Annotated in this window: 55 protein-coding genes and 3 pseudogenes (2 of these 58 only partly in view); 36 read left to right on the top strand and 22 right to left on the bottom strand. The window is 65.5% G+C overall.

The features are described from left to right. From SKC41_RS19295 to SKC41_RS19260, 8 genes are all read right to left on the bottom strand, one after another. Window positions 1-363, bottom strand: the 5' portion of a protein-coding gene (locus SKC41_RS19295) for a Dabb family protein (protein WP_330979285.1). It extends 264 nt beyond the left edge of the window; only the first 363 of its 627 coding nucleotides appear in the window; it begins with the start codon at window positions 361-363; its stop codon lies off the left edge, out of view. Then, window positions 356-703, bottom strand: coding sequence for a hypothetical protein (locus tag SKC41_RS19290; RefSeq protein WP_330979284.1), 348 nt, complete (start codon window positions 701-703; stop codon window positions 356-358). Before SKC41_RS19290 ends, SKC41_RS19295 begins: the two co-directional genes overlap by 8 nt. A gap of 60 nt (window positions 704-763) precedes the next feature. Next, entirely contained in the window at window positions 764-1,687 is a 924-nt protein-coding gene (locus tag SKC41_RS19285; RefSeq protein ID WP_330979283.1) for an alpha/beta hydrolase, read from the bottom strand. After that, window positions 1,684-2,529 (bottom strand): IclR family transcriptional regulator, encoded by an 846-nt coding sequence (locus tag SKC41_RS19280; RefSeq protein ID WP_330979282.1) that lies wholly within the window; start codon window positions 2,527-2,529, stop codon window positions 1,684-1,686. The genes SKC41_RS19285 and SKC41_RS19280 overlap by 4 nt, the downstream gene beginning before the upstream one ends. A gap of 102 nt (window positions 2,530-2,631) precedes the next feature. Continuing rightward, entirely contained in the window at window positions 2,632-3,072 is a 441-nt protein-coding gene (locus tag SKC41_RS19275; protein WP_330979281.1) for a pyridoxamine 5'-phosphate oxidase family protein, read from the bottom strand. A 172-nt stretch (window positions 3,073-3,244) separates the two neighbouring features. Then, window positions 3,245-4,717: an FAD-dependent oxidoreductase gene (locus tag SKC41_RS19270; protein ID WP_330979280.1), complete on the bottom strand. Its 1,473-nt coding sequence runs from the start codon at window positions 4,715-4,717 to the stop codon at window positions 3,245-3,247. Next, entirely contained in the window at window positions 4,717-5,637 is a 921-nt protein-coding gene (gene bphC / locus SKC41_RS19265; protein WP_330979279.1) for a biphenyl-2,3-diol 1,2-dioxygenase, read from the bottom strand. Before bphC ends, SKC41_RS19270 begins: the two co-directional genes overlap by 1 nt. A gap of 14 nt (window positions 5,638-5,651) precedes the next feature. Beyond that, the gene (locus SKC41_RS19260; RefSeq protein ID WP_330979278.1) at window positions 5,652-6,836 is read right to left on the bottom strand and encodes an acyl-CoA dehydrogenase family protein; all 1,185 of its coding nucleotides are present in this window, start codon (window positions 6,834-6,836) and stop codon (window positions 5,652-5,654) included. A 187-nt stretch (window positions 6,837-7,023) separates the two neighbouring features. On the opposite strand from SKC41_RS19260, the gene SKC41_RS19255 reads away from it, so the two are divergent. The 3 genes from SKC41_RS19255 to SKC41_RS19245 all read left to right on the top strand — a co-directional run bounded on the left by SKC41_RS19255 (window position 7,024) and on the right by SKC41_RS19245 (window position 10,001). Next, window positions 7,024-8,622 (top strand): flavin-containing monooxygenase, encoded by a 1,599-nt coding sequence (locus SKC41_RS19255; protein WP_330979277.1) that lies wholly within the window; start codon window positions 7,024-7,026, stop codon window positions 8,620-8,622. Beyond that, complete coding sequence (locus tag SKC41_RS19250) at window positions 8,619-9,422, top strand: mycofactocin-coupled SDR family oxidoreductase (protein WP_330979276.1); 804 nt, start codon at window positions 8,619-8,621, stop codon at window positions 9,420-9,422. The genes SKC41_RS19255 and SKC41_RS19250 overlap by 4 nt, the downstream gene beginning before the upstream one ends. A 93-nt stretch (window positions 9,423-9,515) precedes the next feature. Then, the gene (locus SKC41_RS19245; protein WP_330979275.1) at window positions 9,516-10,001 is read left to right on the top strand and encodes a nuclear transport factor 2 family protein; all 486 of its coding nucleotides are present in this window, start codon (window positions 9,516-9,518) and stop codon (window positions 9,999-10,001) included. Between the two features lie 164 nt (window positions 10,002-10,165). On the opposite strand, the gene SKC41_RS19240 is transcribed toward SKC41_RS19245, so the two are convergent. From SKC41_RS19240 to SKC41_RS19230, 3 genes are all read right to left on the bottom strand, one after another. Continuing rightward, window positions 10,166-11,044, bottom strand: a complete 879-nt coding sequence (locus SKC41_RS19240; RefSeq protein WP_442931710.1) for an alpha/beta fold hydrolase — start codon at window positions 11,042-11,044, stop codon at window positions 10,166-10,168. A gap of 212 nt (window positions 11,045-11,256) precedes the next feature. Further along, window positions 11,257-11,697 (bottom strand): nuclear transport factor 2 family protein, encoded by a 441-nt coding sequence (locus SKC41_RS19235; RefSeq protein WP_330979273.1) that lies wholly within the window; start codon window positions 11,695-11,697, stop codon window positions 11,257-11,259. A 64-nt stretch (window positions 11,698-11,761) separates the two neighbouring features. After that, window positions 11,762-11,944, bottom strand: a complete 183-nt coding sequence (locus SKC41_RS19230; protein WP_330979272.1) for a hypothetical protein — start codon at window positions 11,942-11,944, stop codon at window positions 11,762-11,764. A 193-nt stretch (window positions 11,945-12,137) separates the two neighbouring features. Between SKC41_RS19230 and SKC41_RS19225 the strand changes: the two genes are divergently transcribed. From SKC41_RS19225 to SKC41_RS19215, 3 genes are all read left to right on the top strand, one after another. Continuing rightward, window positions 12,138-12,563 (top strand): PPOX class F420-dependent oxidoreductase, encoded by a 426-nt coding sequence (locus tag SKC41_RS19225; RefSeq protein WP_330979271.1) that lies wholly within the window; start codon window positions 12,138-12,140, stop codon window positions 12,561-12,563. Between the two features lie 51 nt (window positions 12,564-12,614). Continuing rightward, complete coding sequence (locus SKC41_RS19220; RefSeq protein ID WP_330979270.1) at window positions 12,615-14,861, top strand: molybdopterin-dependent oxidoreductase; 2,247 nt, start codon at window positions 12,615-12,617, stop codon at window positions 14,859-14,861. A 183-nt stretch (window positions 14,862-15,044) separates the two neighbouring features. Beyond that, on the top strand, window positions 15,045-15,551 hold the full coding sequence (locus SKC41_RS19215; RefSeq protein WP_330979269.1) for an isoprenylcysteine carboxyl methyltransferase family protein: 507 nt from the start codon (window positions 15,045-15,047) through the stop codon (window positions 15,549-15,551). A gap of 4 nt (window positions 15,552-15,555) precedes the next feature. Here the strand turns inward: SKC41_RS19215 and SKC41_RS19210 are convergent, their stop codons facing one another. Then, window positions 15,556-16,401: an SDR family NAD(P)-dependent oxidoreductase gene (locus SKC41_RS19210; protein WP_330979268.1), complete on the bottom strand. Its 846-nt coding sequence runs from the start codon at window positions 16,399-16,401 to the stop codon at window positions 15,556-15,558. Window positions 16,402-16,588: 187 nt separating this feature from the next. Here SKC41_RS19210 and SKC41_RS19205 point away from each other — a divergent pair, with 187 nt between their 5' ends. Then, a complete protein-coding gene (locus SKC41_RS19205) occupies window positions 16,589-17,599 on the top strand; it encodes an alpha/beta hydrolase (protein WP_330979267.1) in 1,011 nt (336 codons plus the stop codon). 33 nt (window positions 17,600-17,632) lie between these two features. Here SKC41_RS19205 and SKC41_RS19200 read toward each other — a convergent pair whose 3' ends face one another. Next, window positions 17,633-17,836, bottom strand: a complete 204-nt coding sequence (locus tag SKC41_RS19200; protein ID WP_330979266.1) for a hypothetical protein — start codon at window positions 17,834-17,836, stop codon at window positions 17,633-17,635. A 128-nt stretch (window positions 17,837-17,964) separates the two neighbouring features. Between SKC41_RS19200 and SKC41_RS19195 the strand changes: the two genes are divergently transcribed. Next, entirely contained in the window at window positions 17,965-20,673 is a 2,709-nt protein-coding gene (locus SKC41_RS19195; protein ID WP_330979265.1) for an FHA domain-containing protein, read from the top strand. 326 nt (window positions 20,674-20,999) lie between these two features. Here SKC41_RS19195 and SKC41_RS19190 read toward each other — a convergent pair whose 3' ends face one another. Both SKC41_RS19190 and SKC41_RS19185 read right to left on the bottom strand, forming a co-directional pair. Then, entirely contained in the window at window positions 21,000-21,824 is an 825-nt protein-coding gene (locus SKC41_RS19190; protein ID WP_330979264.1) for a hypothetical protein, read from the bottom strand. Then, window positions 21,821-22,444 (bottom strand): TetR/AcrR family transcriptional regulator, encoded by a 624-nt coding sequence (locus SKC41_RS19185; protein ID WP_330979263.1) that lies wholly within the window; start codon window positions 22,442-22,444, stop codon window positions 21,821-21,823. Before SKC41_RS19185 ends, SKC41_RS19190 begins: the two co-directional genes overlap by 4 nt. Window positions 22,445-22,638: 194 nt before the next feature. Here SKC41_RS19185 and SKC41_RS19180 point away from each other — a divergent pair, with 194 nt between their 5' ends. The 9 genes from SKC41_RS19180 to fadD1 are packed head-to-tail and all read left to right on the top strand — an operon-like array spanning window position 22,639 to window position 31,714. Beyond that, a complete protein-coding gene (locus SKC41_RS19180) occupies window positions 22,639-23,829 on the top strand; it encodes an acyl-CoA dehydrogenase family protein (RefSeq protein WP_330979262.1) in 1,191 nt (396 codons plus the stop codon). Window positions 23,830-23,832: 3 nt separating this feature from the next. After that, entirely contained in the window at window positions 23,833-24,954 is a 1,122-nt protein-coding gene (locus tag SKC41_RS19175; RefSeq protein ID WP_330979261.1) for an acyl-CoA dehydrogenase family protein, read from the top strand. Continuing rightward, window positions 24,947-25,447, top strand: a complete 501-nt coding sequence (locus SKC41_RS19170) for a MaoC family dehydratase (protein ID WP_330979260.1) — start codon at window positions 24,947-24,949, stop codon at window positions 25,445-25,447. The genes SKC41_RS19175 and SKC41_RS19170 overlap by 8 nt, the downstream gene beginning before the upstream one ends. 7 nt (window positions 25,448-25,454) lie before the next feature. After that, window positions 25,455-25,895 (top strand): acyl dehydratase, encoded by a 441-nt coding sequence (locus SKC41_RS19165; RefSeq protein ID WP_330979259.1) that lies wholly within the window; start codon window positions 25,455-25,457, stop codon window positions 25,893-25,895. Then, a complete protein-coding gene (locus tag SKC41_RS19160) occupies window positions 25,892-27,103 on the top strand; it encodes a thiolase family protein (RefSeq protein WP_330979258.1) in 1,212 nt (403 codons plus the stop codon). Before SKC41_RS19165 ends, SKC41_RS19160 begins: the two co-directional genes overlap by 4 nt. A gap of 4 nt (window positions 27,104-27,107) precedes the next feature. Next, on the top strand, window positions 27,108-27,518 hold the full coding sequence (locus SKC41_RS19155) for a Zn-ribbon domain-containing OB-fold protein (protein ID WP_330979257.1): 411 nt from the start codon (window positions 27,108-27,110) through the stop codon (window positions 27,516-27,518). A 20-nt stretch (window positions 27,519-27,538) separates the two neighbouring features. Further along, entirely contained in the window at window positions 27,539-28,495 is a 957-nt protein-coding gene (locus SKC41_RS19150; protein ID WP_442931708.1) for an alpha/beta hydrolase, read from the top strand. After that, on the top strand, window positions 28,492-30,105 hold the full coding sequence (locus SKC41_RS19145) for a flavin-containing monooxygenase (protein WP_330979255.1): 1,614 nt from the start codon (window positions 28,492-28,494) through the stop codon (window positions 30,103-30,105). Before SKC41_RS19150 ends, SKC41_RS19145 begins: the two co-directional genes overlap by 4 nt. 4 nt (window positions 30,106-30,109) lie before the next feature. Then, a complete protein-coding gene (gene fadD1 / locus SKC41_RS19140) occupies window positions 30,110-31,714 on the top strand; it encodes a fatty-acid--CoA ligase FadD1 (protein ID WP_330979254.1) in 1,605 nt (534 codons plus the stop codon). Between the two features lies 1 nt (window position 31,715). On the opposite strand, the gene SKC41_RS19135 is transcribed toward fadD1, so the two are convergent. Further along, window positions 31,716-32,561, bottom strand: coding sequence for a DMT family transporter (locus SKC41_RS19135; RefSeq protein ID WP_330979253.1), 846 nt, complete (start codon window positions 32,559-32,561; stop codon window positions 31,716-31,718). A 96-nt stretch (window positions 32,562-32,657) separates the two neighbouring features. Here SKC41_RS19135 and SKC41_RS19130 point away from each other — a divergent pair, with 96 nt between their 5' ends. Next, the gene (locus SKC41_RS19130) at window positions 32,658-33,398 is read left to right on the top strand and encodes an SDR family oxidoreductase (RefSeq protein WP_330979252.1); all 741 of its coding nucleotides are present in this window, start codon (window positions 32,658-32,660) and stop codon (window positions 33,396-33,398) included. A gap of 135 nt (window positions 33,399-33,533) precedes the next feature. Here SKC41_RS19130 and SKC41_RS19125 read toward each other — a convergent pair whose 3' ends face one another. Further along, window positions 33,534-33,758 (bottom strand): hypothetical protein, encoded by a 225-nt coding sequence (locus SKC41_RS19125; RefSeq protein WP_330979251.1) that lies wholly within the window; start codon window positions 33,756-33,758, stop codon window positions 33,534-33,536. 170 nt (window positions 33,759-33,928) lie between these two features. Further along, the gene (locus SKC41_RS19120) at window positions 33,929-34,471 is read right to left on the bottom strand and encodes a hypothetical protein (RefSeq protein WP_330979250.1); all 543 of its coding nucleotides are present in this window, start codon (window positions 34,469-34,471) and stop codon (window positions 33,929-33,931) included. A gap of 552 nt (window positions 34,472-35,023) precedes the next feature. On the opposite strand from SKC41_RS19120, the gene SKC41_RS19115 reads away from it, so the two are divergent. From SKC41_RS19115 to SKC41_RS19105, 3 genes are read left to right on the top strand one after another with little or no spacing between them, the layout of a single operon-like run. Continuing rightward, window positions 35,024-36,646 (top strand): class I adenylate-forming enzyme family protein, encoded by a 1,623-nt coding sequence (locus SKC41_RS19115; protein WP_330979249.1) that lies wholly within the window; start codon window positions 35,024-35,026, stop codon window positions 36,644-36,646. Continuing rightward, window positions 36,633-37,406: a class II aldolase/adducin family protein gene (locus SKC41_RS19110; protein ID WP_330979248.1), complete on the top strand. Its 774-nt coding sequence runs from the start codon at window positions 36,633-36,635 to the stop codon at window positions 37,404-37,406. Before SKC41_RS19115 ends, SKC41_RS19110 begins: the two co-directional genes overlap by 14 nt. 47 nt (window positions 37,407-37,453) lie before the next feature. Beyond that, entirely contained in the window at window positions 37,454-38,722 is a 1,269-nt protein-coding gene (locus SKC41_RS19105) for an amidohydrolase family protein (RefSeq protein ID WP_330979247.1), read from the top strand. A gap of 4 nt (window positions 38,723-38,726) precedes the next feature. Here the strand turns inward: SKC41_RS19105 and SKC41_RS19100 are convergent, their stop codons facing one another. After that, complete coding sequence (locus SKC41_RS19100) at window positions 38,727-39,077, bottom strand: hypothetical protein (protein ID WP_330979246.1); 351 nt, start codon at window positions 39,075-39,077, stop codon at window positions 38,727-38,729. Between the two features lie 215 nt (window positions 39,078-39,292). Between SKC41_RS19100 and SKC41_RS19095 the strand changes: the two genes are divergently transcribed. Next, the gene (locus SKC41_RS19095; protein ID WP_330979558.1) at window positions 39,293-40,114 is read left to right on the top strand and encodes a class I SAM-dependent methyltransferase; all 822 of its coding nucleotides are present in this window, start codon (window positions 39,293-39,295) and stop codon (window positions 40,112-40,114) included. Window positions 40,115-40,226: 112 nt separating this feature from the next. Further along, on the top strand, window positions 40,227-40,451 hold the full coding sequence (locus SKC41_RS19090) for a hypothetical protein (RefSeq protein ID WP_330979245.1): 225 nt from the start codon (window positions 40,227-40,229) through the stop codon (window positions 40,449-40,451). Between the two features lie 19 nt (window positions 40,452-40,470). Here SKC41_RS19090 and SKC41_RS19085 read toward each other — a convergent pair whose 3' ends face one another. Beyond that, window positions 40,471-41,490, bottom strand: a complete 1,020-nt coding sequence (locus SKC41_RS19085) for a nitronate monooxygenase (protein ID WP_330979244.1) — start codon at window positions 41,488-41,490, stop codon at window positions 40,471-40,473. Window positions 41,491-41,585: 95 nt separating this feature from the next. On the opposite strand from SKC41_RS19085, the gene SKC41_RS19080 reads away from it, so the two are divergent. The 4 genes and pseudogenes from SKC41_RS19080 (at window position 41,586) to SKC41_RS19065 (ending at window position 45,793) form a co-directional block, all read left to right on the top strand. After that, a complete protein-coding gene (locus tag SKC41_RS19080; protein ID WP_330979243.1) occupies window positions 41,586-43,208 on the top strand; it encodes an arylsulfatase in 1,623 nt (540 codons plus the stop codon). A gap of 28 nt (window positions 43,209-43,236) precedes the next feature. Continuing rightward, window positions 43,237-43,317, top strand: a pseudogene (locus tag SKC41_RS19075) (FAD-dependent monooxygenase); the annotation flags it as partial. Between the two features lie 200 nt (window positions 43,318-43,517). Beyond that, a complete protein-coding gene (locus SKC41_RS19070; RefSeq protein WP_330979242.1) occupies window positions 43,518-44,498 on the top strand; it encodes an alpha/beta fold hydrolase in 981 nt (326 codons plus the stop codon). 305 nt (window positions 44,499-44,803) lie between these two features. After that, a complete protein-coding gene (locus SKC41_RS19065) occupies window positions 44,804-45,793 on the top strand; it encodes a Gfo/Idh/MocA family protein (RefSeq protein ID WP_330979241.1) in 990 nt (329 codons plus the stop codon). Window positions 45,794-45,796: 3 nt separating this feature from the next. Here SKC41_RS19065 and SKC41_RS19060 read toward each other — a convergent pair. Next, window positions 45,797-46,620, bottom strand: a pseudogene (locus SKC41_RS19060) (sugar phosphate isomerase/epimerase family protein). Beyond that, window positions 46,617-47,192, bottom strand: coding sequence for a SecDF P1 head subdomain-containing protein (locus tag SKC41_RS19055; RefSeq protein WP_330979240.1), 576 nt, complete (start codon window positions 47,190-47,192; stop codon window positions 46,617-46,619). Before SKC41_RS19055 ends, SKC41_RS19060 begins: the two are co-directional and overlap by 4 nt. Window positions 47,193-47,372: 180 nt before the next feature. On the opposite strand from SKC41_RS19055, the gene SKC41_RS19050 reads away from it, so the two are divergent. The 9 genes and pseudogenes from SKC41_RS19050 to SKC41_RS19010 all read left to right on the top strand — a co-directional run. Next, a complete protein-coding gene (locus SKC41_RS19050; protein WP_330979239.1) occupies window positions 47,373-48,080 on the top strand; it encodes a TetR/AcrR family transcriptional regulator in 708 nt (235 codons plus the stop codon). A gap of 269 nt (window positions 48,081-48,349) precedes the next feature. Continuing rightward, window positions 48,350-49,552 carry a cytochrome P450 gene (locus SKC41_RS19045; protein ID WP_330979238.1) on the top strand — a complete coding sequence of 401 codons (1,203 nt, stop codon included), beginning with the start codon at window positions 48,350-48,352 and terminating at the stop codon, window positions 49,550-49,552. After that, on the top strand, window positions 49,552-50,388 hold the full coding sequence (locus SKC41_RS19040) for a mycofactocin-coupled SDR family oxidoreductase (RefSeq protein ID WP_330979237.1): 837 nt from the start codon (window positions 49,552-49,554) through the stop codon (window positions 50,386-50,388). The genes SKC41_RS19045 and SKC41_RS19040 overlap by 1 nt, the downstream gene beginning before the upstream one ends. 39 nt (window positions 50,389-50,427) lie before the next feature. Next, window positions 50,428-51,396, top strand: a complete 969-nt coding sequence (locus tag SKC41_RS19035; protein ID WP_330979236.1) for an enoyl-CoA hydratase/isomerase family protein — start codon at window positions 50,428-50,430, stop codon at window positions 51,394-51,396. After that, window positions 51,393-53,764: pseudogene (locus SKC41_RS19030) on the top strand (CaiB/BaiF CoA transferase family protein). The gene SKC41_RS19035 and the pseudogene SKC41_RS19030 overlap by 4 nt, the downstream one beginning before the upstream one ends. Beyond that, window positions 53,761-54,537, top strand: coding sequence for an SDR family NAD(P)-dependent oxidoreductase (locus tag SKC41_RS19025; protein WP_330979235.1), 777 nt, complete (start codon window positions 53,761-53,763; stop codon window positions 54,535-54,537). Before SKC41_RS19030 ends, SKC41_RS19025 begins: the two are co-directional and overlap by 4 nt. Next, a complete protein-coding gene (locus SKC41_RS19020) occupies window positions 54,534-55,832 on the top strand; it encodes a hypothetical protein (protein WP_330979234.1) in 1,299 nt (432 codons plus the stop codon). Before SKC41_RS19025 ends, SKC41_RS19020 begins: the two co-directional genes overlap by 4 nt. A gap of 226 nt (window positions 55,833-56,058) precedes the next feature. Then, the gene (locus SKC41_RS19015; protein ID WP_330979233.1) at window positions 56,059-56,766 is read left to right on the top strand and encodes a GAF and ANTAR domain-containing protein; all 708 of its coding nucleotides are present in this window, start codon (window positions 56,059-56,061) and stop codon (window positions 56,764-56,766) included. 17 nt (window positions 56,767-56,783) lie between these two features. Then, window positions 56,784-56,917: the 5' portion of a GAF and ANTAR domain-containing protein gene (locus SKC41_RS19010; RefSeq protein ID WP_330979232.1), read on the top strand. The gene runs 613 nt beyond the window's last position; the window shows 134 of its 747 coding nt (coding positions 1-134); the start codon lies at window positions 56,784-56,786; its stop codon lies off the right edge, out of view.

Below are 56,917 nucleotides of genomic sequence, written 5' to 3'. Positions count from 1 at the left end.
ACTTTCGAAGCGGCGCATGGTCTCTGGATCGGTGTCGGGCAGCACCCGTAACAGCAGCGCGCGGTAGACGGTTCCCGATGCGTCGCCGCAGCGAACGGGTGCACCCGCGTAACCGGCGCCGTTGACCCGGCTCACCGACGGGTCAGTCAACAGGCGGGCGAAATCGTCAGCCGCACGGTCCCGTTGGTCCGCGGTGGCGAATCGCAGGTGCACCAGAATGTCACCACCGTTGCGCGACCCGGGCAGCGTCGGCTGCACCACCCAGTGCAGCGGGTTGGCCGATGTGGCGGCGGTGCGCAACTCACCGATAAGCCGATCGTGCTCGGACGGGGCGATGTCGATCAGCCGGGTGACGCTATACATCGCACAGCCCGTCGACGTGTTGCGCCGCCGCGGCGAAAGAGCGCGACCGAGTGGTCACCAATTCGCTTATTCGCGACCACCATTCGCCCAGCGCCGGATCCGGGCGGGCCTTCCACGTCATCTCCCACCAAGCCTTCGCGTTTGGCAGGGTCCATATGACGGTGACGACATTGACGTCGTCGTCGAACCAGATCGGCGGACTGACCAAGATGTCACGCAGTGTCATCCCCCGATCCCGCGCTCCGGGCACGTACTCGGCGAGGTAGGTGTCGACGAAGCGGCGAGCGCATCCGGGCCGGGTCTCCACCCGGTCGATTACGAAGATTTCGGCGTCGGCCATGTGCCGACCGTATGGCAACCTGATCCGGCCGGACTGCCGACTCCCGACCATCGGGAACGTTCAGCCGCGCAGAAGATCACCGAGAGCCGCGGCCGCCTGTTTGCGTCCCCGGTGCGCGATGTCGAGCATCGGCATCGTCAAAAACCCGTGAATGCCACCCTCGAAGTGGAGTTGGGTTGTCGGCACGCCGGCCCGATGCAGCGCGGCGCAGTAAGCGAGTCCTTCATCGCGCAGTGGGTCGTGGCCGGCGACCACTACGACGGCGGGCGGGAGCCCGTGCAGGTCGGCGTGTAGCGGTGCAACGTAAGGGTGCGATCGGTCGTCGGGCGACGGCACGTAGCAATCCCAGTACCACCGCATTGCTGCTTTCGGGTTGTAGTAGCCCTTCCCGAACAGCCGGTAGGACTCGGTGTCGAAGTCGGCCGCGATGACCGGGTAGAGCAGCAGCTGACCCGCGAGAGCCGGGCCGCCGCGATCGCGGGCCATGACCGCGGTGACCGCGGCCAGGTTTCCGCCGGCGCTGTCACCGCCGACGAGCACGCGTTCGGGGTCGCCGCCCAACTCGACGGCGTTGCGGCGGGCCCAGTACGTTACGTCGTAGATGTCCTCCGCGGCGCACGGCCAGGCATGCTCCGGAGCCAACCGGTAGTCGACCGAAATGACAACGGCAGGAATAAGATTGGCGATATCGCGGCAGAGCTCGTCGTGACTGTCCAGTCCGCAGAACACGAATCCGCCGCCATGGGCATACACCAGGATTGGCAGTGGGCCAGCTGCGTCGGGTTGATAGATCCGGACCGGTAGCAGGCTATCCGTGCGATGGACCGAGCGGTTGATGACCTTGGCGACGGCCTCGGGTTGGGCGGGCGGCTGCAATCTCGACCGGATGAGTGCTCGCGCCTCGGCGCCGCTCATCTGGTGCACCGGTGGGAATGCGCCATCGAGTTGCTCGATGATCGCGGCGATCTGCGGGTCGAGGCTCACGCGTATTGCAACGCGGGTGCTTGAAGGCGCCGCTGGGGGAGCAGTGGCCGCAGCGGCTGCAGGGTCGGTGCCACCCGTCGTGGTCCGTCCTCCGCGTTGCGCCAGATGCCCATCGCGGTCATGCGCACCGGTGCGGTCAGCCGCTGATCGAACATCATCCGGCTCATCGGCCCGCACACCGACACCGCCGCAACGGCCTCGCCCGGTCCGCCGATAGGCGCTGCGACACAACCGAATCCAAGCAACGACTCCTCACGCTCGAACGCCACGCCGTGAGCCCGCACCTTGGCCAATTCCGCGACCAGCTGGGAGCCGGTGGAAACGGAGTACTTGGTCTTGCGGACCCGCAGGTCAACCTGGGCGTCCTCGTCGTGGTAGGCCAGGATCGCCTTGCCCACCGCGGTGCAATGCGCGGGTTGGCGGCCGCCGACCCGGGTGGGGATCGCGTCGGCCATCCGGTCACCGACCTTGTCCAGGTAGACGACGTCGGGTCCGTCCAGCACCGCGAGGTGGGCGACCAGCCCAGTGGCGCGGTGCAATTCGCCCAGCAGCGGCCCGGCCGCTCGCACCAGGCGGTCCTGATGCACGGCCAGCGACCCGAGTTCCACCAGTCGCATCCCGAGCTCGTAGTCGCGACCGCTGCGGCGCAGCCAGCGCAGCTGCACCAGACGCTCGAGCATCCGGTGGGCCGAGGAGCGCGGCAGGCCGGTGCGCCGCACGATCTGGGCCAGGGTCAGCCGTCCCGGCCCGTCGAATGCGTCGAGGACCAAGGAAATGCGATCGATGACGGCCGTGGGAGTGCTCGATTCTGTGGTCGCGACGGAGCGCGGGGTCCCTGACATCGGTCCTCCATGTGTGTCTGGCTGCTATATTCCTATTAGGAATATCCATTTGTATCACACAGATGTGGCCGCTGTCACAGAATGCCGCCGGCGGGTAGTGGGTCAGTTTGGCGCGATGCGTAGACCGGTGATGACGCCCGGCTCGATGGCTACGGCCCTGTCGGCGTGGTTGACCCATGGGCGGAGTAGTTGCTCGTAGCGCGAGACCTGGTCGGGATCGGTGATGGTATACGCGTGTCCGGTGACGACGACACTCCAGCCCGTCCGAGTCTGGGGGTCGATACTGTCGGCTTCATAGGCGACGACGACGCCTTCGCTGGATCGCACGGCAGCGGAGATCGACGCCGTCAGACGGGTGCGAATGATTATCCGGCCCCGGTCGAGCAGATGATTGACCGGGCGGATCGCCGGAAGCGCGTTGAGAGTGAAGAAGACCCGCCCGTAGCTGACGCTGGCCAGCAACCGCATCGCCTCGGCAGTGTCTAACCGCTGAGCGCCTGCGGCGTGCTGCCCTAAGCCCAGTCCGCCGTCGTAGTCGCTCATACCCTTAAGCATCTGTTGTAAGTGCCTGAGCACCTAGGGCCATATGACCCCACCGCGAACCCACGTCATTCACACTGACCCACTACCCGACGGCGATTGAGTGTGTCGACATGGCTTTGGGTGTGCGCCGAGGGTGGCGAGACGCCGGGACCGTTTGCCCGGGGATCGAACGTCAGCCCTTGGCGGCCGACCGTCCGGCGCGGCGTCCGTAGAAGCTGCCGTCACCGAGCGAGACGCCGCTGGCATAGCCCCAGGCGGCCAGGCCGGCGGTGGAACGGCCCGCGGCGAACAGCCCCGGGATCGGCTCGCCGCTGACGTGCAGCACCTCGGCATCCAGCGTGGTGGCCAGCCCGCCCAGGGTGAATCCGCCGGTGTTCTCGCGCAGGTCGATCGCGCCGACCGGGGTGCCGATCGGCTTGATCCACTCCGGCTTCTTGTGCAGCAACGGATCCTCACCGCGCGCGGCGCCCTCGTTGTAAGCCGCGACAGTCGCCTGCAACGAACCGGGCGCTAGGCCGATGTCGCGCTCCAGGTCCGCCACGCTGTCGGCGACCCAGGTCGCTTCCCGCAGCATGAACTTGGGCGACCACGACGCCATCGCCTCTTCCTGGGCATCGTTGTCGATGATCAGATAGGCGATGTTGTCCTGGTGGTAGAGCGTGAGCTGCCCGACGCGGCCCGGGTAGGTGTCCTCGGCGACATAGCGCTGACCGCGGCCGTTGACCAGGATCCCGCGGACCAGCTGCTGGGGGTCGATGAAGATCGCGACCTCGGTGGCATCCATGTGCGCCAGATCGGCGCCCAGCGCCTGCGCCATCCGGATCGCCTGGCCGTCGTGCTGCTCAATCGACGCGGCCGGACGGCCGGCGATGCGCGGCGCGAAGCGGGCCACCATCGCGTCGTTGTAGGCGAAGCTACCCGTGGCCAGCACGACGCCGGTGCGCGCCCGAATCGTCAACTCGGTGCCGTATTGACGGGCCCGGATCCCGACCACCCGGCCGTCGGACTCGACGATCAGACACCGCACCCGCACGTCGTAGAGTGCGCGTGCGCCCGCCGCGGTGGCGGTTTCGACGAGCGGCTTCATCAGCATGTAGCCGGCGCTGGCTTCGCCCTGTTTCTTGTTCTGCATCTGCGGGACGTGGCCGCGCGGGGCGGGGGAGGCGATGGTGTTGAACGGGTAGGAGTTTTCGCCGCCGCTGTACATCAGGCCCTGATCGCCCATCGGCTCCCAGCCGGGCTCGGAGAAGAACTCCGCCTTGAACGGGACGCCGCAGCCAACCAGCCATTCGAAATGGGCGACGCTGCCGGCGCAGTAATCGGCGATCCGGTTCTCGTCGGCACCCGGTCCCATCGCCACGTTGAGGAACGCTTGCATGTTTTCGACGGAATCGGTGAAGCCGCAAGCCTTTTGCAGGGGCGTGCCGCCGCCGAGATAGATGAATCCGCCGGCCATCGCCGCCGCGCCGCCCCACGAACCGGTGCGCTCCAGCACCAGGACGTCGGCGCCGGAGCGCGATGCTTCGACCGCGGCCGCCGCACCGGCGACACCGTAACCGGCGATGACGACGTCGGCCTCGTGATCCCACGCGGTGATCGACGACGCCGGGATCGGCGTGACGTCGGTGTCAGGTGTCTTGGACATCACAGCCGCATCGCCGCGGGCATTTCGCCGACCCACTGGTGGCCCCAGTAGCTGTCGGCCGTGATTTCCTCTGCGGTGTAATAGGTTTCGTCGACTCGCATGCCGTCGGTGCCGAATTCGATGTCCCAATCGCCGGGTGCCCGGACGTAGAAGGAGATCATCTTGTCGTTGGTGTGGCGGCCGAGCGTCGACGACAACTGGAAGCCCTCGGCGTTGACCCGGTCCAGCGCCTGGCCCACCGCATCGAGGGTGTCGACCTCGACCATGATGTGCACCAGGCGCGGGTCTCGCATATGCGCGGCCGGGACGATCGCCAGGCTGTGATGACGTTCGTTGATGCCGAGGAACCGAACCCGCACCGGGCCGAACTCTTTCGGCAACGGCACCCGGAACGCGCCGCGCGACCGGAAACCCAGCACCTCGGTGTAGAAGTCGGACACACCGCCCGGATCCGTGGCCGGCACCACGACATGGCCCATCCCCTGGTCGCCGGTGACGAATCGTGCGCCGAACGGAGTGACGACCGGGCTGTGATCGAGTACCGCGCCGTGGAACACCTCGAGCGTGGTGCCGGCCGGGTCGTCGAAGGTGATCACCTCTTCGACCCGGCGGGCCTCGGCCTCCTCGACCGACAGCTGTTTGAACGGCACCCCGGCCCCGTCGAGCGTGGCCTTGATCCGCTGCAGCGCCGGGTGGTCGCGTACCTCCCAGCCGATGGTGAGCACCCGATCGGTCTCGCCCGGCACCACGATCAACCGGGCCGCGCGCTCATCCATCCGCAGATAGAGCGCGTCCTCGTCGGGGCCGCGCATACTAGGGGAGCCCTCGGCGAAACCCAGGACCCCGAAGGCGAAGCGGCGCCAGCGGTCGATGTCGTTGGTCGAGATCGTAATATAGCCAAGGCTTTTTAGTTCGCTCACGGCTGCCCCTTCGCTCAGATCAACGCTCGCAGCGGGCCCTCGGGCGGTTCGACGCCCAACGAACTCAGCGCCGCCGCGTGATAGGTGGTGCCGGGGACATGGATGGCATGCATCTGGCCGACGTGGACGTCACGCCAGTACCGTTGCAGCGGTTTGTCCATGCGGGCCGCGTTGCCGCCCGAGCGGGCGAAGATCTCGTCGACGGCCGACACCGCGCGCCACACCGCGCGCACCTGTGTCCGGCGTCCGGCCGCGCGGTCGGCGAACGACACCTCCTTGCCGGCCGCGACCATGTCGTAGATGCGGTCGGCGTTGGTCAGCAGTTCCTGGCGCGCGGCGTTGATATCGGCGGCGGCCTCGCCGATCGCGTGCATGACGTACGGGTCGTCCTTGATCGCGGTTCCGGTGGCGCCGACGCGCTCGCGCTGATAGTCCAGGTGCGCGGCGAGTGCGCCCTCGGCGATGCCGATCGTCGCCGACGAGATGCCCAGCGGGAACATCGTCGACCACGGCATCAGATACAGCGGCTCGGTCATCCCGGCCTCGCGCTGGGCGGTGCCGTCCATCACCTTGGTGGCATCCATCGTGCGGTAGCTCGGCACGAACGCGTCCTTGACGATCACGTCCTTGGACCCGGTTCCCCGCAGCCCTACCACATTCCACGAATCCTCGACGATCTCGTAGTCCTTGCGCGGCAGGATCATGTGCAGCATCTGCGGCGGCATCAGCGGAATGCCCTTTTCGTCACCGCGCATCGCGCCCAGGATGATCCAGTCGCAGTGGTCGGTGCCCGAGCTGAACTGCCAGCGGCCGCTGAAGAGGTACCCGCCGTCGACGGGTTTGGCCACACCTTGCGGCGCGTACGGGGAAGCCATCCAGGTGTCGACATCGTCGGCCCAGATCTCGGCGGCGACCCTGGGGTCCGCGTACGCCAACTGGTAGGGGTGCACGCCCACCACGCCGACGATCCAGCCGGCCGCCGGATCCAGCGCCGCCGTGGCCATCGTCGTCTCGGCGAACTCGCGGGGGTGGACCTCGAAGCCCTGGTACTGCTTGGTCTGCAGGAGCCGGATCAGGCCGGCTGCCTTCATCAGCTTGACCGTGTCGTCGGTAAGCCGGCCGATTTGTTCGGCTTCGGCGGCCTGGTCGCGCAATTGGTCCGCCATCGCCACTACCCGGTCGAGTACCCGGTCGCTCATATCGTGTCCTTACGTTGTGGGCTAAGTAATGGTCTACCGCAGTCCTCGCCCGTCCCAAAGGAAATCCCGATGAGCGGACGCAAATACCCGTTCATGCGTGCCCGATGGCCGGGAAGACTCGAACGGAGCTTCCGGTCATCGGGAAGACCGGTGCCCGTCGGTGATCCGGCCAATAATGTGGCTGCTTGTGAATGATGCTGTCGACGTCACCGTGGTGGGCGCCGGGTTCGCCGGCCTGTATGCCCTGCACAAGCTGCGCGCGCAGGGACTCTCGGTGCGGGTGCTCGAGGCCGCCCCCGAGGTCGGCGGGACCTGGTACTACAACCGGTATCCCGGCGCGCGCTGCGACGTCGAAAGCGTCGACTACTGCTACTCGTTCTTCGATGAACTCCAGCAGGAGTGGAACTGGACCGAGAAGTACGCCACCCAATCCGAGATCCTCGAATACCTGAACTGGGTTGCCGACAAACTCGACCTGCGCCGCGACATCGTTTTCGACACCTGTGTGGTCTCCGCCGTGCTCGACGAGACGACGCTGCGCTGGACGCTGACGACCGACACCGGTCGGGCGATCTCGGCGCGGTTCGCTCTGATGGCGACGGGGCCCCTGTCGGCCGCGATGACACCGAATTTCCCTGGGCTGGATACCTTCGCGGGCCAGACCCATCACACCGCGCACTGGCCGCAGCAAGCCGTGGACTTCACCGGGAAACGGGTGGCGGTCATCGGCACCGGATCCTCGGGCATCCAATCGATTCCGATCATCGCCGAGCAGGCCGCACACCTGTACGTCTTCCAGCGCACCCCCAACTACAGCGTCCCGGCCCGCAACGCACCGCTGTCCGCCGACGAGCTCGACGAGATCAAGGCAGGCTATGCGCAGCGACGCGACTTGTCGTGGCGCAGCGGCGGCGGGTCTCCGCACCTGACCGCCGCGAAGCCGACGATGGAATACACCCCGCAAGAGCGGCGCGCGAAGTTCGAAACACGATGGCAGCTGGGCGGAGTGCTGTTCTCGAAGACGTTCCCCGACCAGATGACCGACGTGGAAGCCAACGAGGAGGCCCGCAAATTCTACGAGGAGAAGGTCCGCGCGGTCATCGATGACCCGGCCGTCGCCGACCTGTTGATCCCCACCGACCATCCGATCGGGACCAAGCGAATCTGCACCGACAGCAACTATTTTCAGACATTCAACCGGCCCAACGTGACGTTGATCAGTGTCCGTGACACACCGATCGAATCGATCGACCCGGCGGGAATCAACGCCGGTGCCATGCATTACGACCTCGACATGATCGTGCTGGCAACGGGTTTCGATGCGATGACCGGGGCGCTGGGGCGCATCGACATCGTCGGGCGTGACGGTGCCACGCTGCGCGACGACTGGGTCCACGGACCGCGCACGTATCTCGGACTGGGCGTCGACGGGTTCCCCAACCTGTTCCTGATCTCGGGCCCCGGAGCTCCTGCCGTGCTAGCGAACATGGTGCTGCACGCGGAGGCGCAGGTGGACTGGGTCGCGCAGGCGATCGCCTACCTCGACCGCCATGGCTATGTGGGCATCGAAGCAGGCGTGGACAGCGTGGACGGCTGGGGCGCCGAATGCGCCCGGCGTGCCGAGACGACGTTGTTCACCAAGGCGAATTCCTGGTACATGGGCGCCAACGTGCCCGGGAAGCCCACGGGCTTCATGCTGTTCGTCGGCGGATTCGCGACCTACAACGACATCTGCGCCGATGTGGCCGACGCCGGCTACCGCGGGTTCGATCTAATCAAGCGATGACTGGTCTACTCGACAAAGTCGTCGTGGTCACCGGCGCCGGCAAAGGTACCGGGCGGGTGCACTGTCAGCGCTTCGCCGACGAGGGTGCCGACGTGATCGCCCTCGACGTCGCCACTCTTGCCGACGAATTATCCCGTACCGCAACCGAAGTCGAAAGCAGAGGCCGTCGCTGCGCCACGGGTATCGCGGATGTGAGCGACCTCGCGGCCGTGACGTCGGCGATCGACAGCGGTGTCGCTGCGCTGGGCCGCCTCGACGTCATCATCGCCAACGCCGGTGTCCACCTCCCGGGCGGCCCGACCTGGGAACTCGACCCGCAGGTCTGGAAACAGACGCTGGACATCAATCTCTCCGGGGCCTGGCACACCGTCAGAGCCGGCGTGCCGCACATCGGCGCCGACGGTGGATCCGTCGTGCTGATCAGCTCTACCAACGGCCTTCGGGGAACCGCGAACACCGCGCACTACACGGCCAGCAAGCACGCGATCGTCGGGCTGGCGCGCACGCTGGCCAACGAGCTGGGACCGCGCGGCATCCGGGTCAACACGGTGCACCCGGGTCCGGTCGCGACACCGATGGTGCTCAACGAGGCGATGTACCGCAAGCTGCGGCCCGATCTGCCCAACCCGACGGCGGCCGACGCGGCCGAGGTGCTGCAGGCGCGCAACCTGTTGCCGGTCCCGTGGGTGGAGCCCGTCGACGTCGCCAACGCCGTCGTGTTCCTGGCGTCGGATCAGGGCCGCTACATCACCGGCACCCAGCTTGTCGTCGACGCCGGCCTGACCCAGAAGGCGACATGACTCCACGGCGCACAGACAAGGTTGCGCTGCTCACCGGCGCGACACAGCACCTGCCCGTCGACGCGGGCGCCACCCAGCGATGAGGAGACGACGATGACGGACCTGGCGGAATTGGCGGCCCGGCTGCGCCGGCTCGAAGACGACCGCGACATCAGGCAGTTGATCGCGTCGTACGGTCCGGCTGTCGACGCCGGCGACCCGGATGCCAGCGCGCGGCTGTGGGCGATCGACGGCGTGTACGACGTCGACGGCTGGCGGATGGAAGGCCGTGCCGACGTGCACGCGATGATCAGCTCGGACGCCCACCAGAAATTGGTGCAGAAGGGTTGCTCGCACTTCCTGGGGCCGTGCGTCGTCACGGTCACCGGTGACGAGGCAGTGGCGGTGTGCGAGTCCCTCGTGCTTGTCCGCGAAGGCTCGGCAAAGGGGTCCTACCGGGTGTGGCGCGCCACCGCACACCATTTCGCGCTGCGCCGCATCGACGACCAGTGGCAGATCACCACCCGCACCAGCCGGGTGCTCGACGGCAATCCCGACGCGCACGCCTTGCTGCTGAAAGGCCTTGCCGGAGCGCCTTAGGTGGTATGTCGGCGACCCGCTTCGCCCGGCTCCGCCGCCCTCGCGATCGCCGCTAGGTGGGATGGCGGTGACCCGCTTCGCCCGGCTCCGCCGCCCTCGCGATCGCCGCTAGGTGGTATGGCGGTGACCCGCTTCGCCCGGCTCCGCCGCCCTCGCGATCGCCGCTAGCGGGACAAAAATCCCAGGACCGTACTTTCGAAGGCTGCCTTGGCCTCGATCATGGCCCAGTGCCCGGAGTTCGGGAAGACATGCAGCTCCGCGTTGGGGATGGTGCGCATCGGTATCAGCGCCATATCGGGCGGACTCACCCGATCGTCGCGGCCCCACGTCAGCAGTGTGGGGGCGGCCAGCTTGTGCATCGTCGCCCACGGGAAGGGCCGGTCCGAGGCGGCCATCGCGGAGTTCATCGCGGAGAACGCCGCCTTCCCGTACATCCGGCGCGCGGCGTCCAGCGTGACGGGATCGGTGGCCAGCTGCCAACGCTCCTCGATGAGTTCGTCGGTCACCAGGGCCTGGTCGTACACCATCGACTTCAGCCAGTCGACGAGCCGCTGCCGGGTGGGGTCCTCGACGAACTCCTGCAACAGCCGGATGCCCTCGCTCGGGCTGGGACTGAAGATGTTGGTGCCGATGCCGCCGATGGTCACCAGCCGGCCGACGCGGTCCGGATTTCCGATGGCGAAGTTGATGCCGACGCCGCCACCCATCGAGTTGCCGACGATGTGCGCCTTCTCGACTCCGAGTGCGTCCAGGAACGGCGACACCACGCCGAACGCCGTGACCATCGGGTGACCGCCGAAGTCATCGGTGACCCCGAAGCCGGGGAATTCGAGGATTAGGCAGCGAAAGTGCTCGGCAAAGGTGGGGAGGATCCCGCGGAAGTTGCGCCAGCCGGTGACCCCGGGGCCGGAGCCGTGCAGGAACAGCAGCACCGGGCCGGAATCCGGGCCGCAGTCGTAGTAGCGCAAAGCGCCCTTCGGGGTGGTGATTTCACGCAGATCACGCTCGACTGTCGTTGCAGAGGTATTGGCCACGCATGTCACCCTGCCATGTCAGGCCTCAGCGCATGATCGCGTGTTCCACTGATCGGCATCGATGCGAGTGCGCGCCCACCGCGTCGAGTGCGCGCTCAGGGCGAGAATTTCGCCGATTTTCCGCCCTCGGTGCACACTCAACACCGAGGGTGCACACTCAACACCGTCGGTGCACACTCAACACCGAGGGTGCACAACGAAAGCGACTGTGCCGCAAGGATTCAGGAAGGCCGGGCCATGGCGGAGCCGACGGCCGCCCAATCCGTCGACACCTTGCGGTGCTTGATCAGCCAGGTGCCGCCATCGGGCACCAAAACATCGCGATAGCGGCCGAAATGGTCGAGCCCGATGTGGGTGACGACGGTGAAGTAGCACGACACCCGCGCGTCGTCGGGAGTCAACGAAGTGAACACGATGTTGGCGACGTTGTGCCGAACGACCGGCTTGACGTCCGCCTCGACGGCGAGCCTGCCGGTGACACCACCGAGGAACGTGACGATCTCGGATCGGCCACGCAGTGGCTTCCCCCCACGAATTTCGAGAACGCCGTCGACGCAGAAGGTCTCGGCAAGCCCGTCGAGCCGACCGGCGTCACCCGACCAGTTGTATCGGGCGAGGGTGTCACGGATTTGCTCACGGGCCACCAACTCCCACATCTCCATCTCCGTGACTCCTCACCCGACCGCAGGTACTCCCACAGCACCTTAGTCAGGCGGCCGCGTGCGCCTACTGGACGATGCGAGGCTGGAAGCGCTGCAGCGGCTTGGGCATGACGCCGTTCAAGTCGAAAACGGCTATCACGGCTCGCAATAGGGCGGGGGACCAGTCGTCGAGTGGGTGTGCGTCTATCCGGGCGAGCACTTCACGTCGGAGGTACTCGATGTTCATCGGGGGCTGCTGATCGGTCATGGCCGCGCCTCCGGCTCCTAGCTCCTGGGCAGGTCGTTCGGTCTTACATGACGCTATGGCTGATGCCTCGTCGATGCATAGCTAACTTGTCAAATTCAAATGTCTCTCCAGGAATAGCGCCGCGGGTTACATCCTGCGACGTCGTGAGGGGAATGACGGGAATGAATCGTCTCGCGAAGCCGTATCACAACGCATGGAACTCAACGACGCCGCACGAAAGCTCATCGGCAAGGGTGTCGACGCCACCCTGATCACCATCAATCCCGATGGCAGCCCCCAGGTCAGCCTGGTCTGGGTCGCCTTGCAGTCCACGCCGGACGGCGACGAACTGGTCAGCGCCCACCTGGCCGACTACAAGAAGCTGCGCAATATCCGCAAGGATCCGCGGGTGGCCGTCACGATCGTGGCGATAGACGACCAGGGTATTCGGCCCCGGCCATACCTATCGATCACCGGGACAGCGCGGATTGTCGAGGGCGGCGCCCCGGAGTTGCTCCGGGAACTCGACGCGCACCTGGGAAGTCCGGATGTGAAGTTCCCGCCGGACGACGCCCCGCCGGGATACCTCAACCGCATCCGTATCGAGAAGGTCGGCGGCATGGGTCCCTGGGTGGCCTGAGCTGAACTTTTGCCACTTCCGCTACTCGGAGTATCGCAATACAGTGGGTGAATGAAGCCCGGAGCTGACGGCAAACATATTCGGACCTGTCCGCTGTGTGAAGCCATGTGCGGCTTGGAGATTCACGTTAAATCAGGCGCGGTCACGAGCATTCGCGGCAACCGTGACGACGTGTGGAGCCGTGGGCATCTCTGCCCGAAGGGCGTGTCGCTGGGCGCGGTGCATCACGACCCGGACCGCGTCCGCAACCCGATGATCAAGGTCGACGGGGCCTGGCAGGAGGTCAGCTGGGATGCGGCGTTTCGGCGCTGCACCGAGCTGCTGACGCCGGTGATCGAGAAGTACGGGATCGGTGCGGTCACCGCCTACACCGGCAACCCGCTGGCGCACTCGTTCTCGCTGGCCCGCTACGCCGGCGTGCTGATGGGGATGTCCGGGATGCCGGTCACGTATTCGCCGGGGACGGTCGATCAATGGCCGAAGAACCTGTCGTCACACCTGATGTACGGCCTCTGGTGGAACTTTCCCGTGCCCGACATCGAGCGCACCGACCTGCTGGTCATCATGGGCGCCAACCCCGCCGCGTCGCAGGGTTCACTGCTGGCCGCGCCCGATGTGATGGGCCTGATCGACGGAATCCGCAAACGCGGCAAGGTGATCGTGATCGACCCGGTGCGCACGCAGACCGCCGCGCAGGCTGACGAGTGGCTGCCGATCGTGCCCGGCACCGACGCGGCGCTGCTGCTGGCGGTCGCGCACACGCTGTTTGCCGAGGACCTGGTGAATCCCGGCCCGCACGTCGATGGCGTCGACACGATGCGTGATGTGGCCATGGACTGGCCGCCCGAGCGGGTCAGCGATGTCACCGGCATCGACGTCGACACCATCCGGCGATTGGCGCGCGAACTCGCCGGCGCCGAGAAGTCCGTGGTGTATGGCCGAATTGGCTTGTGCAACCAGGAGTTTGGCAGTCTGGCCAGCTGGATGGTCGATGTGATCAACATCTTGACCGGCCATTTCGACACCCCCGGCGGCGCGATGTTCCCCAAGCCGGCGGCCTGGTCGATCACTACGCAGCCGCTGCCCGGCCTGGAGGGCGGCCTGCCGGAATTTGGCCGCTGGCACACGCGGGTGCGCGGCGCCAAGGAGGTGCTGGGGCAAGCCCCGGTGTCCTGCATGACCGAGGAAATCGCCACACCGGGCGACGGGCAACTCAAGGCGCTGATCACGGTCGCGGGCAACCCGGTGTTGTCCACGCCCGGCGGCGACAAGCTCGACGAAGTGCTGCCGATGCTGGAGGCGATGATCTCCATCGACCTCTGGCTCAACGAGACGACCCGCCACGCCGATGTGATCCTGCCGGGGCTGTCACCGCTCGAGCAGCCCCACCACGACGACCTGATTCTGCTGTTCGCGATCCACAGCATCGCCAACTACTCGGCGCCGGTGTTCGATCCCGGTGATCGGCCGCACGAATGGGAGATCCTGATCCGGCTGACCGGCCTGTGCACCGGCACCCCGGCCGAGGACGTCGACGTCGCGGCGATCGACGACGGCTTCTTCGATTACCTGGCCTTCACCCGTGGCGTCGACGGCGCCGAGATCCGCAAGCTGTACGACGCAGCCGGTTTGAAAGGCGGGCCCGAGCGGATGCTGGACCTTACGCTGCGAACCGGCCCGTTCGGGGATCAATACGGCAAGAACCCCGGCGGGCTGACGTTGGACCTGCTCAAGGCCCATCCGAACGGCATCGATTTCGGGCCGATGGTGCCGCAGCTCCCCGACATCCTGGGCACCCCGGACAAGAAGATCCGGCTGGCTCCGCAGTACCTGCTCGACGACCTGCCCCGGCTGGAAGCGCGGATGGAGCGGCCGGCCGAGCCGTTGGTGCTGGTCAGCCGTCGGCACCTGCGCTCGAACAACACCTGGCTGCACAACGTGCCCGCACTGATGAAGGGCAAGGACAGGTGCACGCTGCTGATCCACCCGGACGACGCGGCGCGCTGCGGCGTGTCCGACAACGACATCGTCACGGTGAAATCGGCGGCCGGCGAGATCAAAGTGCCCGTCGAGATCACCGATGCGATCAAACCCGGTGTCGTGTCGATGCCGCACGGCTGGGGGCATGGCAAGCCGGGCACGCGCATGTCGGTCGCCAACAGCTCACCGGGCGCCAACACCAACGCGCTCTCCCTGCCGACGTTTGTCGACGAGCCATCCGGTAACGGCGCCCTCAACGGGATACCGGTGACCGTCCTCGAGGATCAAGCCCGCTTCGAGGCCACACCGACCGGCTGATGATCTCGAAAATATCACCGCGGCAACCGTTCTGGCGATAGGTATGGCGATCGCGGCGGCGATTGACAGCTCGTCGCCACAGCGTGCGCTGGGTGGGCTGGATCACGCTGGCGCGGTTTGCTGAACCGTCGAATGCGGATCCTCGTTGCTATAGGCAGAACGCCATGGGAAGGGGGAGAAGCCATGTATTACTACCTGCTGTTCATCGCGCTGATCGGCGTTGAGCGCCTGATCGGCCTGGTCGTCGCGCATCGAAACGCTCAATGGGCACTCGCCCACGGAGGCAAGGAGTTCGGCCACGATCACTTCCCGGCGATGGTCAGCCTGCACGCCTTACTGCTGGCGTCATGCGTGGTGGAAGTGTGGGCGCTGGGACGCCCGTTCGTGCCCTGGCTGGGATGGCCGATGCTCACCGTCGTGGCGCTCAGCTGTGTTGTCCGCTGGCGCTGCGCCGCGGCGCTGGGTAGGCACTGGAATCCGCGGCTGATTGTGATCCCGGGCGCGCCGCTGGTTCGGCGTGGTCCGTATCGATGGGTGCGTCACCCCGACTACATCGCCGTCGTCGCGGAGGTCGCGGCGCTGCCGCTGATCCATTCGGCCTGGTTGACGGCGATCGTGTTCAGCATCGCCAACGCGGTGCTGCTCAACGTGCGAATCCGACTGGAAAACGCGGCATTGACCTACGTCTGAGCGATCAGGGCGCGATGGGCCGGTTCGTCCACTCCCGGTCGGTCCGCCGCGACGAACGGAACCATCCGCCGGCCGCGCCGGTGCCGCCGTCGGTGGGGATGGTGTGGCCCGTGACGAAGGCCGACAGGTCCGAGGCCAGGAACAGGATCACGTTGGCCTGGTCGTCGGGCAGCCCCATCCGTCCAACCGGAACCCACTGCGGCCACTGGGCCTGCTCTTCGGCGGACAGCCACTGCGAGTAGGGCACCTGTAGTGATTCGGTGACATCGGGGCCAATCGCGTTGACGCGCACACCGTCACGGCCCACCTGAACCGCGAGGCTGCGGGTGAAATGAATGACGGCCGCCTTGAACGCGGCGTAAACCGGGTCCTCGGGGTAGCCGCGCAGCCCCTCGACCGAGGAGACGTTGACGATCGAGCCGCGGCGTTGACCCAGCATCGCCGGCAGGAACGCATGGGTGACCAGGAAGACGTGGTGCAGGTTGATCCGGTAGAGCTCGTCCCACAGTTGCGGGTCGGTGTCGACGAAATTGCCGGGGTGGCGCAGCCAATGCCCGACATTGTTGACCAACGCATCGATTCGGCCGAACCGATCGAGCACCGATCGTGCCAGAGCGGCAACCTGATCGGCGTCGCGTACGTCGGCGACGATCGGCACGGCCACCCCGCCCGACGCCGAGATCTCATCGGCGGTCCGCCTCGCGAGCTCGGCGTCGATATCGGCGATCACGACCTGGGCACCGTGCCGGGCGAACAGCCGCGCCGTGGCCGCACCGATGCCGCCACCGCCGCCGGTCACCACCGCCACCCGGTCGACCAGCATCGCACCGGTGTCAGTTGCCTGCTCCATGCTCACATCTTCGGGCACTCGGTGAGGGCGTTCGGCATCGAGGGCAGAACCGGCGCACAAGTTAACGCGGGAGTACCCACGTTTCCGCTCGCCAAACGGCGCGAAACGGCGGTTTCAAAATGGTTTTACCTGCGATTATTGCCGCAACAAGATGGGTATTCTGCAGCCCTTATGAGCGGATTGAAAATTGGCTAGCAAACCGGGCCAGCGTCGGATTCACCATCGTCGCAGCCCGCAATCGATTGCCGTGTCGTTGGCCAGTCGATTGATCGTGAAGAACGTCGTGCGCGCCTGGGCGCTGCAGCCGAATCTGCACTGGCCATTAGGGCACATCGACGTATTGGTTGGTTTGCTGCCGCGCGCCAAATCCGCCGCCCAGGTTGAGCCGGTACGCCTTGACCACTGCCGCGCCGAATGGGTCTGCGCACCCGGGGTATCGCCGACGCGCGCGATTCTGTATCTGCACGGCGGGGCCTTCCTCACCTGCGGCGTCAACACTCACCGAGCTCTGGTCAGTCGCTTGTCGCGGACGGCCGATGCCGGCGTGCTGATCGTCGGATACCGGAAACTGCCCTCGCACCAAATCGTCGACGCGATCGACGACGGCCTATGCGGACTGCGCTGGCTACAGCAGCGCGGCTACGACCCCGGCCGCGTGGTTGTTGCCGGCGACTCGGCGGGCGGATATCTCGCGTTCATGACGACACTGGCCGCGATCCGCACGCGGCTGGCTACGCCGGCCGGTGTGGCCACCGTGTCTCCGTTCACCGATGCGGACCCGACCCGAAAGCTCAAGCACCGCAACGCACGTAAATGCTCGATGTTCACCGCCGGGGCGTTGTCGATATTTACGCGGTACCTCGGCGAGGTCCAGCTGCCGGACGGCCCGGGGAGTTCGACGGGTCATGTTGTATCACCGGTCGACGCCGACTTATCGGCACTCCCGCCCGTTACCATCCACGCGGGTGCCGACGAGCTGCTGCTCCCGGACGCCGAACTGATGGCGGAACGCTTGGCAGCCAACGGGATCCGCTGCGACTTGCACGTCTGGGAGGGCCAAATTCACGATTTTCCGTTGGCGGCCGATGTGCTGCCCGAGGGCCGTCGGGCCATCCGGTACCTCGGGGATTTCGTCAAGGAAGTCACCGCCGAGTCTGGGCGTCGCGGGAGCGGACAGGTCAGCGCCGCGGCGGGATAGCATGACGCTATCGAAAGATACTGCGCTGCAGTGTTATTGGGGCTCGTCGAAGTCCGAGTCGTCGAGGACCGCCTGCTGCTGCTCCCGCCAATCGGAATCCGTTGTCTCCAAGGGCACATCGGCGTCGTCAGGCCAGGCCGAGGGGTCGTCGTCCGACGAAGACTCGCCGGTCGTGCGTTGTTGCTCAATGGCGTCGGCAATGGGCACGTCGTCGGGGAACTCGCCGTTCTCGTGCATGCGCGTCGGGTTACCCGAGCCGCCGCCACCGAAACCCGCTGCATTCTCGCCGCGCCAGGGCTTCCAAGCGGACCCGGCGGCAACGCGTATCGGCGACCGGTCCCCGCGTTGGCCCGGACGCCGATACAGTGGGGCTCGTGAGCCGAGCAGCCCCACCTGTGCTGACCGTGCGGTACGAGGGATCCGAAAGGACCTTTGCACCCGGCAACGATGTGGTCATCGGGCGTGATTTGCGGGCGGACGTCCGCGTTGCGCATCCGTTGATTTCCCGGATACACCTGGTGCTGCGCTTTGATCAGGGCAGATGGGTTGCCATCGACAACGGCAGCCTCAACGGTTTGTACGTCAACAATCGCAGGGTCCCGGCCGTCGACATCCAGGACGGTCAGCGGGTCAACATCGGCAACCCGGATGGGCCGACGGTGACCTTCGAGGTCGGACGCCATCAGGGCCTGGCCGGAACGCCACCACTGACGACGTCGATCCCCATCGTCAACCCGCTTACCGGGCCGGCGGATCCGCGGCTGGCCCAAGGACGTCCCCCGACCGGTTCGATGTCGCAGGGACTGCCGCCGCAGCCACCGGCGAGCCCGTCACGGCCAATGCCGACACATCCGACCCCGCCACCGCAGGCCGGTCCGCCATCGGGGCCCCTTCCGACATACCCGACCGGCGCGCAGCCGAGTTACCCGTCCGGGTCGGTGCAACAGCACCACCCGACCGGCACCCAACCGGCCAGCGGATCGATGTCGTCGCCGCACATTTACCGGCCACAGCCGGGCCAGGTTCCGCCGGCCGCGCCGGTGGATCCTCCGACCGCCCTGACGGGCCGCGTCGGTGGCGGCGACGGCTCGAACCTGGCGACGTCGATGATGAAGATCCTGCGGCCGGGCAAGGCGGGCGGGGACGCGCCGGGCGCGATCAAGATCGGCCGTGCCAATGACAACGACATCGTCATTCCCGAGGTCCTGGCCTCGCGACACCACGCGACGTTGATCCCGACGCCGACGGGCACCGAGATCCATGACAACCGCAGCATCAACGGCACGTTCGTCAATGGTCAGCGCGTCGACTCGGCGCTGCTGAAGGACGGCGACGTCGTCACGATCGGCAACATCGACCTGGTGTTCGCCGGCGGCGCGCTGGCCCGCCGGGACGCCGACACCGCGGCGCAGACCCGCCTCGGCGGTCTGGATGTGCGCGGGGTGACCTGGACGATCGAGAACAACAAGACACTGCTCGACGACATCTCCTTAGGCGCCAGTCCCGGAACGCTCACCGCGGTGATCGGTCCGTCCGGAGCGGGCAAGTCGACCTTCGCGCGGCTGGTGGCCGGCTACACCCACCCAACCAACGGCACGGTCGCGTTCGAGGGCCACAACGTGCACGCCGAATACGCCTCACTGCGCAGCAGGATCGGCATGGTGCCGCAGGACGACGTGGTCCACGGTCAGCTGACGGTGGAGCAGGCGCTGGGTTACGCGGCCGAGCTCCGGCTGCCGCCCGACACCACCAAGGCCGACCGTGAGCAAGTGGTGGCCCGGGTGCTCGAGGAACTGGAGATGACCCAGCACCTGCACACCCGGGTCGACAAGCTGTCCGGCGGTCAGCGCAAGCGCGCTTCGGTGGCGCTGGAATTGCTGACCGGGCCTTCGCTGCTGATCCTCGACGAGCCGACGTCCGGCCTGGACCCGGCGCTGGACCGGCAGGTCATGACGATGCTGCGGCAGTTGGCCGACGCCGGTCGTGTGGTGCTCGTGGTCACCCACTCGCTGACCTACCTGGACGTCTGCGACCAGGTACTGCTGCTGGCTCCCGGCGGCAAGACCGCGTTCTGCGGCCCGCCCGCGCAAATCGGCCCGGCCATGGGGACCACGAACTGGGCCGACATCTTCAGTTCGGTTGCCGGCGATCCCGACGCGGCCAAGGCGAAATACCTGGCGCGGACCGGGCCGCCGCCACCACCGCCGCCGGCGGAGAAGCCGGCAGAGATCGGCGATCCGTCGCATACGAGTCTGCTCCGGCAGTTCTCCACGATCGCGCGCCGCCAGATCCGGCTGATCGTCTCCGACCGGGGTTATTTCCTCTTTCTGGCGCTGCTGCCGTTCATCATGGGTTCGCTGTCGATGTCGGTGCCGGGCAACGTCGGCTTCGGCATCCCGAACCCGGTGGGCAACGCGCCTACCGAGCCGGGACAGATCCTGGTGCTGCTGAATGTCGGTTCGGTGTTCATGGGGACCGCGTTGACGATCCGAGATCTCATCGGTGAGCGCGCCATCTTCCTACGAGAACAGGCAGTCGGCCTCTCCACCAGCGCTTACTTGTTGGCCAAGGTCTGCGTTTACACGGTATTCGCGGTCGTGCAGTCGGCCATCGTCACCGTTATCACGCTGCTGGGCAAGGGCGGGCCGACGCAGGGTGCCGCGGCGCTGGGGATTGCACCACTGGAGCTTTTCGTCGATGTCGCGACGACCACCGTCGCCTCGGCGATGCTCGGTCTGCTGTTGTCGTCGCTGGCGAAGTCCAACGATCAGATCATGCCTCTGCTGGTGGTTGCGGTCATGTCGCAGCTGGTGTTCTCCGGCGGCATGATCCCGGTTACCGGCCGCATCGGGCTCGACCAGATGTCGTGGGCAACCCCGGCACGATGGGGTTTCGCGGCATCGGCATCCACCATCGACCTGACCAAGTTAGAACCCGGACCTCAGGTCCCTAAGGACGCGCTCTGGCATCACAATGCCGGCACGTGGTGGTTCAACTTCGGCATGCTTATCGCCATCAGCGTTTTCTATCTGGGCTTCGTGCGCTGGAAGATTCGCCTCAAAGGTGGGCGCTGACCACTCGACCCGGCGATGCCAGTGACTGGCTAGGCCCCCTTGCGGACTGTCTGCCGGGACGCGGCGTGCATCCGATCTGACAGCTGAAGGAGATCGTGCTCGCCGATCCCTTGGGGCAGGGTGTACGCCAGGCGACGCAATTCAACGGCATAGTCGTGCAACTCCTGGCGGAGGCGCGTCTCAATAGTCGGCATGACTTCTCCCGATCTTCGATCCGTCAATTTCAAGATCATCCCAGGCCGGCCCTATTTCTGCGATGCGGCCGTCGGGTTTTAACGGGAGTTTGACAGCCTATTTACAGAACGACCATCTCGGTGAACGGGCGGTCACGGGTGCGCGGCAACGAATGTCTCGTTTGGGACGCCCGCGGCTAGCCCCGCGACATCGAACGGTGCGTCTAGGCGGGCGTGCAGTCTTTCCCGATCGATGAGGAGGCTGATCTCGGCGGTCTGGCGAGCCACCAGACGCCCGAAAGTCGGGTAAAGCCAACGCATTACGGCCCGCTCCGCGTTGCTGCAACGTGCCGCGCAATAGCCGACGTGGCCCAGCTCGTCGGTCAGGATCTCGGTGTAGAGGCGTTCGATCCGCGCGGCGACGTCTGGCTCGTCGGCGAACAATTCGACGCCGACGCGGCGCAGTTCGTCGAACATGATGCAGCCCGCCATTTCTGCGGCGCCCACGAACGGGAACCCGAACCGCTCGGGCAGAAACACTTCCATCTTGACGAATTGGCGCATCACGAACGGCGGTACCACCACCTGGAACGGCAGACCGAAAATGTCGAGCACGTAGGCCAATAGCCGGGTGTGGTAGTGCTCCTCGAGCGCGAGATAGATCCGCTCGGGTGGCTCGTCCGGGCCTCCGATGCGCCCGTAGGTGTCGCCCAGGTCCACGCCGAACCGCTCGGCCTGGTTCAGCTTCGCGGTGGCCAACAGGAACAGCATCTCGCGGGACAATCCCGGTTCGGGCCGGCGGCGGCGCAGGTTGCGCAGAAACACCTGTCGATCGATCGGGCGGGCCGAACGCACCGGGTCGACTTCCAATGACGTGAAGAAGTCTTCGCGATTTCCCAGCCGACGATGCAGCAGGTCGGCGTCGCCGTCCCGATGCGCGAGGTAGTCCCGGTAACCGTCGATACCTGTGCCGGTCATGTTGGCTCCATTCCTTTGACGATGGTTTTGACGTAGCGGTCTAACAGCGCGGCACGCGTTTTCGACGCTCCGCCGGTGACTAATAGGGCGAACAGGCCGGTCAGAAAGATCACCCCGAGCTCGTTGGCGTTGGCATCCGACGACACCTGCCGCGCGGATTGGGCTTGCTCGATTGCGGTGATGACGAATTCGGCCAGCGGATGCTCGGCGGTCTCATCCTCGATGGGGCGGGTCGCGGAGAAGTGCAATCCCAGCATGTCCCTGAAGACCACTGGGCCGAGCCGTTCTTCGGCGGCGAGCACCTGACGAACGAGCATCCGCAGCATGGACAGCAGGTCGCCGGCCCCGCTCGTCTTGGTGACGAGTTTGGCCACGATTTTGGCTTCTTCGGCCCGCTCCAGCTCGACGAGGATGTGCTCTTTGGTCGGAAAGTGGAAATAGAAGGTGCCCCGCGCGACCCCGGTGGCCGCGGCGATCGTCGCGACGTCGGCACCCGCCAATCCGGATCGCGCGATCTCGGCGACCGCAGCATCGAAAAGACGCGCGCGCGTTTGGAGTCGCTGCGCCTCACGACCGTTCACGACCGGAGAAGTCCCGGAGGCGGGTGTCGTGGACGGCATGGCAGGAAACGTATCGGGTTTCACTGGCGCGTGTCAATGACGGGCGTCAGCGAGCATTGGTGACCCGGTGTGGGGGCGGGCCAAGCCCGGCCGCGGCCGGAGGTAACCGCTGCGCGAAATGGTGGGCGAAATCTCGCAGTGGCGTTACGCTGACGCGGCCAGACGAAGGGGTCGAAAGGGTGAGGTGGGCCGGAATGGATTTCGAACTCGACGCCGGGCAATGCGCGTGGCTGACCGAGGTTCGCGAATTCCTTTCCGAAAACGTCACCCCGGAGTTACGGGCGGAACTGGCCGAGCACGATCTCGAATTTCCCAATGGTGAGGTGGCACGTTTTCGCCGCAAGATCGGTGAGAAGGGTTGGTTCGGACTGAACTGGCCGCGGGAATACGGCGGCCTCGCGGGACAGGGGGGCCTCGGCGCGGTGCACCAACACCTGCTGATGAGCGAATTCGAATACGCCGGCGTGCCCGGGCCCGACCTCACGGTCACCTCGGTAGCGCCGATGATCATGCGGCACGGCACCGAGCAGAACAAGACCGAATGGCTTCCGCTGATCGCCACGGGCGAAATGATCTGCGCCGTCGGCTATTCCGAGGCCGAGGCCGGCACGGACCTGGCTAGCCTGCGGACTCGCGCGACGCGTGATGGCGAACATTGGGTGATCAACGGCAGCAAGATCTGGAACAGCGGGGCGCAGCGCGCCACCCACGAGTGGCTCTGTGTGCGCACCGATCCGAACGGGGTACGCCATCGCGGGATTTCGGTCATCATCGTGCCGATCGACAGCCCGGGGGTTTCGATCCGGCCGCTGTACGCATGGTCGGGCTACCGCACCAACGAGGTCCATTTTGACGACGTGCGGGTCCCCGTCTCGAATCTGATCGGAGAGGTCAACCGCGGCTGGACTTACATCACCGGCGCGCTCGATCTCGAACGCGGAGCGCTGACCAATGCCGGGGATCTGCGTCGGGCGGTCGACGAATTACGCGACCTTGCCCGCAGCCCGCGACGCGACGGTTCGGTGCCCGCCGACGATGCGGGCTTGTGGCGCCGGCTGGCGCAAGCCGAGGCCGACGTCGAAGTGGCGACGCTGATGGGTTATGAGGCCTCCTCGATCCTGGACAGCGGCGTGATTCCCACCGTGGAGGTCAGCGTCGAGAAGATCTTCACCAGTGAACTGCGGCAGCGCATCGCCGATCTGGCGCTCGATCTACTCGGCCCCGACGGACTGCTCGCCCATCGCAACGAAAGCGCGCCTCTGGCAGGCAAATTCGAACGGTTGTATCGGGCCGCTCCATTGATGCGCTTCGGTGGTGGCACCAACGAGGTGCTCCGTGATGTGATCGCACAGCGTGGCCATGGGATGCCCTCCTATGGGCGGTGACGCGTGAAAGCGATCCCCACCGCTGAACAGCGCGAGTTCGCCTCGTCGGTGCGCGCCCTGCTGGCCGCGGAGTGTCCGGTGAGCCTGGTGCGCGGGATCGCTGAATCCGGCGCCGATCGAAGCACCCCGGCGCTGTGGAAGACCCTTGCCGACGCCGGTGTGTTCGGGCTCGCGGTCGCCGAGGAGTACGGCGGGTCGGGTGGCTCGCTGGACGACCTCGCCGTCTTTTACACCGAGGCCGGCCGCGGCTTGTGTCCGACGACAGTGCACAGCACCATTGCGGCGGCACTGGCGATCGACCAGCTCGGCTCGTCGGACATCAAGACCGCGTGGCTGCCGGGGTTAGCAGGCGGGACGGTTCGCGGCACGACGGCATTGTGGAATGTCCGTGACGCTTCGGATATTTCGCCCGGGCTGCGTGCGGATGAAGACTCATCCGGGTGGCGGCTCAACGGCATAGCCGACTATGTCGCCGACGCCGACGTCGCCGACCTGATCGTGGTGTCAGCCTCCGCGGACGGGCACACGCTGGTCTTCGCCGTTGCCGCCCGCGCGACCGGGGTGAGCATGGAGCCGCTGGCCATGGCGGGCGGGCACCGGGCGTTCACGGTCCGGTTCGACGATGTGATGGTCGGCGCCGAAGCATTGCTCGACGGTGACTCACCGGAGCGGACCGGCTTGCGCCGCTTGGCCAATGCGGTGGTGTCGTTGGGATCACTTGACCTGGTCGGGGTCGGTCAGGCGGTGCTGGATCGCACCGTCGAGTACACCAAGCTGCGCCATCAGTTCGGCCGTCCGATCGCCTCGTTCCAGGCGGCACAACATCTGATCGCCAACATGCACATCGCCTTGGCCGCAGCGCGATTGGCCGCGCATTCCGCCGTCTTCTGGATCGCGCGAGGGCAGCCGGCGACCCGCCAAACCGCCATTGCGCGCATGCATTCCGCCACGGCGGCCCGGCTGGTCACGCTGGACGCGCATCAACTGCACGGCGGGATCGGTTATGTGACCGAAACCGATCTGCATTTGTGGACCGAACGGGCAAGGCTCGATTCAACTCTCGGCGGTGGGCCAGAGGTCGCCGCGACCTGGCTGGAGGAAACCTTGGAGGAAATCCGTGACTGAGGACACCCTGATCGACGCCCAGTCGGCGTCGCGCGTGGGTACCGTCGCCGCGACCGCGACCGGCGAGGTGAATCGACGCGATTGGCAGCGTTGGGCGGCGGCGGTCGGTGACCACAATCCGTTGTATTTCGATCCGGACTATGCCCGCGCCAACGGCTTTCGCGACATCTGCTGCCCACCGCTGTATCTGCAGTACGCGGTGCTCGGCGTCGCGCGACTCGATTCGTTGCGGCCCGACGGTTCCTCGGGTGCGGTTTCGGGCAGTCTCGCGTTTCCACGTGCTCCGAAACGGATGGCCGGTGGCGAGAGCTTCACCTTTCATCTGCCGGCCTATCACCGCGACGAGATCGAAATGGTGCGCACTATCGAGTCCATCGTCGAAAAGCAAGGTCGCTCCGGCAAATTCGTCCTGGTCACCTGGCACACGGTGTACCACAACCAGCACCGCGAGCTGGTCGCCGAAGCCTCGACGTCGATGATCGCCCGACCCTAGGAACGTGATGACTGGACAGGCGTTTTACGACGACATCGGCGTCGGTGACCAGATCCCCACGCTGACCGTCACCACCGACGAGATTCAGCTGTTCTTCTTCAGCGCCGCCACCTACAACGGCCACCGCATCCACTACGACAAGCGGTGGGCCCGCGACGTGGAGGGCTACGACAACGTGTTGGTGCACGGCCCGCTTCAGGCGGCGCTGCTGGCCCGCGCGCTCGGCGACTGGATCGGCGGGCGCGGTCGTCTGGTCTGCTTCTCGGTGCAAAACCGGGCGACCGCGTTGCCCGGTGAGTCGCTGACGTTCGGCGCAGTCGTCACCGGCAAGCGGCTGACGGACGGCGCCGGGCTGGTGGATCTCGAGATCAGCGGCCGCCGCGACGACACCGTGCTGATGCCCGGAACCGCGACGGTTCAGCTGCCGCTGCGCGGAACGCCGTCGTGACCGGACTGCGGGGCGAAGCCGCGATCGTCGGCATCGCGGAGCTGCCGGCGCAGCGTCGTCCGACCGGGCCACCGCTGTTCACCCTCGACCAGTACGCGGTGCTGGCGAAGATGGCCGTCGAGGATGCCGGTGTCGATCCCGCGCACATCAACGGTCTGCTGACCCATGGCGTGGCGGAATCGGCGATGTTCGCCCCGGCGACGCTGTGCGAATACCTCGGCTTGGCGCTGGATTTCGGCGAGCGTGTCGATCTGGGCGGGGCGACGTCCGCCGGCATGATCTGGCGGGCTGCCGCCGCGATCGAATTGGGCATCTGCGACGCCGTGCTTGCCGTGGTGCCCGGATCCGCATCGGTGCCCCAATCCGAACGGAAATCTTCAGGTCCCGCGCCGGCCCCGAATTGGTTTGGGGCATCGTCGAATAACTATGGGTCGCCGCAGGCCGAGTTCGAAATCCCGTACGGCAACCTGGGCCAGAACGCACCGTACGCGCAGATCGCGCAGCGCTACGCCGCGGAATACGGTTACGACCCCGCGGCGGTCGCCAAAATCGCGGTCGACCAGCGCACCAACGCCGGTGCGCATCCCGGCGCGGTTTTCCACGGCACCCCCATCACTATCGACGACGTCCTCGCCAGCCCGATGATCGCCGATCCGATCCACATGCTCGAAACCGTGATGCGCGTGCACGGGGGAGTAGGCGTCCTGCTCGCCAATGCCGACATCGCGCGCCGCAGCCGCCACCGCCCCGTGTGGATCAAGGGTTTTGGTGAGCACATCGCATTCAAGACGCCGACCTACGCCGACGACTTGCTACACACTCCGATCACGCGGGCCGCCGACAAGGCATTCGCGATGTCGGGGCTGGACCGGTCCGATGTCGATGTCGCCTCCATCTACGACTGCTACACGATCACGGTGCTGATGAGCCTGGAAGATGCCGGCTTCTGCGCTAAGGGCGACGGCATGTCCTGGGTCGCCGGGCATGACCTGACCTACCGCGGTGATTTTCCGCTCAACACCGCCGGCGGTCAGCTGTCGTTCGGCCAGGCCGGTATGGCCGGCGGCATGCATCACGTCGTCGACGGCGCGCGCCAGGTGATGGGACGAGCCGACGACGCCCAGGTGCCGGACTGTCACACCGCGTTCGTTACCGGCAACGGCGGCATCATGAGCGAGCAGGTCGCGCTGATCATGCGGGGGGACTGACGCCTTGAGTACCGAACCCCGTCCGGTTCCCGAGCCCACCCCGGTGTCGAAGCCATTCTGGGATGGCCTGGCCCAGCACCGAATCGTGGTGCAGTACTCGCCCTCGCTGCAACGCTACGTGTTCTATCCGCGCACGCTCGCCCCGGGAACCCTGGCCGATGACCTGGAATGGCGCGAAATCGATGGTGCGGGAACGCTGTACACCTTCACGGTTGCCCGCAGACCCACCGGGCCGCCCTGGGCCGATGCAGTGCCGCAATTGCTCGCCGTGGTGCAGTGGGATGCCGGACCGCGGATCAGCACCGAATTGGTCGACATCGACCCGAGCGACATCCGAATCGGCATGCGGGTGGAGCCGGTGTTCTACGATCTGCCCGAGGCCGGCATCACCTTGTTGCGATATCGGCCCGCGTGACCTCAACGGTGAGGTCGGAGGTGCAGATGGACGATGCCGTGCAGGCGATGCTCGACCAGTTGAACGCGGGGTTCCCGCGCGTCGAGACCATGACCGGCGCACAGGCGCGCGCCGCGGCGGCCGCCCGCCGGATGCCGGTCAACAACATCGATGACGTCGAGAGCACCACCGACCGCGCGATACCCGGCCCCGGGGGTGCCATCGGCGTCCGCGTCTACTGCCCGCGCGGCGCGCCAGCCACGGACCGTGCCGCGATCGTGTTCTACCACGGGGGCGGATTCGTCTTCTGCGACATCGAATCCCACGATGGATTCTGCCGAGCCCTGGCCCGCGGCAGCCAGGCCGTCGTGGTGTCCGTCGACTACCGTCTGGCGCCCGAGCATCCCGCGCCCGCGGCGGTGCTCGACGCTTTCGCAGTGTTCTGCTGGGTGATCGAGCACGCCGCCGAACTCGGCATCGACCCCACGCGCACTGCCGTCGCCGGTGACAGCGCCGGCGGAAATCTCGCCGCAGTCACCGCAATCCTGTGCCGCGACCAGCAAGTCACCCAACCTGTCGCGCAGGTGCTGATCTACCCGGTGATCGATCCCTCGTTCGACACGGACAGTTACCACCGCTACGGCACCGGATACTTCAACACGCGGGCGGCGATGCAGTGGTACTGGCGTCAATATGTCAGTGCCGCAACGGTTGTGGACCCGCCCTACCTGGTGGCCCCGGCCCGGGCGCACTCGCATGCGAGCCTGGCGCCCGCGGTGATCGTCACCGCCGGGGTGGATCCCCTGCACAGCGAGGGGTGTGACTACGCACGCCGGCTGCGCAACGCGGAAGTACCGGTCGTGCACCGCGACTTTCCCGGGCTGTTCCACGGCTTCATGACCATTCAATCCTTCGGGCCCGCGACCTCGGCGCAGCAACTGGTCTTCGCCGACCTGCGCCGGCTCTTGCACCCGGCATACAAAGACGTCTCGATATGACCGAGGTAAGTAACGTCATCGTGATCGGTGCCGGGTTCGCCGGGCTCTACGCCGTGCACCGGCTCGCGACATCGGGCCTGTCGGTGATCGGCGTCGAGGCGGCCCCCGATGTGGGCGGCACCTGGTACTGGAATCGCTATCCGGGAGCGCGATGCGACGTCGAAAGCGCGGACTATTCCTACTCTTTCGACGACGACCTGCAGAAGAGCTGGCAGTGGAGCGAGCGCTTCGCAGCTCAGCCCGAGATCCTGGCTTACCTGCAGCACGTCGCCGACCGATTCGATCTGCGTCGCCATTACCGATTCGGTGTCGACGTGGTCGGTGCCACCTTCGACCTGGTCGACCGTTGCTGGCACGTCCAGACCGCGACCGGACAAACATATGCGGCACAATTTCTGTTGTGCGCCACCGGATGCCTGTCGGCGGTGAATCGGCCCAATATCCCGGGCGTCGAGGATTTTTCGGGCGAGGTCTATTTCACGGCCGCGTGGCCACGCGAAGATCCCGATCTGCGCGACAAGCTGGTGGGCCTGATCGGCACGGGATCATCCGGGATCCAGGTGGCGCCGATCGTTGCCGCCGAGGCCCAGAACCTCGTCGTGTTTCAGCGATCAGCGAACTACACAATTCCAATGCCCAACCGGCCGTGGTCGATCGAGGAGCAACGAGAGATCCAGGAGCAGTATCCCGAGCGTCGCCGGGCGTCGGCGTACGCGTCGGCCGGGACACCGCACGGCACCTACCCCAAGAACGCCGTCGATACCGAACCCGAGGAGCAGGCCGAGGCGTTGTGGAAGCGCTGGCGCGAAGGTGGCGTTCTTTTCGCGAAGACTTTCCCCGACCAGACCAGCGACCTGGCCGCCAACGACGTCGCCCGGCGGTTCGCCGAGGAGCGGATCCGGGAGATCGTCACCGATCCCGTCGTCGCAACCGATCTCATTCCGGTCGACCATGCGATCGGAACCAAACGGATCTGCACGGACAACGGCTACTACGCCAGCTTCAACCGCGACAATGTGCGGCTGGTGAACCTGCGCCGCGAGCCCATCCGAGAGATCACCCCGCATGGGGTGCGCACCAGCGAGGCGACCTATCCGCTCGAGGTGCTGATCTTCGCCACCGGCTTCGACGCCATGACGGGAGCGTTGACGCGAATCGACCCGTGCGGACCCGGCGGAGAGCGACTGCGCGACATCTGGCATGACGGGCCGCTGACCTTCCTCGGTCTGATGGTGCCTGGGCTGCCGAATCTGTTCACGATCAGCGGGCCGGGCAGTCCGTCGGTGCTGGCGAACATGGTGCTGCACGCCGAGGTTCAGGTCGACTGGGTCATTGACCTGATTCGAGCCGCGCGACAACGGGGGGTGAGCGAGGTCGAGCCGCGCCTCGACGCGGCCCTGGCGTGGACCGATCAGGTGGCTCGGGCCGCCGAGCGCACGCTGTTCCCCAAGGCCGCGTCGTCCTGGTACCTGGGTGTCAACATCGAAGGCAAGAAGCGCACCTTCATGCCCTACATCGGAGGGTTCGGTACCTACCGGCGCCACTGCGAAGAGGTGGCCCAACACAATTACGCCGGGTTGGTACTGACGACGAGATCAAAGGGAAAGTGAGACAGTGCCGGAGACGGTTCAGCAGTTATTGCGGCTGCGCAGGCATGACGACACGCCCGCGATCGCACACGGCGAGGTGACCTGGACGTGGCGCGAGCACCTGGCCGAGGCCGAGGCTGAGGCGGCGGCGGTGATGACCCTCGCCGACCCGGATCGCCCATTGCACGTCGGTGCCGCGCTGGGCAATTCCCCGCCGATGCTGCGCGCGATGGCCGCCGCCGCGCTGGGCGGCTATGTGCTGTGCGGGCTCAACACCACCCGCCGCGGGGCCGCGCTGCTTTCCGATATCCAGCGCTCCGACTGCCAGATTCTGCTGATCGACGATGAGCACCTGCCCTTGTTGGAAGGCTTGGACCTCAAGGGAATTCAGGTTCTGAATGTGGGATCGGTGCGCTACGCCGAGGCGGTGGCCGCGGCGCCGCCCATGACTCCGCATCGCGAGGTCACCGCCGCCGACACGTTCATGATGATCTTCACGTCCGGAACCAGCGGCAATCCCAAGGCTGTGCGGTTCGCACACGGAATGGCGATCATGTGTGGCGCCAGCCTGGTCTTTCAGTACGACGTCACGGCGGCCGACGTCTGCTATCTGGCGATGCCGCTGTTTCACTCCAACGGCGTTGCCGCCGGCTGGGCCGTCGCGATCGGCAGCGGGGCGCTGATGGTCCCCGTCAAGTTTTCGCCGTCGCGGTTCATCGAGGATGTCCGCCGCTACGGCGTGACCTATCTGAATTACGTCGGCAAGCCCCTTGCCCTGATCCTTTCCACCCCCGAGCGTCCCGACGACGCCGACACGACACTGCGCATGGCGTTCGGCAACGAGGCCACCGATCGCGATATCACGGAATTTGCAAGGCGTTTCGGTTGCCGGGTGGTCGACAGCTTTGGGTCCAGCGAGTTCGCGGTGATCGTGGTGCGCGAGGACGGCACCCCGCCCGGCTCGATCGGCAAGCCGTATCCCGGCGTCAGCATCTACGACCCCACAACTTTGAAGGAGTGTGCGGTCGCGCAGTTCGACGAATACGGCGCCCTGACCAACTTCGACGACGCTGTCGGTGAGCTGGTCAACACCACGGGAGCGGGGCCGTTCGTCGGCTACTACAACGATCCGGACGCCACCGCCGAGCGGATGCGACACGGCATGTACTGGGCGGGCGATTTGGCCTATCGCGATGCCGACGGCTTCATTTACCTTGCCGGCCGCACCTCCGACTGGATGCGGGTGGACGGCGAGAACCTCGCGGCCGCGCCGATCGAGCGGATCCTGGAACGACTGCCGCAGGTCAGCCAGGTCGCCGTGTATGCCGTGCCCGACGAGCGGGTCGGCGACCAAGTAATGGCGGCGCTGGTGCTTCGTCGCGGGACGGATTTGCGGCCAACCGATTTCGAGGAGTTCCTGGCCACCCAGAGCGATCTGTCACCGAAGGCCTGGCCACGCTACGTGCGCATCAACGACGATCTTCCGGCGACCGCCACCAACAAGATCCTCAAGCGCGAGCTGATCGCCGCCGGCATCGACGCCGAGGGTGGCTTACTGCTGACCCGGGAACCGCGCGGCACGACGTATACGATTGCGACACAACCGGTTTCAGAAGATGCGCCGTCCTAGCTCACTCCGCGGTACTGGGCGCCTCGCCGAATCGGGCCAGGACCAGCGTGCCGCCTACGGCCACAACGAATCCCAAGACGACCAACCACCCCCAACCGGGCCGCGCCGTGTCACCCAGCCACAGCACGCCGACAAGTGCCGGCGCGATGGTTTCTCCGACGACCATCGCGGCCACCGTGGTGGTGACCGATCCCCGTTGCAGGGCGGAGGTGAACAACAGAAACCCCGCGGCGGCGCCTGCGGCCGCGGCGTACAGCGCCGGGCTGGCGTAGAACGCGGACTTGGTCGGATCGATCTCGTCGAGCAGGCGCACTCCGATCTCGACGACGCCGAATCCGCTTCCGGCGCCGAGGCCCAGGACGAGCGCACGTTCGCGGTCGGGCAACCGGCCGGCGACGGCGCCGACGAGGAAGATGGCGGCGGCGACGACGATCAGCGCCCAGCCGAGTCCGGCTGGCCCATGCCGGAAGTGGCCTGGCCCGGCCGCAGAAGCGAGCGCGAAGAGGCTTACGCAAACAACACCGATCGCGGTCCACTCGGCCTTGGACAGCCGAGCCTTGAGCACCCACGCCGACACGATGCCGGTGACCGCGATCGAGGCGGCCAGCGCTGCGGCGACGACGTAGATCGGCACCAGGCGAAGCGCCGCGACCTGCAGCAGGAAGCCGACGCCGTCCAGGCCGATGCCCGCGATGTAGCGCCACTGCCGCACGGCGCGTAGCAGCAGCATCGCGTCGACACCGGATTTGCCGCCCGATTCCACCGACCGCGCCGCGACAGCCTGCAGTACCGAGGCGGTGCCGTAGCACACCGAACAACCCAGAGCGAGCAGGAATCCGATCAGCACAGAGGTGACAGTAGCCGAGTTCGTTGGGCGGCGGACGATCCCGAATCCGGGTAGACACTGGCGCGGTGGGGAATTCACGGGTGCGAAGGGACAGCGATGACGGGTATCGAAGGCAAGGTTGTGGCCGTGACCGGGGCGAGCAGCGGGATCGGTGCGGCGACCGCGCGTCTGCTCGCCGAACGCGGCGCACGATTGATCCTCGGTGCGCGACGAGTCGAACGCCTTGACGAGATCGCTGGGGCTATCCGCGAGCGCGGGGGACAGGCTGGCACCTGCCGAGTCGACGTCACCCGCCGCGAGGACCTCGAGCGGCTCGTCGGAACCGCGCTCGATCAGTTCGATCGACTCGATGTGTTGGTGAGCAACGCCGGGATCAGCAAGATCGGCCCGATCTCGGAGCGCGACGTCGACGGTTGGGCGGCGATGATCGACGTCAACCTGCGCGGGGTGTTGCACGGATTCGCCGCGGCGCTCCCGGTATTTCGCCGCCAGGCCCGCGGACATTTCGTGACGACGGTGTCGACGGCCGGGCTGAAGATCGTGCCCACCATGGCGGTTTACGCGGCTACCAAGAACGCCGTGCGCACCGTGATGGAAGGCCTGCGCCAAGAGTCGACCGACGGCGTGGTGCGCACGACGTCGATATCCCCGGGCTTCGTCGACACCGAACTCGACAGCTCCATCGACGATGTGGCGTTGCGCGAACAGATCCGGCGCACGATGAACGACTTCGGTATTCCGCCGGATGCCGTCGCACGCGCCATCGCGTTCGCGATCGAGCAGCCCGACGATGTGGAGATCGGGGACATCACCATCCGACCCACGATCCAGGGTTAGCTGTGACTCGTCGCGAAATGAGTGACCGCGTCCGCGATCTCCTGAGGGTAATCCTCTTGTAGAAAGTGCTTACCCGGCAACAGGATTGGCTCTGTCACGCCCGCGGCGTGTTCAGTTCGAAACCGCGCATGATCTTCAGGAATGCGCGCCCGTCGCAATGGCGCGTAATCCGCTGGCGGCAATCGCCGGTACCACCTTGCGGTATAGGTAAGCCGAGGATGGGACGCCATGCACGCATACCACCGGGGGTGCGTCCGGCGGGCCGTCGTCAAGGGCGAACGACGAAATGCCGCCGGCCGTGAAGGTACGGCCGGATGAGCGATAATGCTCGAACAGCCCGGTGACCTCTACGGTGCTCACGCGAGCCGTCCCGGCCAGCCTTGGCAGTTGATTGCGGCCATGTGCCGTAATCCTTTCCCGTTCCGGACATACGCCATCTTCGATTTCAAAGTTGAACACCGCAGCGGACAGAAAGCATCCGTGCACGCGCCGCCCATCCGTCTGCGTCAGATGGCGAACGAGCTGTCGCGTCAGCCTGCGTGCGTTTCGTCCGGTGGCCCGCCCAGTGGTGCGAGGTAGTGCAGCAACAGGGCGGTGACTATGCCGTAGCCGAGATGCGGAATCAGATCGCTGATCCAGTCGACGGGACTCCAGGTGAGCGGGTTGGTGACCCCGAGAACGGTCATCGGTCCGTTCGTGCCCACCAGGGCGATCACCGATGCCACCAGCGTGGCGACCAGTAGTCCGGGCCGCCAGCCCAGGGCATACGCCACCCCGAGGATGATGCCCATGCCAATGCCCGCGGCATACCCGGTGAGGGCGCCGAGGCCCGAGATCCGGTTGGCGAGCACGTCGCCGCTGCCGGGAACCGTGAGGCCGAACAGCCTCGCCATGGCTTCGACGGTTCGTTCCGGTGTACTGCTGGTCGGACGGCCCCGCACCGCGATGTCGAGGTAGGTGATGACATTCAGCGTGGTGGTGCCCGCGGCACCCGCGGCCGCGCCGCACAGCACGCCCGGCCAGAGTCGTTTGCCTTGCAGTCCCGACGACAGGGCAGATTGCCTGATTTCCATAACGACCGTCCCCTCGGCTGTGGCTCTACACAGCATGCCGCACAACGTCTAAAATTCGGCACGTACGTAATCGCACGGGCAGGACTCTTGCCGCAGCGTGTGGTAGTGCTGCGGGGCTAGTCCCGGCGCACGGGCTGTAGTCGGCCAACAGATTTGCGCGAAGAGGTTACTGTGGATGGGGTGGCGATCTACATAGGCAGGACGGCAGCCGCGTTGTGCGCTGGTGCCGCCGTACTTGCCCTGGCGTTCGGCGGTATTGACGCACCTGACCAGTCGCAGCGCAGCGCGACGACGCCTTCGTCGACCGTGGTTCCCGCGCCGCCAGGGGATGGTGGCGGCGCCCTGCGGGTCAAACCCGTCGGTGGCGGTGGCGGCTGTATTTCCGGCCTGAACTGTGGGCCGATCAATCCCGACAGGCCGCCGCCCCCGAAGCACCCCCCGCGGCTTGTGCATGGTCCGGGAGATCCTCTTCCGTTGCCGCAACATCCGTAGCCGGATAGCGCAATTTCGGCCCGCCAACCGATTCGCGCATAGCTTTCCTATCATTTGGTAATGAGCGCCGGTGAACTGGATACCGTGGGCTCGCCGGCATTCACCGACGAGGACCCGGCCCTGTTCCGCGCGGCCGGATGGTGGTCCGACTCGACGCTGTCGGACGCGGTGCGGCGCAACGCCGAACGATCACCGGACCGCGTTGCTTATTCCGACGAACCCGGCACCTCACTGACATGGCGCGAATTCGATTCTGCGGCAGATAATTTGGCGGGCCAGCTGGCCGGTATCGGCATCGCGCGCGGAGACCGAATTGCGGTGTGGCACGGCGACTCCAGCGCGATCCACGTGCTGTTCGTTGGGATCGAGCGTTGTGGCGCCGTCGTCGTCGGCATCGGCGCGCGCGCCGGCACCCGTGAGGTCGGGGCGCTGCTACGCAACGCCGCGCCGAAGATCCTGATCAGCGACCCCAAGCACAGCGATGACGCGGCCCGGGCCGCCACAGAGTCATCGGTGTCCCTGCTGATCCTGAGCAAGGATGCCGCAGCGCCGCGCCTGAACAGCGACGTGCGTCCCAACACGGTCGCCGCGGAATCTCAACTCGGTCCCGACGACGTCTTCCTGATCAACTCCACGTCGGGGACCACCGGCCTGCCCAAGTGTGTAGTGCATACGCAGAATCGGTGGCATTACTTTCACCAGAAGGCCGTCTCCAACGGGCTGTTGACCGCCGACGACGTGTTCCTGCCGGTCATCCCCATGCCTTTCGGCTTCGGTATATGGACCAGCCACACCACCCCGATCTATCTCGGCGCCAGCGCGGTGATCCTGGATCGCTTCACCGCGCCCGCGGCGTGTGAGGCGATAGCCCGGCACAACGTGACCGTATTATGTTGCGTCAGCTCGCAATTGACGATGCTGATGGCCGACCGCGCGTCCCGCGACTACGACCTGAGCTCGCTGCGCGTCGTTTTCACCGGCGGTGAGGCGATTCCGTACCGGCCGGCGGCCGAATTCGAAGAGCTCACCGGCGCGAAGATCCTGCAGTTCTATGGCTCGAATGAAACCGGCCTGCTCAGTGCGACAACCGTGGACGACCCGCGGGATCGTCGACTGCGCACCGGCGGCCGGATCGTTCCCGAAATGGCGGTCCGGCTCTTCGACGGGGATCAAGACGTCACCGCGACGGGTCGGGGTCAGCCGGCATGTCGAGGCCCGGCGACCAGCCTCGGCTATCTCGGGGGTACCGACCACGACAAGCTGTTCACTCGCGACGGCTGGATGTTGATGGGCGATATCTGCGAGCTCGACGCCGAGGGCTACCTGACCATCACCGGCCGAACGTCCGACTTCATTCTGCGGGCCGGCAAGAACATCAGCGCAGCGCAGGTCGAGGACGCCGTGATGACTCACCCCGCAATTGCCCTCGCCGCGGCGGTGGCGATGCCGGATCCGGTGTTCGGCGAAAGGGTCTGCCTCTACGCCGAACTCGCCGACTCCGCGACCCTCGACCTGCCCGCACTCGTCAGCCATCTGCTGGCACTGGGGGTTTCCAAGGAACTGCTGCCCGAACGCCTCATCGTCGTCGACGAAATACCCCGGTCGTCCGGCGGAAAGATCGCCAAAGGCGATCTCCGCCAAGATATTCGAGCAAGGATGGAGGCCGAACATGAACACGCCTAATCCACGACGAGGTGGCCTGCAGGTGTGGGCGCCGTCGGCGGTGCCCCCCATCGGTGTCGACCTGTCGAACGAGCAGGCGCTCGCCGTGGCCTTCCGGCATCTAGCCGGCATCGGGTTCTCCGAGAACATGGCCGGACACATCACCTGGCAGCTCGACGGGCAAACCGACATGTTGGTCAATCCTTGGGGTCTGTGGTGGCAGGAACTCACCGCATCCGATATCTGCCTGGTAGATAGCGAAGCTCGAGTGGTCCGCGGTCGGTGGGACGTCACCCCGGCCATCCACATCCACACCGAGCTGCACCGGGTCCGCGAGGACGCCCGGGTGGTCGTTCACAATCACCCGTACTACGTCTGTGTGCTCGCGGCGCTGGGCAGGTTACCCGAGTTGGTGCATCAGACCGGCGCTCTGTTCCTGGACGACCTGTGCCTCGTCGGCGAATACGACGGTGAGATCGACAGCGCCAACCGGGCAGCCGATCTCGCGGCACGTATCGGCGGCGCCAACCTGACGATTCTGGCCAACCACGGCGTCATCGCGACCGGTCGGAACCTGCCCGAGGCGGTGTACCGGGCGGCATCGATCGAGCGGGTGTGCAAGCTGGCCTACGACGTCATGCTCACCGGCAAGGAGCCGGTGGCGATGAACTGGGCTGACATGGCGGGCATGCAGCGATCCCTGATCGAGCGCGCCGCCGACGTGTATTGGGCCGGTGCGGCGCGGATGACGATCAAAGCGGATCCCGATGTACTCAGCTGAGCCCGGCAGGCATCACCACCGACCGACGCGCAAGGAGATTGCCGGCCATGAAATCAATTGACGAGCTGGCCTCGAATCTGAGTTTCACGACGGCCAAGACCGGCGACGAGCGCTCGGTCACGTTTCTGCCGGACCCGCCGCGTTCACCGCGCCGCTACACGGTGATCTCGGTCGACGACCACATCGTCGAACCCCCGGATACCTTCACCGGCCGGCTGCCCCGAAAGTTCGCCGACCGAGCGCCGCGGGTCGTCGACACCGACAGCGGCGGACAAACCTGGGTCTACGACAATCAGGAACTGCCCAACGTCGGGTTCAACGCTGTGGTCGGGCGCCCAGTGGCCGAGTACGGCTTCGAGCCGGTCCGATTCGACGAAATGCGCAGGGGCGCATGGGATATTCATGATCGCGTCAAGGACATGGACCTCAACGGTATCTACGCGTCGCTGAATTTTCCGTCGTTTCTGCCCGGCTTCGCCGGCCAGCGGTTGCAGCAGGTGACCAAGGATCGCGATCTGGCACTGGCCTCGGTCCGGGCGTGGAACGACTGGCACCTCGAGGTGTGGGCCGGGTCGTATCCGGAACGAATCATTCCCTGCCAGCTGCCCTGGCTGCTGGACCCCGAGCTGGGCGCCAAGATGATCCATGAGAACGCCGCGCGTGGCTTTCACGCGGTGACGTTCAGCGAGAACCCCGCCATGCTCGGGTTGCCGAGTATTCATTCAGGACACTGGGATCCGATCATGGCGGCATGCGCCGAGACCGAAACGGTGGTGAATCTGCATATCGGATCGTCGGGTTCGTCGCCGTCGACTACCGAGGACGCTCCGCCGGACGTACAGGGTGTGCTGTTCTTCGCCTACGCCATCTCGGCTGCCGTGGACTGGTTGTACTCCGGATTACCAAGCAGGTTCCCGGATCTCAAGATCTGTTTGTCCGAAGGCGGAATCGGCTGGGTGGCAGGCCTGCTCGATCGCCTCGATCACATGCTCAGCTACCACGCTATGTACGGCACCTGGCAGGCACTGGGGGAGAAGCTCACTCCCGCAGAGGTTTTCACCCGCAACTTCTGGTTCTGCGCGGTGGAGGACAAGTCGTCGTTCGTACAACGCGACCGAATCGGCATGGACAACATCATGCTCGAAGCCGACTACCCGCACTGCGACTCCACTTGGCCGCACACTCAACAAACGATCCACGAGGAGATCGGCGATCTGCCGCCGGACGCGATCCGCAAGTTCACCTGGGAGAACGCTTCGCGCTTGTACCAGCATCCGGTGCCGACGGCCGTCCAGCATGATCCCGAGGCGTTCTGAGGGCTCACTTGGCACTCTTCGGGCAGGGGCAGTCACCGGAGTCGGCCTTGAAACCGGCCACAGTTTCGGTCCGTGCCGCGGTGCCCAATGAGATCGACGCGGCGGTGGGTAAAGGCTTGTCGGTCAGCGGTGCGGTGGTCCCCGCAGCCACCGCCACCGCTGACGACGACCCTGAACTGGCTGCCAGACACGACGGCGTCACGACCCAGTCCATGAATTGCCATATCGCGGCAACCAGGGTCATCAGCAGCAAGACCGTCGCGAGCGCGTGGGCCACCAGGTAGTAGCAGTATCCGGTTGAGGTCGGCGGTGAACCGTCGCCAGCGGCAACCATTTTGAACGTCACCTGTCGCATCGAGCGGCCCCCTTCCAGACCTAGCGGGTGTCGCCCGCCACAACCGTTGCTCGATAGTTCTTCGGAGCACCGGGTCGGTCGGACGGGCGAACTCTGATTCGAGGCGCTGCAGACCGCGACCAGCTTGTTTGCCCGGTCGAGTACTTCGGGGGTGGCCATCATGGGCCGGATGCGCTTCGCTATCGGTAGGCCGCTAACCGAGGGGGCAGGAGGGCATTGTGACGACGGGCAAGGTTGATTTCAGTTCGGTCCGCTGGGGCTCGGTGGAGTGGACGAACCTGGTGACGCTGTATCTGCGGGCCCACGAAAGCCGGTCCCGGCGGCCGATTCTCGGTGACCATGCCGCTGCGGAAGCCGTCGACCGGATCGACTACGACTTCAAACGCATACACCGGAACTCGTTGCCGGCGTCCAATCAGTACCTGGTCGTCCTGCGCGCGAAGCAGCTCGACGTGTGGTGCGCCGATTTCCTTTCGCACCACCCCGACGCGGTCGTCTTGCACCTGGGCGCTGGCCTCGACGGCCGGGCCTTTCGCCTCGACGTACCGCCCGCGGTGCTGTGGTTCGACCTCGACCAGCCGAGCGTCATCGAGCTTCGCCGGCGGCTTTACGACGAAACCGAGCGCTACAAGATGATCGGCTCGTCGGTCACCGAGCTGAGTTGGCTCGATCAGATTCCCACCGGCCACCCGACACTCGTCGTCGCCGAGGGCCTGCTGATGTACGTAGACGAGAGTGGCGTCCGCCAGCTGTTCGCACGCGTGCTGGACCGATTCGATCGCGGAGAGCTGCAATTCGACACCCTCTCCGCGCTGGCGCCGTTGCTCTCGAAAGTGCTAACCCGGGGCATCATCAAGTGGGGGATCGGCAACGCGCGCGACATCGAAACGTGGAATCCAAGGCTGCGATTCGTCGAACAGACACCGGCACAGGCCGGCTACGAAAAGATCGACAGCACCGTCGTGCGGTGGATCTACCGATTCTTCAATGCCTCGCCGTTCGGCCCCTACGACACGCTGAACCGATTTACGTTCTAGGGCTTCGGCGACCTCACGGTTGGTTGCGTCGACGATTCCCAGTCGGTAACGTCGAGGCTCAGCAAACCCTGGCGTCGGAACCCAGCGGGCGGATGCGACGAGAGGGCATTCAATGAAAAAATTGATCGCTGCAGGTATATTGGCTTTTTCGGCCACGATGACCACCGGCGTGGGTGTCAGCAACGCGGATGAGATCCTCGTCGAAGGCAACTATGCGACGGAGGCTGGGTGCATGGCGGACGGCCCGCACGTCGAGGTCGTCCACCCCGGTACCTGGACTCACTTTTCCTGTGTCCAGCATTCCGATGGTCTCTGGTACCTCTACCTGAGCAACTGAGTCCGGCAGTCGCCGGCTGTCACAGATTGGAAGCAAGCCGCCGCAGAATGTCCGCGGTGGGTTCGGCGGTGGCGTGCCGGTATCCCGTTCCTGCCCACAGGTGGACATAGTCGGGCTTGCCCGCCGCCGCGGCGGCTTTGCGCAGCGGGCTGGTCAAGTAGTGAATCGCGGGATAGCCGAACGGCGCTTGGTCCTCGTGGTCGTCGATGAACGTGTTGCGCAGTCCGCGGGCGGGGCGCCCGGTGAAGGCATGGGTCAACACCGTTTCGGTCCGAGCGGGATCGGTCAGGGCAGCCTGGTGGGTTGCCGACGCACCGCTTTCGGTGGCGCGCAGCAGCACGGTGCCGACGACGGCCGCGGCGGCCCCCGCCCGGATCACGTCGGCCACCGCATCGGGTGTCGCCAGCCCACCGGCGGCCAGCACCGGCAGCGGCACCGTCGCGGTGACCTGTCTGACCAGGTCCACGATCGGGACCGGCTGCACTGGTCGTAGCGGTGTGAGGGTGCCGGAATGCCCTCCGGCGACGGCTGCCTGTAAGGCCAGCATGTCCACGCCGGCATCCCGGGCTTGCACCGCCTCCTGCGACGTCGTCACCGTTTGAACCACCACGGTTTTGGCCCGCTGCAGCGCGGCGATCACGCTGCGCGGCGGGATGCCGAACGTGAAGGACACCATCGGCACAGGGTCATCGAGCAGCAGCGCGATCTTCTCGTCGAACCGATCGGTGTCCTCGATGGGGTCGGCAGGCAGGGTGAGCCCGAACTGGTCGGCCTCCTTCTGGATGATCGCCGCGTAAGCGCGGTAGCTGTCGGCGTCGACCGGCACCGGGTTAGGTGCAAACAGGTTGATGCCGAACGGGATTCCCTCGGCACGCACGGTCTTGAGCTCGGCTTCGACGGCCTCGACCGTCTTATAACCCGCGGCGAGCATGCCCAGCCCGCCCGCCCCGGTGGCCGCCGACACCATCGCCGGCGTGGTCGGGCCGCCCGACATCGGCGCGGCAACCAGCGGAATCGACATCTCGAAATCTGCCAACATTAGGGCGCCCCTCCGGGATCAGTGTTTTCCCGAATCGAGCCTAGTCAGTTCTCGAACGTTCCATTCGGGTGCCGGACCTGACAGGATGCTTCACCGTGAAGCGGCCTAACTTTTTGGTGATCCTGGCAGACGACCTCGGGTTTTCCGACATCGGTGCATTCGGCAGCGAAATCGAAACGCCCAACCTCGACCGTCTCGCCCACGCCGGCATCAGGCTCACCGATTTCCATTCCGCGCCGGCCTGTTCGCCGACCCGGGCGATGCTGATGACCGGAACCGACCACCACGTCGCCGGTATCGGCACGATGCTGGAAGTCGCGATCCCCGGATTCCGGGGTGCGCCCGGCTATGAGGGCTATCTCAACGACCGCGTCGTCGCGCTGCCGGAGCTCTTGCGCGACGCCGGCTATTTCACCCTGATGTCGGGCAAATGGCATCTGGGCCACACGATTGAAAGATCGCCCTGGGCAAGGGGTTTCGAGCGTTCGTTTGCGTTGCTGCCAGCCGGTGCCAGCCACTACGGCGGCGCTGCGGGCCGCGGATTCTCTCCGGTGCCAACGCTTTACACCGAAGACGATCAGTTCGTCACGGTGGGCGAAGACTTCTACTCGTCGGACTCCTACACCGACACGTTGCTCGGCTACTTCCGCGACCGCGCGGCCGACCCCAAAGATCGAGACCGGCCGTTCTTCGCATACCTGCCGTTTCAGGCGCCGCACTGGCCGCTGCAGGCACCCGACGAATCCGTTGCCAAATACCGCGGCCGCTACGACGCGGGCCCGGATGCGTTGCGCGAGGAGCGGTTGGCGTCGCTTAAGCGCCTCGGGCTCTGTGCGCCCGATGTCGAGCCGCATCCGGTCGTCGCCGATGGCGCGCCGGAGTGGGCCGATATGACGGACGAGGAGCGCGCGATTTCGGCCCGCTCCATGGAGGTCTACGCCGGCATGGTGGACCGGATGGACTGGAACATCGGCCGGGTGATCGACTACCTGGCCGAGACCGGTGAGCTGGACAACACCGTCGTGATGTTCATGTCCGACAACGGTGCCGAGGGCGCGATCGTCGAAGCGATGCCGCTGCGCGGCCCCCAGATCGTCGCGCAGATCGAAAAGAACTGTGACAACAGCCTGGAGAACCTGGGCCGGCCGACATCGTTCATCTGGTACGGACCCCGCTGGGCACAGGCGGCCACGGCACCCTCGCGATTACATAAGGCGTTCACCACTGAGGGCGGTATCCGGGTGGTGGGTTTCGTCACCTGGCCGGGCTTCGCGCGCCAGGACGCGATCGGCACCGCGTTCGCGACCGTCATGGACATCGCTCCCACCGTGCTGGAACTGGCCGGCGTCGAACATCCGGGCACCTCCTACCGCGACCGCGACGTCGAGCCGATGCTCGGCCGCTCGCTGGTGCCGTACCTGTCGTGCGACGCCGAGGCGGTCCACCCTGGTGAGACAGGCACCGGCTGGGAATTGTTCGGCCGCCGCGCGATCCGTCAAGGCGACTGGAAAGCCCTCTATCTGCCCCCGCCCTACGGGCCGGGCGCGTGGCAACTCTACGACCTTTCTTGCGACCGGGGTGAGATCCACGACCTCGCGGCCACCCATCCCGACAAGCTGGCCGAGCTTCTCGCGTTGTGGGATCGCTATGTCGAGGAGAACGGGGTGCTCACGGAGCCGATTTCGGTGTACGACGTGGACCCGCAATTGCTCGGATAACCACGGAGCCAACGGATTTCAACGGGGGATGACTGAAACGACAACCTGCGTGGTGATCGGCGGCGGGCCGGCCGGAATGGTACTTGGGCGGCTGCTGGCGCGTTTCGGGTGCTGCCACGGCCGGAGGTGAACTTCAGTGCCTAACTACGACTACTTCGTCAAACGGGTGGGTTGTTGGATCGGCGCCGCCGCAATGCGGTCTTGACATTTCACTTCACGTCGCTAACGTGTGGCCCCTGAAGTCAACCCGGTCTGCATCTAGCGGAGGGGGACGTCGATGCAACCGATCAATGGGAAGTTGAGGTTGCTATGAGTGAACATTCGCCGATTTCCGGAAAAGACGTGACCAACAATTACTTGATCAGCTTGCGCAATGACGTTGGTGGAGGAAAGCCCGGTACTGATATCGGCGACACGAAGTACATCGACCTCGCGCCAGACAAGTCGGCATACAACCTTAAAAACGACGCCATTCACCCGGATCAGTGGCTACATCGATTGCGCGCCACCAACGAAAACGTGCTGGTATTCGTGCACGGCTTCGACGTCGACGCCGACACGGCCCTCGAACGACACAAGTCCATCAAGGATTACCTCCCGTCCGACGTCTCTCTTGTGAGCTTCGATTGGCCCGCCGCAAACTCTAAGGTCATACCGAAAGAGAAGTACATGACAGACAGGGCAAAAGCTACCCAGATTGCGTCGCCGTCGAGGCCGAGGCTCCTAGACGAGTGTCTACAACTCCTCCTCTACCATTTCGACGCCAAGAACATTCACCTGTTTGCTCACTCCATGGGGGCCTACGTAACGCAGGCTACTTTCCAGGCGGCGAGTGCCGTCAGGATCGGTCGTGTGCTGATGGCTGCAGCGGACGACGATCAACGGAATTACCTCGACGGGAGTCAAACTCTCAGGAATTTTTTGAGCAAGTGTGACGATTTGACGGCCTACTGGAGCACCTTTGACCAAGCACTCCCGTTCTCGGCAGAGTGGAACACGTACATTCCCCTCGGTCTCATCGGCTACCCAGACGCGGATACTCCCACAAAACATAACCTGCAATGCAGCCACTATTACTACGTATATGCCAAACCAGACAGGCCATCCGACATTCCAGAATCCGAGTGGTCACACGTCTGGTACATCCTCTTCCAACCGACAAATCCGCCGCCGTTGGAAAACGATTTCTATATCGACCTGGGCGAAGTTCTTCACAGGACGCTAACGGAACCTACTCGAGCGCTGCGCCCCACGCTAAGATCCATATCCGCGGACACCGAAGAAAAGTAATCATTGAGCCAATCCGGTTGAAATTCACCAGGCCGGCGCCGCGTTGGCGTCAGTCACCCCACGTCCCGCAACTCAGCGCGCCAGCCTCGTGGTGTAGTTCGCCGTCGGCGTCGGGGTCAAAAAGTCATAGTTCGAGAGACCTTCCAGGATTTGTGGGGCGATGTGGCGAAGCCTGCTGATCAACACAGGCCCAAGTTCGGAAAGTGTCGCCATGGCATCGGCTGTCCTTCATCCCCGCTATTTCATCGGTGTCGGCGTCCGACCCGAGCGCGCCCCGGCCTTGGCCCGTCGGTAGCGTCGGGTTCATGGCTGAACACCTGCGGATCGGCATCTTGGGTGCCGCCGCGATAGCACCGATGGCGCTGATCAAACCCGCCAAGAACAACGCCGAGGTCGTGGTCGCCGCGGTGGCCGCACGCGATGGCGCGCGTGCTCGAGCTTTCGCTGCCAAGCACGGCATCGCCCGGGTGCACGACGACTACGCCGCGCTGATCGCCGACCCGGATCTCGACGCCATCTACAACCCGCTGCCAAACGGGTTGCACGGCAAGTGGACCCGAGCCGCGCTGGCCGCCGGTAAACACGTGCTGTGTGAAAAACCGTTTACCGCCAACGCCGCCGAAGCCCGCGAGATCGCCGGGCTGGCTGCGCAGTCGGATCGAGTGGTGATGGAAGCCTTCCACTATCGCTACCATCCGCAGACCTTACGGGCCGAGCAGATCATCGCTTCGGGGGAACTGGGCAAGCTCAAGCACGTGGAAGCAACGCTGTGTTTCCCGCTGCCCAGGTTCTCCGACATCCGGTACAACTACGCCCTGGCCGGCGGTGCGACGATGGATGCGGGCTGCTACACGGTCCACATGGTTCGTACGTTCGGCGGTTCGACTCCGGAAGTCGTTTCGGCGCAAGCGAAACTGCATAATCCTCAGATCGACCGGGCGATGACGGCCGAGCTGCGGTTCGCCGGCGGACACACCGGCCGGGTCCGGTGCTCGATGTGGTCGCGGCGCCTTTTCGATATCAGTGCCAAAGTGGTCGGCGAACGCGGCCAGCTCCATCTGCTCAATCCCGCGATGCCACAGATGTTCCATCGGCTCTCGGTTCGAACCTCAGACGACAACCGGGTGGAGAGTTTTCCGCGCCGCGCCTCCTACGCCTACCAGCTCGATGCGTTCGCCGCGGCGGTGCTTCGCGGCGAGCCGGTGAAAACCACCGCGCAGGACGCGATCGAGAACATGACCGTCATCGACAATATCTATCGCGCGGCGGGTCTGCCGCTTCGTGAACCGAGCTGAAAGTCAAGGCTGGCGGCCGATTTCGGCCAACAGCCGGCGTGCTGCCTCGACGCATGGGCGCACCCGGTCGATCGGGCTGACCCCGGCCAACGCCAATGACCGCCTGGGTACTTCGATTTCGAGCACGATCTCGGACGGAAGCACGGACAGGAGGTCGATGAGCGGAAGTTCGCCTTCGCCGGGGACCATGCGTTCGAACATGGCTTCTTCCATATAGTTATCCAGGCGCGGCCGCAGTGTCGTGTCGTTCAGTTGGGCGTAGCCGATGTATTCGGGGTCGACGGCCGCGAGTTCGGCGGCGCTGGAACCCGAGCGCACCAGATGCATGGTATCTATCAGCAATCGAAAGTCCGGTCGGCCGACGTATTCTCGTGCGGCCAGCGCGGTGGGCAGATCCCCCACGGTCAGCCCGGGAACCGGCTCGACGACGGTCTGGATGCTGCGCTCGGCGGCGAGCTCGGTCAGAGCCGCGAACTGGTCGAAGGTGCGGTCGAGATCGGGATCCAGACTGACGACGTTGATTCGGGGCACTCCCAGTTCGGCCATTACATCGAGATCCGCACTGAAAGAACGGGTTTCGGTATTCGGCAGCACCAGGAAGCCATCACCGAGGATGCGGACACACCTCGCTGCTGCATCGCGGCGAGGACGTCGCGTCGCAGCGCGGGGTCGTCCGTGAGTGAAAAGGGCGGATAGCCGAGTGGCACCAAGGGCGCGCCCCGCACCACTGCGGAGATGTAGCGGCAGCCAAGATCCGCGGCCAGATCGACGAACTCTATTGGCGGAAGGCCGAATCCATTGAGAAAGCCGATAGCCAGTTCGGTCATGCCGGACGGCCCGCCAATTGCGCCAACTGGGCGGCCGCCGGGGCAGTTTGGGTCGTCAGCGCGATCTGCCCGGAGCTGACCTGATGCTCGATCATCGGCGCCTCCAGGACTAAATCGTCGCGGACGAAGGCGACGTGGGCGTGCAGATGCGCCGCGGTGAATGCCGCCCATGCCGTCTCCGACGCCGGGTCCATCGTCAGGATCACTTGATAGAAGTCCGCTGTCAGCGGCTTGGGTGCGTCCACGTGCGTCAGCTCGAGTCGCATCGTTTCCGGTCCCAGCGTATACCGGGTGGTCCGGGCGAGGTCGCAGGTGACCAGGACGCTGCCCGGCGGCGCCGGGGCCGCCGGATTCGTCGCGGGGCACTTGTCGGGTGAGGTCGGTTGCGATTTCTCGACCGGCCGGACCGGCAACGGCGCAATCCGAACCACCGGCGGTACGGGCGGGGGCGCCGAGGCGGCGGCGCTGGTCGACGTGGTGGGTGCGGTCGCGTGCTGCGCCGCGTGGCAGCCGCACGCCAGCGCGCCGAGCAGGATGGCGCTGGTCAGCCGGACGGTTGTGGTGGCGGGCATCGAACTCAAGCAAAGTAGGTCGAGCGCTCGTTGTCGCCCACGACGCCAGAATTCGCGTGAATCGTGATGACACCGTTGCACTGGAGAGCCGTGCTTTACGGACACTACGAAAATAGAGTATGGTCGTGCTGCACGTCAGCGAAAGTTCACTTTAGATCCTTGCCACGAAAGCCTGTGTTCATGGCTCGATACCCGTCTGCGTCGGCAAAAAGACGAAAGCCCAACCCCGCCGAGCGCCGCCGCGATCTGTGCGATGCGGCGATCGAGTTATTGGCCGCCGACGGGGCCAAGGGGCTGAGCCATCTCAAGGTCGACCGCAAGGCCGCCGTTCCCGACGGCACTACGTCCTTTTACTTCCGGACTCGGTCCGCGCTGCTGCGTGCGGTAGCCGAACGGCTGGCAGAGCTGGATCTGGAACGCCTGCAGTCCATCGCCGACAGCGCGGGTAGCACGCGAGACAATCCCACGCCCTCGTTGTTGTCGCAGGTGGTGATTCAGGCCGGCACCGAGCCGCAGCTGTCGTGGACCAAGGCCCGCTACGAGCTGACGATGCAAGCCGCCCGGGATCCCGCCATGGCCGCGATCCTGCAGCAGGCGACGGATGCGTTCACCAAGTTGCACCGCGAGATCCTCGTGCAGCTGATGCCCCATGGGGCCGAGCTGGAATCGGCGGTGGTCGAGGATCTGAGCAATGTCACGCTGACGTTCATCAACGGTCTGCTGATGCGGGCCGCGCATGGCGACCGCGTTGTCGCTACCCCCGAGCAACTCGACGCGATCCTGACGGCCATTGCGACCGGAATCCTCAAGAGTCCGCACCGGGGTGCCCTCACCGAGGCCGCCGCCGTGCACCCGGGCGGCGGCCGCCGGGCCGCCGCCTCCGGCTGAGCGCCGACAGACGCACGACGCGCCGGGTTTCGTGCGTTTGGGTCTTGCCACAGCATCCGCTATATGGTTCTCTACGAGAATAGAGTGAACCGACGTTCACGGGCCGTCGGTGCGCCCACTATCAGCCGAGCCCGTGCGTTTGTCCAAACAAACGCATTTAAGCGGAGTGTACAAATTGCCCGAGCCGGATCCGGTGCTGACTGACCGCCAGCTGCAGCGGGGTCTCGTGCATGTCGCTCCCCGGAATCGGAAGCGCTAGGAGGGATTTCGTGACGGCGAGCACCGAGAGCCATGTCAGCTTTGATCCGTACGATGTCGAGCTGATTGCCGACCCGTATCCGATGTTTAAGCGCTTGCGTGACGAGGCGCCGCTCTACTACAACTCCGAATACGACTTTTACGCGCTGAGCCGATTCGCCGATGTCAACAAGGGAATCGTCGACCACGGCACGTACAGCTCTGCGCGTGGCGTGATCATGGAGCTGATCAAGGCCAACCTCGAGATCCCATCGGGGATGCTGATCTTCGAAGACCCACCGATCCACGACGTGCACCGCAAGTTGCTGTCGCGGATGTTCACGCCACGCAAGATCTCCGCGCTGGAACCGATGATCCGCGACTTCTGCGCACAATCCCTGGATCCGTTGGTGGGTTCGGGCCGATTCGACTTCGTCACCGATCTGGGCGCGATCATGCCGATGAAGGTCATCAGTGCCTTGCTCGGGATTCCCGAAGAGGATCAGGAGTACATCCGCGATCGCGGGAATGCGCAACTACGCACCGAGCCCGGCAAGCCGATGAGTGCCGCCGAGCATGGCTTGTCGGTGGGCGAGCAGTTCGAGGCCTACATCGACTGGCGCGCCGAGAACCCGTCCGACGACATCATGACCGAGCTGCTCAATGTCGAGTTCGTCGACGAGACCGGGACCACCCGGCGGCTGCGCCGTGAGGAGATTCTGGTGTATCTCAACGTGGTGGCTGGAGCGGGCAATGAAACGACGACTCGTCTGATCGGTTGGGCCGGAAAGGTTCTCGCGGAGCACCCAGACCAGCGTCGCGAGCTCGTCGAAAATCCAGCGCTGATCCCGCAGGCGATTGAGGAGCTGCTGCGCTTCGAGCCGCCGGCACCGCACATGGCGCGGTATGTGACCCGCGACGTCAGCCTCTATGACCAGACGGTGCCGCAAGGCAGCGTGATGCTGATGCTCATCGGTGCCGCGTGCCGCGACGAGCGCCAGTTCGGGCCGGATGCAGGCGAATTCAACATTCATCGCGCCCCCCGACCGCACCTCACGTTCAGCGTCGGTGCGCACTTCTGCCTGGGCTCGGCGCTGGCCCGACTGGAAGGCCGTGTCGCCCTGGAAGAAATCCTCAAGCGCTTTCCGGAGTGGGAGCCCGATATGGCCAACGCCACGCTCAGCCCGACGTCGTCGGTGCGGGGCTGGGAAACCCTGCCGACACTGGTGCCCTGATGGCCGGTCGCGTCGAGGGCAAAGTCGCCTTCATCAGCGGTGCCGCCCGCGGGCAGGGCCGCAGTCACGCGGTGCGCCTGGCACAAGAGGGCGCCGACATCATCGCGATCGACATCTGCGGGCCGATCGACAATTTGGCCTACCCGCATTCGACGCCCGCGGATCTCGCCGAGACCGCCGACATGGTCAAGAACCTCGACCGGCGCATCGTCACCGCACAGGTCGACGTCCGCGACTACGAGGGGCTCAAGGCGGCCGTCGACAGCGGGGTGGAACAACTCGGCCGACTCGACATCATCGTCGCCAACGCGGGCGTGGGTACCGATGGCAGGAAGCTGCACAAGATCCGCGAGAACGTGTGGCAGGACATGATCGACATCAACCTGAGCGGTGTCTGGCACACCGTCAAAGCAGGCGTACCGCACATCCTTTCGGGTGGACGCGGTGGATCGATCGTGCTCACCAGCTCGGTCGGCGGGCGTAAGGCCTACCAAAACACCGGCCACTATGTCGCCGCGAAGCACGGCGTCATCGGGCTGATGCGGGCCTTCGCCGTCGAACTGGGTCAGGACATGATCCGGGTCAACTCGGTGCTACCGACCCAGGTCAGCACCACAATGGTGATGAACGACAACACCTATCGGCTTTTTCGCCCGGACCTGGCCGAGCCCGGGCCCGAAGACTTCGCGCCGATCTCGCAGATGATGCACACCTTGCCGGTGCCCTGGGTGGACCCGGTGGATATCAGCAACGCGGTCTTGTTCTTCGCCTCTGACGAATCTCGTTATGTCACTGGCGTTTCGCTTCCCGTTGATGCGGGCAGCTTGCTCAAATAAACACTAACTCAATTAAGCACGACGAAGTGGAGAAAACTCATGCCTGAATTCGACTACGAAAAGCTGAAGAAAGAAGCCGAGCAGTACATCAAGTTCGAGAAGGACAAGAAGAACCGGATCGCCTACATCACCTTTGACCGCCCGGAAGCGCAGAACGCCACCAGCCTGGGCATGCGGCAGAACTACGCCGACCTGATCCACAAGTGCAATGTGGACGACGATGTCAAGGTCGTCGTAATCCGCGGCGAGGGCCAGGATTTCGGTAGTGGCGGTGACCTGCCCGAGCAGCGGCCGATGCTGGAGAACCCGGGCCTGCCGCTGCACCACGAGCTCGCAATCAACGACGACGACGTCAAGTACCCGCCGGGTGGGTCGTACCGTTACCTGTCCACCGTGACCGACTTCTACGCTAAGGCGCGTGCCGGTAACCGTCCGCTGCAGGAGCTTCGGAAGATCAGCATCATCGAGGCCAAGGGCTACTGCTACGGCTGGCACTTCTACCAGGCCGGTGACGCCGACCTGGTGATCTCCTCCGACGATGCCCTGTTCGGCCACCCGGCGTTCCGTTACGTCGGTTGGGGACCCCGGCTGTGGTGGTGGGCCGAGACCATGGGACTGCGCAAGTTCTCCGAAATGCTGTTCACCGGAAGGCCGTTCAGCGCAAAAGAAATGTACGAGTGCGGATTCGTCAACAGCGTGGTGCCTCGTGACAAGTTGGAAGCCGAGACCCTCAAATACGCAATGGCGTGTTCACGATCGCGTCCAACCGACACGGTCGCCGTGCAGAAGACCTTCTTGGAGCTCTACAAGCAACACAAGGGCGAATACTTCGGGAGCCTGCTGACCGGCATGGTCGAGGGCATGTTGCCGATGATCAAAAACGATGCGGAAGAAGTCGACCTCACCGGTGGCACCTTCGAAAAGGGTCTCAACAACGTGGTGAAGGACAACGACATGAACTTCCCGCCGGAGTGGCGCCTCAGCCGCTCGGGGCGCGCGAAGCCCTGACCGTCTCGGGAGAGCTCGCATGTCGGCGCTGACGGGTTTCAGAGTCGTTGAGCTGGTGGGCTCGGTCGCAGGGGAGTACTGCGGAAAACTGCTGGCCGACTTCGGCGCCGAGGTGATCAAAGTCGAGGCGCCGGGGTGCGGCAGTTCCACCCGGGCGTTTTCGCCCATCCTGGGCGACGCCGCGGGGCATGACGGCAGTGCCTTGTTCGCGTATCTCAACACGAACAAGAACTCCGTCGAGCTCGATGCTGGCGACCCGCGGTTGCACGCGTTGATCGCCAACGCCGATGCGGTGATCGACGAGGGCGCGACGCGCTTGGCGGCCCGGTACCCGAGTGTGATTTTCTGCTCGATCACCCCGTTCGGCCTGAACGCCACACCGGAGTACGCAAATGCCAAAAGCATCAACGTCTTTCATGCCAGCGGGTGGGGATATCACACTCCCAGCCATCCGGACGTCAGTAAGCCGCCGCTGCGGGGACCGGGGCGCTTCATGGCCGACTACGAAGCCGGACTCGAGGCCGCACTCTGCGTGGCCTCAACGCTGTTCGGGCGGCTGCACCACGGCCGGGGTGAGGCCATCGACATCTCCCAACATGCCGTGCTGGTCTCGCGCGCCGATTGCATTCTGGGCCGCCTGATCACCGGCGAAGTCCCCGCCCTGGGCGCCCGCGACGACTACGACCAGCAGGGCCCGGCGTCGTTCTTTGCCTGCGCCGATGGTTTCGTCTACCTGTACATGACCAGCCGCGCGCACTGGCTCGGCGTCAAAAAGTTGATGGGGCAACCCGAATGGCTCGACGAATTCGACGACGATTGGCTCGAGTTCTCGGTCACCGCGGAAAAGGTCAAGGCATTCCAGCAGGGCTTCGGGGCGTGGGTCCGCGATCTGCCCAAGGAGACGGCAGCCGACGAAGCTCAGCGCATGGGTGTGCCGCTCGTTCCGGTCAACGACGCCGCCGATCTCCACGCGTCGCCGCAGTACCGGCACCGCGGTTTCTTTCAGAACGTCAGCCATCCCGTGCTGGGCGATGCTGCCTACCCCACGGTGCCCTATCTGCTGAGTGCATCGCCGGCGCAAATCACCTCTGCGGCGCCGACTCTCGGTCAGCACACCGCCGCGATCGTGAGCCGCCTCGATACGAGACGCACGCCGCCCATGGTGCGAGTACCGCAGTTGAAGCCGCCGAAGACCCCGCGGGGTGGGCCACTGGAGGGGGTTCGAGTCGTCGAGCTCACCAAGGTGTGGGCGGGTCCGTACGCCGGCAAGCTGCTGGCGATGCTGGGCGCCGAGGTCATCAAGGTCGAAACGGCGGCCCTGCCCGAGGAGATGCGCGCCTACGGCGGCACCGACATCAACCACGCGCCTTTCTTCCTGAGCATCAACCCCGAGATCCTCAGCGTGGACTTCGATATCAAGTCGGCCGAGGGCATGGCGCATCTGCGTGAACTGATCGCGCGCAGTGACATCGTGATCAACAACTTGCGGCCGGGCGCGATGGAGCGCCAGGGCTTGGGCTATCGGGAGCTCACCGAGATCAAACCGGACATCATCTCGGTGTCGATCAAAATGTGGGGCAACGACGGGCCGCTCGGTCACCAGACCGGCTACGCGCCTTGCTTCGCCGCCCTGGCCGGACTCGCACCGCTGGTCGGCTACCCGGGCGGGCCCCCGCTCGGAACGAGCATGCGGTACGGAGATTCTACGGTCGGCGCCGCGGCCGCATACGCCGCCGTGGTCGCGCTGCTCCATCGCGAGCTCACTGCCACAGGACAATTCGTCGACATCTCGGCCGTCGAAACCCTCTCCTCGATGATCGGGGACTGCCTGCTCGAACAAAGTCTCACCGGACGACGCCTCGGACCGGACGGCAACAATCACCCTGATATGTGTCCGCACGGCTGCTATCCCTGCGCGGATGGCGCCTGGGTCAGCGTGGCCGTCGCAGGCGACGACGAATGGCTCCGGCTGTGCGACGTGGTCGGTGCCCCCGCGCTGGCCGACAATCCCCGCTACGCCACATCGAGCGGCCGACGTAGACACGTCGACGCGCTCGATGGTGACATTGCGGAGCTGACCCGGGACCTCGATGCCGAGGCGCTCGCGCATCGGCTGCGGGCCGCGGGAGTGCCGGCCACCAAGAGCGCCAACGCAATTGACGTGATCGCCGATCAGCAACTCTGGGATCGCGAGTTGTACCGCTTCGTCTCCGATCACCGCGAAGGCCAGCGCCCGATCCTAGGGCCGGCATGGCGGATGGCGCGCCAGCCGGCGCGCGTCGAGCGAGGCGCACCCGACCTGGGTGAGGACACCGACTACGTTCTCCACGAAATACTTGCTGGGGCACCGACGTTTGGCGGGTTATGACCGGAACACTGACACAGACCGCGGCACTGGTTACCGGTGCGAGCAGCGGCATCGGCGAAGCGACCGCCAAAGCGTTAGCGGCCGAGGGTGCCGCGGTGGCGCTGCTTGCACGCCGGGCCGAACGGCTGGCCGACCTGAAAGCCGAGATCGAATCGTGCGGCGGTACAGCGCTGGTCGTGCGCGCTGACGTCACCGATGCCGAACAAGTGGCCGCCGCCGTCCAGCGAACCGTCGCGGAGCTGGGGCGCCTCGACATTCTGGTGAACAACGCCGGCCTGATGCAGTCGGCACCCGCGACCGAGGCGCCATTGCAGGACTGGGACCAGATGGTGTCCGTCAACGTGCAGGGCGTCCTCTACACCACCAAAGCGGCACTGCCACATCTGATCGAGGCGGCCGCCGATTCACCACGCGGCGTCGCCGATCTGGTCACCATCAGCTCTACCGCCGGCTGGGTAGCCCGTCCCAACACCGCGGTCTATTCGTTGACCAAGTTCGGCGTCAACGCCTTCAGCGAAGGCCTGCGCCAAGAGGTACTCGGCAAGCGCGTCCGGGTCGGCGTCGTGGGTCCCGGCACAGTCGATACCGAAATCTTCAGCCACCTGGCCGACTCGTCGCGGGAGGCATTCGAACGCCAAACCGCCGGCATGGTCAAGCTGCGGCCCGAGGACATCGCCGATGCGGTGCTGTTCATGGTGACCCGTGACCGCCGGGTGGCGGTCAACCACATGCTGGTGCGTGCGCGCCGCCGAACAGACGTGGTAGTCGCTTGAATTCGCAATGGGTCACCGGTGACCAGTCGGGGCTGACGTTTCCCGCAGACCCCGCGGCGTTGCGCGAAGGCGGCGCCCGGTTTCTCACCGACGCATTCCGGGCGTCCGGGGTGCTCACCGACGGCAATGCCGTCGCCCGAATTACCGATTTCGGCGAGATGCCTGGCGGCAGCACGGGACGCAAGGTCATGTTGTCGATCGAATATGCCGACGCCGCGCCCGGTTTGCACACCGACCTCTTCGCGAAATTCTCGCGCGATTTCGACAATCCGATCCGCGATCGAGGCAAGACGCAGATGGAGCCCGAGGTGCGATTCGCCTCGCTCTCGCGGACACCGGGCTTTCCGATCGCGGTGCCCAGCACACTTTTCGGCGACTATCACCAACGCAGCGGTACCGGAATACTGATCACCGAACGAATCCGGTACGGTGACAACGGAATCGAGCCCCAGTATCACAAGTGCGTCGATTACGAGATGCCTGAACCGGTCGAGCACTACCGTGCGTTACTGGTCGCGCTGGCCCGGCTGGCCGGAAACCATCGATCCGGTCGGCTACCCGCCGAGAAGACCGCGCACTTTCCACTGGATGTGCAGGCCGCGACGGTGGGAGAGCGAGCGGCGCTGTCCATCGACAAGCTGGAACGGCGGTTGGACCAGCTGGCCGAATTCGCCGACACTCATCCCGGGCTGCTGCCCGCGAACGTCCGCTCGCCGGAATTCCTGGCACGGTTGCGCGACGAGGTACCCCGGGTCGCCCGCCACGAAGAGGCGGTCATCGGCCAGTTGGCCGACGACGGCGACTATGTCGCGCTGTGCCATTGGAACGCCAACATCGACAACGCGTGGTTTTGGCGCGACACCGACCACGCACTGCACTGCGGTCTGCTGGACTGGGGATGCGTGAGCCAAATGAATCTCGGCATGGCCGTCTGGGGCGCCATGTCCGGCGCCGAAACCGAGCTGTGGGTCGACCATCTCGACGAGCTGCTGCAGTTGTTCGTCACCGAAGTCCGTCGTCACGGCGGCCCGCAGCTCGACCCGGCCCGCCTGCGCCGCCATACCCTGCTGTACGCCGCCGCGATGGGAATCGCGTGGTTGCTCGACGTTCCGGCCTTGATCCGCAAGCGATTCGGAGCTGATGCGCCCGGCACCCGTAAGGACCCGCGGATCCGAGAGGACGAAAGCGTGCGTGCGCCACTGCAAATGCTGTGCAACCTGCTGAGCGTCTGGGAGCAATACCGGGTGGGGGAGTTGCTCGACGAAGCCCTGGAAGAACGCGGTCGCGTGAGCTAGGAGCGTCGTTGTCGTTGCCGGCAGGCAATCCGCGTCGTGCCGGATGCGATCGGAGTAGTGTCCAGGTCTCGACGGCACTTCGAATTTGGCCAACACCGAGATCATGCACCTATTCGCGGTCTCGGAGAGACCTGACCGTCTGAGGCTCAACTGGGACGGTGGCAATGACGCTAGAAAATGTATCGCTCGGCGATGCCAGGCTTCTCGGCAACTCGCTCGGCTAGTCGTGGCGATCCAACAGCAACTACTCGCTGCCGTCGAGGGCCACCGTGGCACCAAGGCCGCTGACCGCATATGTGAGGCGTGCGTCGTTCATCTCAACATCGACGCCGCTGCCATCTCCCTGATCTTTGACGGCCTGCCGACAGGGACCCTTGGCTCCAGCAGCGCTTGGGCCCGCAGGCTCGACGAACTCCAGTTCACCCTCGGCGAAGGGCCATGCGTTGACTCCATCGCGCAGCGAGCCGCCGTCCTGGTCGTCGACCTCGCCGACCCGGTCGAGCGGCGCTGGCCCGCATTCAGCCCGGCGATGCTCGCGCAGCAGATTCGTGGCGTCTTTGCCTTGCCCGTCGTCGTCGCCGGCGAATACGTCGGCGCCCTTGACCTCTTCTGCCACCAGCCCGGACCCCTCGACCACGAAAATCTCGCAGGTGCCGTCGCTGCCGCCGACGTTGCCGGCATCCCTCTTCTCGACCTCCTCGGCGCCGATTTCCAAGCCGCTATCGGCGATCCGAGCAGCAGCGCCTGGACCGATCTCAACGCGCTGTCCCGCGCCGAGGTCAGCCAGGCCACCGGGATGCTCGTGGCCCAGCTCGATATCGACCCCGCCGAGGCGCTCGTCCGACTACGCGCACACGCCTATGCCACCGGGCGCAGCGCCACCGACGTCGCACGCGACATCCTCGACCGCCGAATCCAACTCGAATCCGACTAACGCCTTAGGAGGGCAACGTGACCGACACCCCCCGTGAAACCCGCGTGCTCGCAGCCGTGGTCAGTCTGGTCGACAGTTTGCTCGACGACTTCGATGTGGTCGACCTGCTCACCGAGCTCACCGAGCGGTGCGCCGAACTGCTCGACATTGC

Origin of the sequence: Mycobacterium sp. 050128 (assembly GCF_036409155.1) — a bacterium.
Classification (GTDB): domain Bacteria; phylum Actinomycetota; class Actinomycetes; order Mycobacteriales; family Mycobacteriaceae; genus Mycobacterium.
The sequence above is the reverse complement of the archived record's forward strand: the minus strand, read 5'-3'. Positions and strand labels throughout refer to the sequence as shown.

What these genes read in the sequence shown, in the direction of transcription:
- SKC41_RS19180 (WP_330979262.1), top strand. Translation starts at nt 22,639, where the DNA reads ATGGATTTCGAACTCGACGCCGGGCAATGCGCGTGGCTGACCGAGGTT.
- SKC41_RS19215 (WP_330979269.1), top strand. Translation starts at nt 15,045, where the DNA reads ATGTATTACTACCTGCTGTTCATCGCGCTGATCGGCGTTGAGCGCCTG.
- SKC41_RS19105 (WP_330979247.1), top strand. Translation starts at nt 37,454, where the DNA reads ATGAAATCAATTGACGAGCTGGCCTCGAATCTGAGTTTCACGACGGCC.
- SKC41_RS19120 (WP_330979250.1), bottom strand. Translation starts at nt 34,471, where the DNA reads ATGGAAATCAGGCAATCTGCCCTGTCGTCGGGACTGCAAGGCAAACGA.
- SKC41_RS19260 (WP_330979278.1), bottom strand. Translation starts at nt 6,836, where the DNA reads ATGAGCGACCGGGTACTCGACCGGGTAGTGGCGATGGCGGACCAATTG.
- SKC41_RS19065 (WP_330979241.1), top strand. Translation starts at nt 44,804, where the DNA reads ATGGCTGAACACCTGCGGATCGGCATCTTGGGTGCCGCCGCGATAGCA.
- SKC41_RS19110 (WP_330979248.1), top strand. Translation starts at nt 36,633, where the DNA reads ATGAACACGCCTAATCCACGACGAGGTGGCCTGCAGGTGTGGGCGCCG.
- SKC41_RS19035 (WP_330979236.1), top strand. Translation starts at nt 50,428, where the DNA reads ATGCCTGAATTCGACTACGAAAAGCTGAAGAAAGAAGCCGAGCAGTAC.
- SKC41_RS19040 (WP_330979237.1), top strand. Translation starts at nt 49,552, where the DNA reads ATGGCCGGTCGCGTCGAGGGCAAAGTCGCCTTCATCAGCGGTGCCGCC.
- SKC41_RS19070 (WP_330979242.1), top strand. Translation starts at nt 43,518, where the DNA reads ATGAGTGAACATTCGCCGATTTCCGGAAAAGACGTGACCAACAATTAC.
- SKC41_RS19200 (WP_330979266.1), bottom strand. Translation starts at nt 17,836, where the DNA reads ATGCACGAGAACGGCGAGTTCCCCGACGACGTGCCCATTGCCGACGCC.
- SKC41_RS19055 (WP_330979240.1), bottom strand. Translation starts at nt 47,192, where the DNA reads ATGCCCGCCACCACAACCGTCCGGCTGACCAGCGCCATCCTGCTCGGC.
- SKC41_RS19190 (WP_330979264.1), bottom strand. Translation starts at nt 21,824, where the DNA reads ATGACCGGCACAGGTATCGACGGTTACCGGGACTACCTCGCGCATCGG.
- SKC41_RS19245 (WP_330979275.1), top strand. Translation starts at nt 9,516, where the DNA reads ATGACGGACCTGGCGGAATTGGCGGCCCGGCTGCGCCGGCTCGAAGAC.
- SKC41_RS19275 (WP_330979281.1), bottom strand. Translation starts at nt 3,072, where the DNA reads ATGAGCGACTACGACGGCGGACTGGGCTTAGGGCAGCACGCCGCAGGC.
- SKC41_RS19090 (WP_330979245.1), top strand. Translation starts at nt 40,227, where the DNA reads ATGAAAAAATTGATCGCTGCAGGTATATTGGCTTTTTCGGCCACGATG.
- SKC41_RS19050 (WP_330979239.1), top strand. Translation starts at nt 47,373, where the DNA reads ATGGCTCGATACCCGTCTGCGTCGGCAAAAAGACGAAAGCCCAACCCC.
- SKC41_RS19145 (WP_330979255.1), top strand. Translation starts at nt 28,492, where the DNA reads ATGACCGAGGTAAGTAACGTCATCGTGATCGGTGCCGGGTTCGCCGGG.
- SKC41_RS19290 (WP_330979284.1), bottom strand. Translation starts at nt 703, where the DNA reads ATGGCCGACGCCGAAATCTTCGTAATCGACCGGGTGGAGACCCGGCCC.
- SKC41_RS19165 (WP_330979259.1), top strand. Translation starts at nt 25,455, where the DNA reads ATGACTGGACAGGCGTTTTACGACGACATCGGCGTCGGTGACCAGATC.
- SKC41_RS19220 (WP_330979270.1), top strand. Translation starts at nt 12,615, where the DNA reads ATGAAGCCCGGAGCTGACGGCAAACATATTCGGACCTGTCCGCTGTGT.
- SKC41_RS19225 (WP_330979271.1), top strand. Translation starts at nt 12,138, where the DNA reads ATGGAACTCAACGACGCCGCACGAAAGCTCATCGGCAAGGGTGTCGAC.
- SKC41_RS19235 (WP_330979273.1), bottom strand. Translation starts at nt 11,697, where the DNA reads ATGGAGATGTGGGAGTTGGTGGCCCGTGAGCAAATCCGTGACACCCTC.
- SKC41_RS19085 (WP_330979244.1), bottom strand. Translation starts at nt 41,490, where the DNA reads ATGTTGGCAGATTTCGAGATGTCGATTCCGCTGGTTGCCGCGCCGATG.
- SKC41_RS19270 (WP_330979280.1), bottom strand. Translation starts at nt 4,717, where the DNA reads ATGTCCAAGACACCTGACACCGACGTCACGCCGATCCCGGCGTCGTCG.
- SKC41_RS19185 (WP_330979263.1), bottom strand. Translation starts at nt 22,444, where the DNA reads ATGCCGTCCACGACACCCGCCTCCGGGACTTCTCCGGTCGTGAACGGT.
- SKC41_RS19130 (WP_330979252.1), top strand. Translation starts at nt 32,658, where the DNA reads ATGACGGGTATCGAAGGCAAGGTTGTGGCCGTGACCGGGGCGAGCAGC.
- SKC41_RS19025 (WP_330979235.1), top strand. Translation starts at nt 53,761, where the DNA reads ATGACCGGAACACTGACACAGACCGCGGCACTGGTTACCGGTGCGAGC.
- SKC41_RS19210 (WP_330979268.1), bottom strand. Translation starts at nt 16,401, where the DNA reads ATGGAGCAGGCAACTGACACCGGTGCGATGCTGGTCGACCGGGTGGCG.
- SKC41_RS19230 (WP_330979272.1), bottom strand. Translation starts at nt 11,944, where the DNA reads ATGACCGATCAGCAGCCCCCGATGAACATCGAGTACCTCCGACGTGAA.
- SKC41_RS19280 (WP_330979282.1), bottom strand. Translation starts at nt 2,529, where the DNA reads ATGTCAGGGACCCCGCGCTCCGTCGCGACCACAGAATCGAGCACTCCC.
- SKC41_RS19115 (WP_330979249.1), top strand. Translation starts at nt 35,024, where the DNA reads ATGAGCGCCGGTGAACTGGATACCGTGGGCTCGCCGGCATTCACCGAC.
- SKC41_RS19250 (WP_330979276.1), top strand. Translation starts at nt 8,619, where the DNA reads ATGACTGGTCTACTCGACAAAGTCGTCGTGGTCACCGGCGCCGGCAAA.
- SKC41_RS19100 (WP_330979246.1), bottom strand. Translation starts at nt 39,077, where the DNA reads ATGCGACAGGTGACGTTCAAAATGGTTGCCGCTGGCGACGGTTCACCG.